Origin of the sequence: Microcoleus sp. MON1_C5 (assembly GCF_036701875.1) — a bacterium.
Classification (GTDB): Bacteria; Cyanobacteriota; Cyanobacteriia; order Cyanobacteriales; family Microcoleaceae; genus Microcoleus.
The window spans coordinates 1-57671 of the sequence record NZ_JAUBRN010000047.1; the positions used below are offsets into that span (position 1 = coordinate 1).

At 45.7% G+C, this 57671-nt stretch carries 52 protein-coding genes and 2 tRNA genes (1 of these 54 running past the window's edge); 21 read left to right on the forward strand and 33 right to left on the reverse strand.

Annotated features, from left to right (window positions below; all coding sequences use genetic code 11):
• Positions 1–241: 241 nt before the first annotated feature.
• Both QUA71_RS20725 and QUA71_RS20730 read left to right on the forward strand, forming a co-directional pair.
• Positions 242–1204 (forward strand): orange carotenoid protein N-terminal domain-containing protein, encoded by a 963-nt coding sequence (locus QUA71_RS20725; RefSeq protein WP_333287870.1) that lies wholly within the window; start codon positions 242–244, stop codon positions 1202–1204.
• A gap of 354 nt (positions 1205–1558) precedes the next feature.
• Positions 1559–1984 (forward strand): nuclear transport factor 2 family protein, encoded by a 426-nt coding sequence (locus QUA71_RS20730; protein WP_333287872.1) that lies wholly within the window; start codon positions 1559–1561, stop codon positions 1982–1984.
• A gap of 354 nt (positions 1985–2338) precedes the next feature.
• On the opposite strand, the gene QUA71_RS20735 is transcribed toward QUA71_RS20730, so the two are convergent.
• The 3 genes from QUA71_RS20735 to rsmH form a co-directional block, all read right to left on the reverse strand.
• A complete protein-coding gene (locus QUA71_RS20735) occupies positions 2339–2761 on the reverse strand; it encodes an ATP-binding protein (RefSeq protein WP_006633914.1) in 423 nt (140 codons plus the stop codon).
• Positions 2762–3257: 496 nt separating this feature from the next.
• Entirely contained in the window at positions 3258–4931 is a 1674-nt protein-coding gene (locus QUA71_RS20740) for a SpoIIE family protein phosphatase (protein WP_333287874.1), read from the reverse strand.
• A 568-nt stretch (positions 4932–5499) separates the two neighbouring features.
• Complete coding sequence (gene rsmH, locus QUA71_RS20745; RefSeq protein ID WP_333216744.1) at positions 5500–6402, reverse strand: 16S rRNA (cytosine(1402)-N(4))-methyltransferase RsmH; 903 nt, start codon at positions 6400–6402, stop codon at positions 5500–5502.
• Between the two features lie 58 nt (positions 6403–6460).
• On the opposite strand from rsmH, the gene QUA71_RS20750 reads away from it, so the two are divergent.
• Both QUA71_RS20750 and QUA71_RS20755 read left to right on the forward strand, forming a co-directional pair.
• A complete protein-coding gene (locus QUA71_RS20750) occupies positions 6461–7645 on the forward strand; it encodes an NAD(P)H-quinone oxidoreductase subunit H (RefSeq protein ID WP_006633911.1) in 1185 nt (394 codons plus the stop codon).
• A 231-nt stretch (positions 7646–7876) separates the two neighbouring features.
• Positions 7877–9088, forward strand: coding sequence for a class I SAM-dependent methyltransferase (locus QUA71_RS20755; protein WP_333287876.1), 1212 nt, complete (start codon positions 7877–7879; stop codon positions 9086–9088).
• A gap of 51 nt (positions 9089–9139) precedes the next feature.
• Here QUA71_RS20755 and QUA71_RS20760 read toward each other — a convergent pair whose 3' ends face one another.
• From QUA71_RS20760 to QUA71_RS20785, 6 genes are all read right to left on the reverse strand, one after another.
• Positions 9140–9787, reverse strand: coding sequence for a hypothetical protein (locus tag QUA71_RS20760; RefSeq protein WP_333287878.1), 648 nt, complete (start codon positions 9785–9787; stop codon positions 9140–9142).
• Between the two features lie 80 nt (positions 9788–9867).
• Positions 9868–11001, reverse strand: coding sequence for a DNA cytosine methyltransferase (locus QUA71_RS20765; protein WP_333287880.1), 1134 nt, complete (start codon positions 10999–11001; stop codon positions 9868–9870).
• Positions 11002–11097: 96 nt separating this feature from the next.
• Positions 11098–11868: a Uma2 family endonuclease gene (locus tag QUA71_RS20770; RefSeq protein ID WP_333287882.1), complete on the reverse strand. Its 771-nt coding sequence runs from the start codon at positions 11866–11868 to the stop codon at positions 11098–11100.
• 141 nt (positions 11869–12009) lie between these two features.
• Entirely contained in the window at positions 12010–13284 is a 1275-nt protein-coding gene (gene hisS / locus QUA71_RS20775) for a histidine--tRNA ligase (RefSeq protein WP_333287884.1), read from the reverse strand.
• A gap of 102 nt (positions 13285–13386) precedes the next feature.
• Positions 13387–13668 carry a hypothetical protein gene (locus QUA71_RS20780; RefSeq protein ID WP_190661939.1) on the reverse strand — a complete coding sequence of 94 codons (282 nt, stop codon included), beginning with the start codon at positions 13666–13668 and terminating at the stop codon, positions 13387–13389.
• Between the two features lie 34 nt (positions 13669–13702).
• Entirely contained in the window at positions 13703–13978 is a 276-nt protein-coding gene (locus QUA71_RS20785; protein ID WP_006633901.1) for a photosynthetic electron transport-dependent transcriptional regulator PedR, read from the reverse strand.
• 60 nt (positions 13979–14038) lie between these two features.
• Here QUA71_RS20785 and QUA71_RS20790 point away from each other — a divergent pair, with 60 nt between their 5' ends.
• Positions 14039–14239 carry a hypothetical protein gene (locus tag QUA71_RS20790; protein WP_333287886.1) on the forward strand — a complete coding sequence of 67 codons (201 nt, stop codon included), beginning with the start codon at positions 14039–14041 and terminating at the stop codon, positions 14237–14239.
• A 181-nt stretch (positions 14240–14420) separates the two neighbouring features.
• Complete coding sequence (locus QUA71_RS20795) at positions 14421–15398, forward strand: carbohydrate kinase (RefSeq protein ID WP_333287888.1); 978 nt, start codon at positions 14421–14423, stop codon at positions 15396–15398.
• A gap of 222 nt (positions 15399–15620) precedes the next feature.
• On the opposite strand, the gene QUA71_RS20800 is transcribed toward QUA71_RS20795, so the two are convergent.
• From QUA71_RS20800 to QUA71_RS20815, 4 genes are all read right to left on the reverse strand, one after another.
• The gene (locus QUA71_RS20800; protein WP_190661941.1) at positions 15621–16109 is read right to left on the reverse strand and encodes a gluconokinase; all 489 of its coding nucleotides are present in this window, start codon (positions 16107–16109) and stop codon (positions 15621–15623) included.
• Positions 16110–16331: 222 nt separating this feature from the next.
• A complete protein-coding gene (locus QUA71_RS20805; protein WP_333287890.1) occupies positions 16332–17090 on the reverse strand; it encodes a DNA-binding protein in 759 nt (252 codons plus the stop codon).
• Between the two features lie 1361 nt (positions 17091–18451).
• On the reverse strand, positions 18452–19774 hold the full coding sequence (locus tag QUA71_RS20810; RefSeq protein ID WP_333077709.1) for a 3-isopropylmalate dehydratase large subunit: 1323 nt from the start codon (positions 19772–19774) through the stop codon (positions 18452–18454).
• A gap of 352 nt (positions 19775–20126) precedes the next feature.
• Positions 20127–20375: a hypothetical protein gene (locus tag QUA71_RS20815; protein WP_333287892.1), complete on the reverse strand. Its 249-nt coding sequence runs from the start codon at positions 20373–20375 to the stop codon at positions 20127–20129.
• Here QUA71_RS20815 and QUA71_RS20820 point away from each other — a divergent pair.
• Positions 20368–20931 carry a PEP-CTERM sorting domain-containing protein gene (locus QUA71_RS20820; RefSeq protein WP_333287894.1) on the forward strand — a complete coding sequence of 188 codons (564 nt, stop codon included), beginning with the start codon at positions 20368–20370 and terminating at the stop codon, positions 20929–20931. The genes QUA71_RS20815 and QUA71_RS20820 overlap by 8 nt on opposite strands.
• 14 nt (positions 20932–20945) lie before the next feature.
• On the opposite strand, the gene QUA71_RS20825 is transcribed toward QUA71_RS20820, so the two are convergent.
• Positions 20946–21098 carry a hypothetical protein gene (locus QUA71_RS20825; protein WP_333287897.1) on the reverse strand — a complete coding sequence of 51 codons (153 nt, stop codon included), beginning with the start codon at positions 21096–21098 and terminating at the stop codon, positions 20946–20948.
• Between the two features lie 518 nt (positions 21099–21616).
• Between QUA71_RS20825 and QUA71_RS20830 the strand changes: the two genes are divergently transcribed.
• A complete protein-coding gene (locus tag QUA71_RS20830; protein ID WP_333287899.1) occupies positions 21617–22894 on the forward strand; it encodes a S8 family serine peptidase in 1278 nt (425 codons plus the stop codon).
• A 150-nt stretch (positions 22895–23044) separates the two neighbouring features.
• The gene (locus QUA71_RS20835; RefSeq protein ID WP_190661868.1) at positions 23045–23272 is read left to right on the forward strand and encodes a ketohydroxyglutarate aldolase; all 228 of its coding nucleotides are present in this window, start codon (positions 23045–23047) and stop codon (positions 23270–23272) included.
• A gap of 1 nt (position 23273) precedes the next feature.
• Here the strand turns inward: QUA71_RS20835 and sfsA are convergent, their stop codons facing one another.
• Entirely contained in the window at positions 23274–24011 is a 738-nt protein-coding gene (gene sfsA, locus QUA71_RS20840; protein WP_333287902.1) for a DNA/RNA nuclease SfsA, read from the reverse strand.
• Positions 24012–24411: 400 nt separating this feature from the next.
• Here sfsA and murJ point away from each other — a divergent pair, with 400 nt between their 5' ends.
• Positions 24412–26025 (forward strand): murein biosynthesis integral membrane protein MurJ, encoded by a 1614-nt coding sequence (gene murJ, locus QUA71_RS20845; RefSeq protein WP_333287904.1) that lies wholly within the window; start codon positions 24412–24414, stop codon positions 26023–26025.
• Positions 26026–26099: 74 nt separating this feature from the next.
• Here murJ and QUA71_RS20850 read toward each other — a convergent pair whose 3' ends face one another.
• The 3 genes from QUA71_RS20850 to moaC all read right to left on the reverse strand — a co-directional run bounded on the left by QUA71_RS20850 (position 26100) and on the right by moaC (position 27333).
• A complete protein-coding gene (locus tag QUA71_RS20850) occupies positions 26100–26402 on the reverse strand; it encodes a DUF3181 family protein (RefSeq protein ID WP_190661874.1) in 303 nt (100 codons plus the stop codon).
• Positions 26403–26465: 63 nt separating this feature from the next.
• Positions 26466–26723, reverse strand: a complete 258-nt coding sequence (locus tag QUA71_RS20855) for a 2TM domain-containing protein (protein WP_006633890.1) — start codon at positions 26721–26723, stop codon at positions 26466–26468.
• Between the two features lie 88 nt (positions 26724–26811).
• Entirely contained in the window at positions 26812–27333 is a 522-nt protein-coding gene (gene moaC / locus QUA71_RS20860; protein ID WP_333077685.1) for a cyclic pyranopterin monophosphate synthase MoaC, read from the reverse strand.
• Positions 27334–27411: 78 nt separating this feature from the next.
• On the opposite strand from moaC, the gene QUA71_RS20865 reads away from it, so the two are divergent.
• Positions 27412–27485, forward strand: a tRNA-Arg gene (locus QUA71_RS20865).
• A 95-nt stretch (positions 27486–27580) separates the two neighbouring features.
• Here QUA71_RS20865 and QUA71_RS20870 read toward each other — a convergent pair.
• The 3 genes from QUA71_RS20870 to QUA71_RS20880 all read right to left on the reverse strand — a co-directional run bounded on the left by QUA71_RS20870 (position 27581) and on the right by QUA71_RS20880 (position 32107).
• Complete coding sequence (locus QUA71_RS20870; RefSeq protein WP_333287906.1) at positions 27581–28825, reverse strand: MFS transporter; 1245 nt, start codon at positions 28823–28825, stop codon at positions 27581–27583.
• Positions 28826–28979: 154 nt separating this feature from the next.
• Positions 28980–30167: a glycosyltransferase family 4 protein gene (locus QUA71_RS20875; RefSeq protein ID WP_190661880.1), complete on the reverse strand. Its 1188-nt coding sequence runs from the start codon at positions 30165–30167 to the stop codon at positions 28980–28982.
• Positions 30168–30418: 251 nt separating this feature from the next.
• The gene (locus QUA71_RS20880) at positions 30419–32107 is read right to left on the reverse strand and encodes a DUF2079 domain-containing protein (protein WP_333287908.1); all 1689 of its coding nucleotides are present in this window, start codon (positions 32105–32107) and stop codon (positions 30419–30421) included.
• Between the two features lie 89 nt (positions 32108–32196).
• Here QUA71_RS20880 and QUA71_RS20885 point away from each other — a divergent pair, with 89 nt between their 5' ends.
• Positions 32197–33435: a histidine kinase gene (locus QUA71_RS20885; protein ID WP_333287910.1), complete on the forward strand. Its 1239-nt coding sequence runs from the start codon at positions 32197–32199 to the stop codon at positions 33433–33435.
• A gap of 54 nt (positions 33436–33489) precedes the next feature.
• Here the strand turns inward: QUA71_RS20885 and mutT are convergent, their stop codons facing one another.
• The 7 genes from mutT to QUA71_RS20920 all read right to left on the reverse strand — a co-directional run bounded on the left by mutT (position 33490) and on the right by QUA71_RS20920 (position 39538).
• Complete coding sequence (gene mutT, locus QUA71_RS20890) at positions 33490–33894, reverse strand: 8-oxo-dGTP diphosphatase MutT (protein ID WP_190733181.1); 405 nt, start codon at positions 33892–33894, stop codon at positions 33490–33492.
• Between the two features lie 181 nt (positions 33895–34075).
• Positions 34076–34417 (reverse strand): DUF760 domain-containing protein, encoded by a 342-nt coding sequence (locus QUA71_RS20895; protein WP_190733183.1) that lies wholly within the window; start codon positions 34415–34417, stop codon positions 34076–34078.
• Positions 34418–34639: 222 nt separating this feature from the next.
• Positions 34640–35599: an RNA polymerase sigma factor, RpoD/SigA family gene (locus QUA71_RS20900; RefSeq protein ID WP_333287912.1), complete on the reverse strand. Its 960-nt coding sequence runs from the start codon at positions 35597–35599 to the stop codon at positions 34640–34642.
• 706 nt (positions 35600–36305) lie between these two features.
• A complete protein-coding gene (locus tag QUA71_RS20905) occupies positions 36306–37082 on the reverse strand; it encodes an RNA methyltransferase (RefSeq protein ID WP_333287914.1) in 777 nt (258 codons plus the stop codon).
• 73 nt (positions 37083–37155) lie between these two features.
• A tRNA-Leu gene (locus QUA71_RS20910) sits at positions 37156–37237 on the reverse strand.
• A gap of 263 nt (positions 37238–37500) precedes the next feature.
• On the reverse strand, positions 37501–38589 hold the full coding sequence (gene ald, locus QUA71_RS20915; protein WP_333287916.1) for an alanine dehydrogenase: 1089 nt from the start codon (positions 38587–38589) through the stop codon (positions 37501–37503).
• Positions 38590–38731: 142 nt separating this feature from the next.
• A complete protein-coding gene (locus QUA71_RS20920) occupies positions 38732–39538 on the reverse strand; it encodes a class I SAM-dependent methyltransferase (RefSeq protein ID WP_333287918.1) in 807 nt (268 codons plus the stop codon).
• 432 nt (positions 39539–39970) lie between these two features.
• On the opposite strand from QUA71_RS20920, the gene QUA71_RS20925 reads away from it, so the two are divergent.
• The 4 genes from QUA71_RS20925 to QUA71_RS20940 all read left to right on the forward strand — a co-directional run bounded on the left by QUA71_RS20925 (position 39971) and on the right by QUA71_RS20940 (position 44399).
• Entirely contained in the window at positions 39971–41509 is a 1539-nt protein-coding gene (locus tag QUA71_RS20925) for a DEAD/DEAH box helicase family protein (RefSeq protein ID WP_333287920.1), read from the forward strand.
• Positions 41510–41756: 247 nt separating this feature from the next.
• Positions 41757–42218: a DUF3598 family protein gene (locus QUA71_RS20930; protein WP_333287922.1), complete on the forward strand. Its 462-nt coding sequence runs from the start codon at positions 41757–41759 to the stop codon at positions 42216–42218.
• 15 nt (positions 42219–42233) lie between these two features.
• Positions 42234–43448: a DUF790 family protein gene (locus tag QUA71_RS20935; protein ID WP_333287924.1), complete on the forward strand. Its 1215-nt coding sequence runs from the start codon at positions 42234–42236 to the stop codon at positions 43446–43448.
• Between the two features lie 231 nt (positions 43449–43679).
• Positions 43680–44399, forward strand: a complete 720-nt coding sequence (locus tag QUA71_RS20940; protein WP_333287925.1) for a DUF2786 domain-containing protein — start codon at positions 43680–43682, stop codon at positions 44397–44399.
• Between the two features lie 78 nt (positions 44400–44477).
• On the opposite strand, the gene QUA71_RS20945 is transcribed toward QUA71_RS20940, so the two are convergent.
• Positions 44478–46988, reverse strand: a complete 2511-nt coding sequence (locus QUA71_RS20945; protein ID WP_333287927.1) for an acyl carrier protein — start codon at positions 46986–46988, stop codon at positions 44478–44480.
• An 82-nt stretch (positions 46989–47070) separates the two neighbouring features.
• Between QUA71_RS20945 and QUA71_RS20950 the strand changes: the two genes are divergently transcribed.
• A complete protein-coding gene (locus tag QUA71_RS20950; RefSeq protein ID WP_333287929.1) occupies positions 47071–49734 on the forward strand; it encodes a dynamin family protein in 2664 nt (887 codons plus the stop codon).
• Between the two features lie 167 nt (positions 49735–49901).
• Here QUA71_RS20950 and QUA71_RS20955 read toward each other — a convergent pair whose 3' ends face one another.
• The 4 genes from QUA71_RS20955 to QUA71_RS20970 all read right to left on the reverse strand — a co-directional run bounded on the left by QUA71_RS20955 (position 49902) and on the right by QUA71_RS20970 (position 52698).
• Positions 49902–50453, reverse strand: coding sequence for a Uma2 family endonuclease (locus QUA71_RS20955; protein ID WP_445243812.1), 552 nt, complete (start codon positions 50451–50453; stop codon positions 49902–49904).
• Between the two features lie 237 nt (positions 50454–50690).
• Positions 50691–51407, reverse strand: coding sequence for a GUN4 domain-containing protein (locus QUA71_RS20960; protein ID WP_190661916.1), 717 nt, complete (start codon positions 51405–51407; stop codon positions 50691–50693).
• Between the two features lie 232 nt (positions 51408–51639).
• Positions 51640–52212 carry a hypothetical protein gene (locus tag QUA71_RS20965; protein WP_190661921.1) on the reverse strand — a complete coding sequence of 191 codons (573 nt, stop codon included), beginning with the start codon at positions 52210–52212 and terminating at the stop codon, positions 51640–51642.
• A gap of 282 nt (positions 52213–52494) precedes the next feature.
• Positions 52495–52698, reverse strand: a complete 204-nt coding sequence (locus QUA71_RS20970; protein ID WP_333287932.1) for a hypothetical protein — start codon at positions 52696–52698, stop codon at positions 52495–52497.
• A gap of 968 nt (positions 52699–53666) precedes the next feature.
• Between QUA71_RS20970 and QUA71_RS20975 the strand changes: the two genes are divergently transcribed.
• The 4 genes from QUA71_RS20975 to rpsO form a co-directional block, all read left to right on the forward strand.
• Entirely contained in the window at positions 53667–56303 is a 2637-nt protein-coding gene (locus QUA71_RS20975) for an AAA-like domain-containing protein (RefSeq protein ID WP_333287935.1), read from the forward strand.
• A gap of 76 nt (positions 56304–56379) precedes the next feature.
• A complete protein-coding gene (locus tag QUA71_RS20980; protein WP_333287937.1) occupies positions 56380–56589 on the forward strand; it encodes a type II toxin-antitoxin system RelN family antitoxin in 210 nt (69 codons plus the stop codon).
• Between the two features lie 247 nt (positions 56590–56836).
• Positions 56837–57460: a Holliday junction branch migration protein RuvA gene (ruvA, locus tag QUA71_RS20985; protein ID WP_333287939.1), complete on the forward strand. Its 624-nt coding sequence runs from the start codon at positions 56837–56839 to the stop codon at positions 57458–57460.
• A gap of 150 nt (positions 57461–57610) precedes the next feature.
• Positions 57611–57671: the 5' end (the start) of a 30S ribosomal protein S15 gene (gene rpsO / locus QUA71_RS20990; RefSeq protein ID WP_190661928.1), read on the forward strand. 209 nt of this gene lie beyond the right edge of the window; only the first 61 of its 270 coding nucleotides appear in the window; its start codon is at positions 57611–57613; its stop codon lies beyond the right edge, outside the window.

Sequence of the window (57671 nt, forward strand, 5' to 3'; positions counted from 1 at the left end):
ACCATCAGTTGACGTGCCATAACTCATCACCTCTCAACATTATCTTTATTCTATGCAACTTCATGTAAAATTGGTATGACGGCGATCGCAATTTACCAAACCATTCATCATAATTTTATAAGTCAGCTATATGTAATTTATATTTGCAATTTTTAACAAAACGTTACATAATTTAATCAAGGGAGCTTGACGTTTCCTAACTCCAGTAGCTCGCTACAACCACAAATCCCACAGCATACACATGGCAGTTAGTATTCAATCAGCTCAATCTATTTTCTCCAACATGGAGATTGCTAGCGCTGTTCCGGCTACCACCGAAGCATTTTACAAACTCAGCGTTGAAGACCAACTAGCCTTGCTCTGGTATGCCTACACCGAAATGGGTATTTCCATCACCCCAGCAGCTCCCGGAGTAGCCAGCATGGCGCTTGTTGAAGGCATACTGAGCGAAATCAAGCTAATGTCGCCGGCTGCTCAAAGCAAAACCATGTTTGACCTAGCCAGCAACGCCGACACAACGATCGGCCGGATTTACACTTCCTTGCGCGTCAACACCAAACTCGGTTTCTGGTACGAGTTGGGACAGTTGATGAAACAGGGCCTTGTCGCTCCGATCCCCGCTGGCTATCAAATGTCTCCCGAAGCCACCACAGTTCTAGAAACCATCAAGAAACTAGATCCCAGTCAGCAAATTACCGTACTTCGCAACACCGTAGTTAACATGGGCTATGACCCTGCTTTTAGCCAAGAGTACGGCAAACGCTCAGCCCCCCGCAGCACTCCCACCGCTCCAGAAGAGCGGGTGAAAACCAAAATTGAGGGTATCAGCGAGCAGACTGTCCTCAACTACATCGACTACATGAACGCCTTCGACTTCACCCCAGCCATCGGTTTATTTGCCGAAGAAGGTGCCCTGCAACCACCTTTCCAAAAGCCGATCGTCGGTCGCGAAGCTATCCTCAACTATATGCGGGAAGAGTGCATCGGACTGAAAATGATGCCCCAGCAAGGCGTATCGGAACCCACAGAAGATGGCTACCGCCAAGTGAAAGTCACCGGCAAAGTCGAAACTCCCTGGTTCGGCGCGAATGTGGGAATGAACATCGCGTGGCGGTTTTTGTTAGATCCCCAAGGTCAAATTTTCTTTGTGGCGATCGACTTGTTGGCATCTCCTAAGGAATTGCTCAATTTGATCCGCCAATAGAATCTTCTTGTTGGCTCTGTTAAACAGGCTTGCCCAGAAACCCAGATGCCATTAGGTGTCTGGGTTTCTATCATTTTAGATTTTAGATTTTAGATTTTAAATTTTATCTTCAAGAATTGAAGGATGGAAAATGACTGATGGTATCAGGGTTTGCAGCTTGGCTACACTGGTATTTTTTGACAGTAGTATTGATTTTGGTCGATCGCTTTGAAAGCTGCGCTCGACGCTCTCCGGTTCCCGGTTCCTCCTTTTTTCGGAGAATTATTTTCCTACCCCTACTTATATCTTTTGAGGGATTTGCTGCGACAAAGAGAATGATTACAGTATACTCATTCATTTGAAATCACTTGTTTTATGACCGCAACAACTCGACCTATTTTAACTAGCTCTATAAAGATTCCAGGCATCACAATGCCAGGGATACTGCAATATTTTGAAACTTTAAACGCGGGCGATTTTGAAGCGACGGCTAATTTATTTGCCGAGGATGGGGTTCTGCACGCGCCGTTTGAAGAGCCAATTATTGGCAACATCTCGATCGCCACTTATCTCAAAAAAGAAGCACGAGGAATGCAGCTAGAACCCCAGCAAGGTGTCAGCCAAATTTTAGAAGATGGCCAGGTAGAAGTTCAGGTCAGCGGCCGGGTGCAAACTCCCGCATTTGGTGTTAATGTCGGATGGCTGTTCTTGCTCAATTCTGACCAAAAACTCCTTTCTGTCACCGTCAAACTGTTAGCTTCTCCCCAAGAGTTGCTAAATCTGCGGTCACATAAGAAATAAGATGTTTGATAAGGTGTTTCACATTTAAATTGCCTATTTTGGTTTGACCTGTCGATCGCACGTAATAGCTAAAATCGTGCGATCGACAGGTTAATCGGCTTTTTCTGGCAAGAATGAGGCAGAAACCGGGTTTTTATGCAAATCTTTGGTGAAGTGCCACTCACGGTATAAAAATCCCGTTTCTTCGGTATTTGTGCGATCGGGACTGTATTCCTACAATCTTACAGTCTCGCGTTGGGCCGACGATACGGAACGACAAAGTGGCTGTCACCGCAGCGTGCGACAGACAGCCAAAGCGAGTCAAAAAGTGCATGGCCAATCACTAATCACTCATGACTAATGACTAAGCACTAATTAAGATTTTTCCGGCAAACTCGCTTCCAACTTTAGACAGTTGCGACCGTCTATTTGCAAAGTGTAGTCCACCCGATCCATAAGTCTGCTCATAATCAGCCAGCCGTAGCCGCTTTCCTGTTTAGCTTCCGGCCTCGGGGGATTGTAAGTATCCATTTCGTAACCTTTACCGTAATCCCAAATTTCTAAACCAATATCCCTATTTTTTAAATTCAAACGAATTAACACGGGCAAATTGGGTTGATCTTTGTGAGCATGGCGGATCACGTTAGAATAGGCTTCTGCTAACACCAAGCGCAAACGATTCGACTGACGTGGCCAATCGACGTGCTCTCCTAGCTCTACTTCCAAACTGCTCAGCAACCAATTTTCAACAATTGTTAAAAATCGCAAGTCGCTTGGCACATGAAGCTCAGTATTCATAAAAAAATCCCGTAAGTTTGAAAACCCTGTGTCTTCACACCAGGTATGAAACACGACGCGCCGAATGGATTCGGCCTCAATACTTGTCGCTACTCGGGGGATACCAGCCTTTTCTGTTTAAAAATCAGGCATTCATGATTCGGTAGAAGGCAGAGGTTAAGAGTATATTTGAAAACTTTAGTTATGGGCCTACAGCCCACTAACAATTGATAATTATACTGAGACTGCAAGCAGCGAGGTATAAAAAATCAGTGTTTCAATCCTTGGCTTTTAAGCGTTGGTTTTTTCTCACGAATGCCTTCTACGTTAACCTTTTACAGGCGTTGAATCCCCCAGGAAAGCGATTCAGGAAACTAGCTGCGCCATCGCCGGCTAGGTTTTTTACTGTTGACGATAACGCCGTCCTTTGCAGGACTACTCTGTGGGCCGTCAACCAGCAGGGCTTAAGTTTTTTCGGCTCTCACCCCCGACTACGTGTCGGGAGTCGCTGACAGATTCAAAGAACCTCCAGAGAGAGTATGGTTTGGTCGTCTTCCTGAACGGGATTGTCAGCTCGGATGTGAGCCAACAAATTGTCCAAGTTGAAAGAACCAGGTTCCTGAATCAAAAGTTGCCAAAGCCCTTCTTGTTGTAGCATAGAACGGGTTGGTACACCCCCTGCGACCGCTTCAGTGGTCACGCTCGCTTCAGTAATTCCGTCACTCGTCAGCAGAAATACATCTCCTGACTTTAATTCGATCGTACCTGCTTTGCCTCTCCAAACTGGTAGTATCCCCAAGGGAATGCCACGAGCTTTCAGGAAATTCGGCTCGGCTGGCGTTTTACCGCTAGCGGCTTGAGCTTTCACCTCCGAGTGAGACCAAACGATCGGATAAATGTGACCGGCATTAGCAAACGCGAGGTGTCCCGTTGACGGAGTGTAACGAGCTACAACCATTGTAATAAAATGGTTGTTCCCGATCAGGTCGTCAGACATACTGCTATTCATATTGTGCATAACACGCTCGGGTTCGGGAGAAACTTCTTGGGAAAGTTCCCGCCGCATCACCGAAATCGCGCTGGCCATAAATAGAGCAGCCGGAACTCCCTTACCCGAAACATCTCCCACCGCTATCCAAATATCGCCTTGGGAGTGGACGTAGACTTCAAAAAAGTCGCCGCCAACTTCCCGCGCGGGATAGCAGCAAGCTTGCACCCTGACAGTTTCAAAATCCGGCCAACTTTGGCGCAACAAGTTTGTTTGGATTTGGCGAGCCACTTCCAACTCGTTTTGCATCTGCTTGGCTAAATCCAGAGTCCGCTGGTAGAGCTTAGCTTGAGACAGGGCGAGAGCAGCTTGAGCTGCTACACCTTCTATTAACTCTATATCTTCTGCCGACCAAGGGTTAGTGCCGCCAATCTGGCACAAAGCCAGTACCGCCAGCAATTCTTGCTGGTAAGTCAGGGGCACGGCAATCTCAACCGAGTTACCATGCCCCCCACTGTTTGAGTTCACTTGAGTTTGGCGGGTGGCTACAGCTTGAACCAGCAAATTTTCATCAAAAGAAAAGGTACTGGCATCGTCGGTGTGGGCTTGGTAGGGGAAGGTACTCGGCAATAGTCGATCGCTCTCTACCGGCCGCAGCATACAATAGTTGGCCTCAAAAGTTTGACCTACGGTTTGAACAATAGTTTGTACCATACTAGAGTAATCTAGCGACCCGCGAATGACGCTCATTACCTCATTGAAAAGAGATTCCTTGCGTAAAGCGCGGCGCAATGCAACGCTGCGCTGCTTGTAGTATTTGTAAGTTTCTGAGGCTTGATTGATCACCAATTTGAGTTCTTCTGGATTCCACGGTTTGGTGATGTATTTGAAAACTTGACCTGAGTTGATGGCCTCAACCAAATCTTCAACATCGGTGTATCCCGTTAGCAGAATCCGAATCGTATCGGGAAATCGCTCGACTGTTTTCCCCAAAAACTCGGTGCCATTCATTTCTGGCATCCGCTGGTCAGATATAATCACCGCCATCTCGCCCTGTTCGTCTAGAACTTCCAGGGCGCTGAGGGCGCTATCTGCTTTGTAAACCTGAAAGTCGCGTCGAAACGTCCGGTACAATAAATCCAAGTTGTCGGGTTCGTCATCGACTACCATCAGTTTCAGCTTGCTTCCATCTCCCCGACTCATCTTTCTTCCCCCTTGAAAACCCCCACCATAGCTGTAATCAGCAAGGTGGCGGGAGGAAAAGGGGGGCTGGATATATGCAACATATCAGTTACGTCAAGTTGAGTTAAAGAAACCCGTTTTACCTCAAGGTGAGCATTCCTTTCGCACCATCTGTTCGCACAACAGATGAGAGGCTTTCGATACTGTAACCCGCCTCGGTAGGCCGCTTCAATAGGGAAAATTCCCGAGTCAGCTTTCACGCTGTGATACGAGCAATGACCTTGTTAGCAGTCGGTACTTTTCTAAACACACCAGCATTCAAAACGGCTAATTAATGCTCTGATTGCAGAGTTCTTAACTAGCTGGGCACTGTCCTCGGTGTGAATTTTAACACTTACTACTAACCCAGGTATGGCTACCTAAGTCTGGTCAACACCGGCTGTATTTCAGACCGCACTGTACCCGGAGGGTTAGTGGTGGGTTGTTGGCGCTATTCCCTACATCTTTGCCGAATCGCACTTGATTGCTGCATTCAAGTCTCCCTAATCTCTGAACTTTTTGCAGCAAGCATATTACTACGACTGCCGAATCAAGTTAATCTTTCTGCCAGTCTGAGCTTAGCAGAACGAGAGCGGGGATTTCTAGCTACTTCTTCGGATTGTGGCCCGATCGGCTTTTTTGTCAGTACCTGCAAATTGGGTGTTCCTCTGAGTTGGTGCTTGACTGGTCGGTCTTCCAGACTGTGAAATGTAATGATTCCGATTCTCCCACCTGGTTTTAACCACCCTGGCGCTTGGTGGAGGAAAGTTTCTAAAGAAGCGAGTTCGGAGTTGACAGCTATCCTTAAAGCTTGGAAGGTGCGGGTGGCCGGATGGATTCTGCCGTTGCGCTGCTTGGGGGGGAAGCTGGAGGCGATCGCCCCTGCAAGTTCTGTTGTAGTTTGAAAAGGACGCCCTTGCACAATCCGCCTCGCGATGCGCCGCGACAGCCGCTCCTCGCCGTACTTGTAAATAATATCTGCTAGTTTAACTTCTTCCCAGTGGTTGATAATCTCTTCTGCCGTCAAAGATTGCTGCTGGTTCATACGCATATCTAGTTGAGCTGGGTGGCGAAAACTAAATCCTCGTTCCGGTGTATCGAACTGAGCAGAGCTGACGCCCAAGTCTGCTATGATACCATCAAATTCGGCTTCTGAGGACTGATATTCAGCAAAGTTGCCGTGCCAAAACTCAACGGGCGAGTTGGCAAATCTGGCTTGGCAAAAACGGATGGCTTGTTCATCGCGGTCGATCGCCACCACTGTAACATCTGGCGCCGCCGCTAAAATCAAACTCGTGTGTCCGCCGCCCCCAAGCGTCGCGTCCAAATAGCGGCCGCCAGGACGCACAGCCAAACCCGCAATTAATTCTTGACCCAAAACAGGAACGTGATAGGTGTCAATACTGACATCCGATCCAGGGGTATCCTTCTCACAGAGCTCGATATCCTTCATAATCTATAACAGCCAAACAAAAATCAACAATAGTCAGTAATCATTAATTCATTTAATTATGTCAAGAATTGAGACTAGAACCGAACCGATGGTGCTCAACATGGGGCCGCACCACCCTTCCATGCACGGGGTACTCCGGTTAATTGTCACCCTGGACGGGGAAGATGTGGTGGACTGCGAGCCAGTTTTGGGCTATCTGCACCGGGGGATGGAAAAAATTGCCGAAAATCGCACCAACGTGATGTACGTGCCCTACGTGAGCCGCTGGGACTATGCCGAGGGGATGTTTAACGAAGCGGTGACAGTCAATGCACCGGAAAAGTTGGCGAATATTGCTGTCCCCAGACGGGCGAGTTACATTCGCGTAATCATGCTGGAGTTGAACCGGATTGCTAACCATTTGTTGTGGTTGGGGCCGTTTTTGGCGGACGTGGGGGCGCAAACTCCTTTTTTCTATACTATGCGCGATCGCGAGATGATTTTAGACTTGTGGGAAGCAGCCACAGGTTATCGCATGGTGAACAATAACTATTTCCGCATCGGCGGAGTTGCGGCCGATTTGCCTTACGGTTGGGTAGATAAGTGCCAAGATTACTGCGATTATTTCGTTCCCAAAATTGACGAGTACGAACGTTTAATTACCAACAACCCAATCTTCCGCCGCCGGATTGAAGGCCTGGGTACTATTTCTCGCGAAGAAGCGATTAACTGGGGACTTTCCGGCCCCATGTTGCGCGCTTCCGGCGTTAAGTGGGATTTGCGGAAAGTTGATCATTACGAATGTTACGACGACTTCGACTGGGAAGTTTGTACCGAAGCTGCTGGCGATTGTTTGGCCCGGTATGTGGTGCGGATTCGGGAGATGCGCGAGTCGGTTAAGATTATCTATCAAGCCTTGAAAGGACTCCCCGGTGGCTCTTACGAGAATTTGGAAGCCAAGCGCTTAGAAAGCGGGCCAAAATCTGAATGGAATGGTTTTGACTATCAGTTTATTGGCAAAAAAGTTGCGCCGACTTTTAAGATTCCCAAGGGCGAACATTATGTCCGCGTTGAAAGCGGCAAGGGTGAGTTGGGGATTTATATTATCGGGGATGATACTGTGTTTCCCTGGCGCTGGAAGATTCGGACTGCGGATTTTAATAATTTGCAGATTTTGCCTCACATTGTGCGCGGTGTGAAGATTGCGGATTTGGTGGCAATTTTGGGTAGTATCGACATTATTATGGGCTCGGTTGACAGGTAGGTTTTGTCGGTTTTTATTTGATAATTTAACCCGGTTTTTTTATGGAACCGGGTTGATTTTTTTAACAGCAGATAAACGCGGATAGATATCGATTAATATTGCTGTTAACGTCGCTAAAATGTACCTTATTTCTCTTTTCTCTCTTCCTCTGTGCCCTCTGCGCCCTCTGCGGTTAATAAAAAAAATCTCTCCTTCACAAATGAAATAACATCAACTTTGATTGGATAAATTATGAAAGTTCAGCAATCAGATATCAATGACAGCAACTGGGAACTCTGCGCTTTAATCTGCGAAAGAATTGCCGCCAGTCCCCAGCAGCGTATTACTTTTGCTGAATATATGGATTTGGCATTATATCATCCGCAGCACGGATATTATAATAGCGATCGCCCGTCGATCGGCAAACAAGGCGACTTTATCACGTCGCCTCATTGGGGTGCTGATTTTGCGGAGGTTTTGGCGGAGCAATTTGTGGAAATGTGGGAATTTCTCGATCGCCCTTTCAATTTCGCGATCGTAGAAATGGGCGCTGGGCGGGGAACTTTTGCAGCTAATGTACTGCAATATCTGCAACGGCAACATCCCGACTTATTTAAAAATTTAACATACATAATTGTTGAAATTTCGCCAAGACTTCAAGCGGAACAACGCCAAAGCTTAAGTGAGATCAAGTGCGTTAAGTGGTGCAAGTGGGAGGAGATAGTTAATAATTCAATTGTCGGTTGTTTCTTTTCTAACGAGTTAGTGGATGCTTTTCCCGTGCATCAATTCATTCTGGAAGAATGGCAACTTAGGGAGATTTACGTTGCCGCAGAAACCCCAAAAAATGAACAAAAAGAGATAAATTTTGTTGAAGTAATTGGAGAAGTTTCCACGCCTAAAATTGCCGAATATTTGGATTTTGTAAGCATCGATTTGTCGGCGAGCGTGTACGGGGATGGTTATCGCAGTGAGGTGAATTTGGCGGCTTTAAACTGGATGAGTACAGTTGCTCAAAAGTTGCAACGGGGATATTTGTTAACTATTGATTACGGTTATCCGGCGCACCGCTATTACAATCCGAGGCGCAGGGAGGGGACGCTACAGTGTTATTATATGCACCGATATCACAATAATCCTTATATTAATGTGGGGCGGCAGGATTTAACGGCTCATGTTAATTTTACGGCGCTGGAAAGGCAGGGTGAATTGTGCGGTTTGGATGTGGTAGGGTTTACTCAGCAGGCTTTGTTTTTGATGGCGTTGGGTTTGGGCGATCGTATTGCTTCTCTGTCTACAAAGGATGCCGAAGTATTGGATTTGGCAACGTTTTTGCGGCGCCGGGAGGCTTTGCATCAGTTGATCGATCCGATGGGTTTGGGGGGTTTTGGGGTTTTGGTGCAGTCGAAGGGGTTGAGGGAGGAGGAAAAGGGGAGAATTGTGAAGGGTTTGATGGTGCCTTAAGTTAACTACAATCAGCAACACGCACTCTTTTCCAATTACTTTTGTCATCACTTAAGCGCACTGACTCAGTGGCGGAAATTCCCATTTTCCCGAATATAAAGTAGATGGCAGCTTTAAACAATAAGCAGCCGGAATCACCTCAATTAGCCACCAATTAAACATATCTCGTTGAGCCGCAGCAAAACCAGAAATTGCATCCCCGGTAATGGCATCATACAAAATATCCAAAATTGCCTTATAGGCTGTTTTGGTGTTGAGTGTTTGCAGCAAGCCGTAGAAGATATTATAAGCTTCGTTACTAGCTTGATATTTTCCTATTTTGTTAATATTAGGAAACAACGTATCAGCCCAAGTTTCTGGGATTTCACAACCATCCTTCAGCCAACAAGATACAATTCCTTCCACGATATCAGCTTTATGTTCTTCAGGAAAGTAATGTTTAATAGTCGGTTTAGCTGCTAATGCTATTCCATAAGCCATATAGACGTATCGCTGATGGGATATTGCATCATTAGGCATTCCAAAGGCTGTCATTACTTCTACAAAGGCTTCTTCTACATTGCACTTTCCACCTGTTTCGTATAAATCGTCATATTTTCTGTCCCAAACCCTCTGAAGTGTTTGCTGTAAATGCTCGGAAATAGTTGAGTTGCTGGGCAATTTAAAATCGGTGTAATGACCTCTGTCAAACTTGATCATTGACTTTCCATCCTGATGTATTTTATTTAAGGATAAACCAATAAAAAGCTAATCTTAAGCTTCCTATCTACCGCCCCATTTCAATTTAACTGCAAACTCTGATCGAATCCCTCGGATTCAGCCCATTTTAATCGTTCTTGAATAGACATCCCCTGCAACTTTTTACTCATTTCATATAAATTAACTTGGGGATAATCCCCCTTAAATAACGGAATTAAAGACTCCACAACAGCAGCGATTCCCTGCGGCGGCACTGCATTGCCAATCTGCCGCCGCACTTCAGTAGTAGAACCTTCAAAAACAAAATCATCTGGAAATGTTTGCAATCTTGCTCTTTCACGATTTGTCAAAGAACGCGGTTCTAAATAATGATAACCCCAAGTTCCGCCACCTCCACCAGCAATGATTGTCGAGGATGGTTTATCTGGATGAATTCGCCGATAAACGTGACTGATCATGCCTTTGACATAGTATGGACTATCTTTGGGAATATCAGAGAAATTGCCTCCCGGTTTAATTCGATTTAAAATTTCAACGGTGCGGGCTTGAATTTTATGATGTTTGTTATTGTCAAGAACTGCTTCCACATTTTTGAGTGCTTCGCCCGCAGTTCGATAAGGATTTTTGCGATCTTGACCGTATTCTGGCTGAGGATGCACAAAGTTAAATCCTGTATCCATCCGAATGCCAACTAATAACACTCTTTGGCGAAATTGCGGAACTCCGTAATCAGCAAAGTTGTAAAGTTTAGGTTTAACTAAGTAGCCTGGAGCGATACTTTCAAAGTCAGAAATTATTTGTTTTATTGCTTGATAATTATTGGCGCTTAATAAGCCTTTAACATTTTCTGCTACAAAAGCTTTGGGCTTTTTTTTATTGACAAAATCGAGAAAATATGTATATAAATTACCTCTGGTTCCTTCAAGTCCGGGACGTTTCCAAATTAGGGAGAAATCTTGACAGGGGAACCCTCCTATACATATTTCAGCTTCGGGAACTTGTCCAATGTCTATATTTTCTATACTGTCGTTGATGATGACATCGGCGATGTTTCTGCAGAATGTTTTGCAGGCGTATTGATTGGAGTCGATCGCCCAAACTACCTCAAATCCGGCTTGGTGGAATGGCAAATCCATGCCGCCGCAACCAGAAAATAAGGATATGAGTCGCGGTTTTTTTGTCCAGGCGATCGGCTGGAGACGTTCGATTAACATAGGAGTGTAAAGTTAGCCAAGGACGGGCTGGATGCCCGCACCACAAGAGTGTCATCATACCAAAACCCGATCGAACTCGACTCATCAATTGATATTTCACTCTTCATCATCTAACTCGATCCCAGCTTGACGCAGTTTTTCGGCCAATTTTTCAGCGCGGAGTCTTTCGCAATCGCCCCGTTGGCGTTCTTGTTCTACTCGTTCTTCCGACCACAGCAACAACTCGCCTTCTGCATCCCACCATCTCAACCAACAGCCTGTTCTCCCTTCGTGAGTTCCTTCCCAAACTCCTAAAAATAAGTCTAATCCCGGTATCCAATAACGTCCGTTTTCATCAGGTTTTTGCAAGTTGTAGTGATCGGATTCTAAAGCGTAAACTTCTAAATGAACTGTTTTTGCTCGGAATATGACGTATCTGGGAACTTTGATTACTCGCTCGTAAAAATACCACTTTCCCACCCGCGAGGTAAATTCAACGGAGTATTCTTCTCCATAGGTTTCTGAAAGAAATTCCATCACAATTTGGGGGATGGTTCCTTCTGTGTGTGGCGTGTAACTGCGGCGAACTTGCGAGACATTTTTTGGATTGACGGGTTTCACGTACATCCAATCTGGTGCTTTGCAGATAATACGCTGTTCGTCGCTGGTTGAACCTGGGAAACTAATTCCGGCACACAAGGCAAAGTTGGAAACAATTAAGGCATCCTGCATTAATTCAGGAAATCCTGTTAGCGGCTGGCGCAAAGCGGCGGCTAATAATGGTTGGCTTTTGTCTTCTACGGGGTCGTCTGGTAGTTGAAAATCTTCTGGTAGTAGCGGCCAGGTGATTGTGAGTTTTGTTTCTAGGTTTTTAGCTGCTACATACATAGTTTATCAGAGGTTAAATGTTTTAATGCTTAAATTATATCTCTTGGTTTTTGGGATTAATGTTAATGGCTTAATGACGAGGCAGAGCCTCTGGATATGCGTTACCGGGCAGAGCCTGGTAACGAGGAACAACCGAGAGTTTTAAGGGTTGTTAATTTTCTGCTGTAGTTCGGTGGTCATTGCTAGTAGTTCTGATTGCGCGATCGCACTTTGTTCACCACTCGCCAACCACTTCAATTGTACCGTCTCGTTTTCAGCTTCCGCATCTCCCAAAACTAAACACCCAACTGCACCGCTTCTGTCAGCTCTTTTAAACTGTTTCCCGAAAGCACTAGCACTCAAATCTATCTCTACACTAAAGCCCGCACTTCGCAATTTTTGAGCTAACAATACCGATTGCTGTTCAGCTTTCTCGCCCCTGGAGACTAAATAAAAATCCAACTTCGGCACGGGCAAAGGTTGCAACTTTTGCAGCAGGATAATCAACCGTTCTATACCCATTGCCCAACCGACTGCCGCCGTATCTGGGCCGCCCAGTTCCTTGACTAAACCGTCGTAGCGACCGCCTCCGCAAACAGTTGCTTGCGCTCCCAAATCGTCGGATATAATTTCAAAAGCGGTGTAGGTATAGTAATCTAAACCGCGCACTAATCTGGGATTTAACTGATAGCTAATTCCTAAATTTGTGAGCATAAGCTGCACTTGCTCGAAGTGCGATCGCGATTCCTCTCCCAAATATTCTAAAATGCTAGGCGCACCAGCTACAATTTCTTGAGTACGCTGATTTTTGCTGTCCAATATCCGCAGCGGATTGCGAGTCAAGCGATCTTGAGAATCCGCGTCTAATTCGTCTTTGTGCGGTGTAAAATAATCGATCAAAGCTTGTCGGTAATTTTGTCGATCTTGCTTATTTCCGACAGAATTAATATCGAGGCGCAAATTTTTTAAACCGAGGGTTTGCAGGATGTCGCAGGCGATCGCAATTACTTCGACATCCGCACGGGGATTCGCACTCCCCAAGACTTCCACGCCAATTTGATTGAACTGCCGCTGTCTTCCTTCTTGCGCGCGTTCGTAGCGAAACATCGGCCCAGCATACCACAGACGCTGCACGTCTCCTGCTGCGTACAAACTATTTTGAATAAAAGCTCGGACTACTCCGGCGGTGCCTTCTGGACGCAAAGTAGTCGATCGATCGCCCTTATCCTTAAAAGTGTACATTTCTTTGCCCACAACATCGGTAGCTTCGCCGATGCCGCGTTCAAATAAAGATGTCTGTTCAAAAATTGGCGTCCGAATTTCTCGATAAGCCGCTTTTTTTAAAATGGTTCTAGCGACTTCTTCTATATTTTGCCAATATTGAATTTCAGCGGGCAAAATATCCCGCGTTCCCGGTAAAGTTTTAATTGCACTCATTTTGTTAGTCAGTTGTCAGTTGGCAGTTGTCATTAGTAATTAGTCATTAGTTCTTAGTTATTAGTTAACAGTCAACAGTTAACAGTTAACAATTCCCAATAACTAATGACTTAATAATTCCCACGCTCCGTAACGATCGCCATAATAAGCCAAAATGCGATCGACCCGCTGGCGACCTGCCAAATCGAACCCTTCAGGATACTGTATCCACAAACCCCCAATTTGGCTGTCGCCGTAATCAAACCGCTGCGACTGCTGCGGAATTAAACCGGTTTGCACCCCTTCAACTTGACGCAAATGGACCGCCACTTCGCGATACACCGCCAGCGGCAATCCAGGGCTTTGAATTTGATAGCGGAGTTGTTTTTCTTGTGCCGTTTGCATCATTTCTTTGCCTGTACCCAACCTGATCCCCTACTTAAGATACTTCTTTATCGATCGGCCGCGGTAAAGGGCAGCAGTTAATATTGTCCAAACATACCTTTCCCCACTGCAACGCCCAGCGTACAAGCGTAACTCGATTGTCAGCGCGCGTCTTGTTCAAGATATTGCTAATGTGGTTGTCAACAGTACGCTTGCTAATCTCTAACTTTTCGGCGATTTTCTCATTAGTCAATCCGGCCGCTACTAACTCTACCACTTGCAATTCTCTGTCCGACAGGGTGACAGGGGTCCCAGAGACAATCCCACTCATAAACTTTTCCTATGTCTGCATATTTACCTATCTACAATTCTAAAGGATGAGGGATCGAGTATGAAGAGAAAATTAAATTTGCTGTGCTACTCTTTCGGGCCCGAAGCACCAACTCGCTTGCAGAATCGCCAGGAGTGTCAACCCCGCGCTGACACAGCAAGACGCACAGCCACTTGCACTGCTGGTGCATCGGGTGGGGGATGCTGCCTTTACCTACGCCCATCTGACATCCGGGTCAAACCCGCAGATGTTTTCAGGTAAAACAAGTGATACGCCCGCACTGCACTTGTGCGTTGAGCGAGTAACTGCCAGTATCAATAAGTCTGATATTATAGGATCAGCCATAAAAAAATAGCTTGCAATTTTTCTGGGATGGGTTAAAAATCATTATTGACCTGTCTACTGCTGCTCTAAAATCTCACATCTCAAATCTAAAATTTCTATGACTTATCCTCGCGTTCTGTGTCTGGGTGAAGTTTTATTTGATTGTTTAGCAGACCAACCAGGAGTATCTCTCGAAGAGGTAGAATCTTGGACGGCATATCCCGGTGGTGCTCCTGCTAATGTTGCCTGTGCTTTGGTTAAATTGGGGACGGCGGCGGGATTTATCGGTGCTGTAGGTGGGGATGAATTGGGGGATTCCCTAGTGGAGGTATTGCAAGAAGTAGGGGTTGATATCGCTGGAGTGCAGCGCCATCCGAGTGCACCGACGCGGCAAGTTTATGTCTTGCGGAATCAAGCGGGCGATCGATCTTTTGCCGGTTTTGGCGAATTCGATACTGCGGATTTTGCCGACACCCACCTCCTCGCGGCACAACTACCCCAGGTGCTGTTTGAAAATGCGGATTTTTTAGTGCTAGGCACTTTAGAATTAGCTTATCCTGAGAGTCGAGAGGCGATCGCCAGAGCGATCGAACTAGCAGAACAGTACGACGTTAAAATTATACTTGACATCAATTGGCGTCCGGTGTTTTGGTCAAATCCAGACGAAGCAAAAGCGCACATTAGAAAACTATTAAAAAAAGTTGATTTTGTCAAGTTATCTGAGGAAGAAGCCGAATGGTTGTTTGACACTAGCGACGCTGGAGCTATTACCTACCGCCTCGATTCCGTAGAAGGCGTTTTGGTGACTGCGGGCGAGAAAGGTTGCGCCTATTGTATGTCGGAAAATGAAGGAAAAATCCCCGCATTTAAAGTAGATGTTGAGGATACAAATGGTGCCGGCGACGCATTTTTGGCTGGTTTTGTCAGCCAATTGTGCAAGGTGGGAATTAAGAGTTTAGCCGATCCAGAAATAACAAAAAAAGTTGTAACTTATGCGAATGCGGTAGGTTCGATGACAGCGATGAAACCCGGGGCAATTAAAGCTCAACCAACCGCTGCTGAAGTAGAAGCTTTCTTGTATTTGTACAAACATTAGCACGCCACACCTCTCCCCCGGAAACGGAGAGGGAACTAAATTTGTTTCAGAAACCCGGGAGCTGAAAAAAAATAATTCTTATACTAAACCTCCGTTAAAAAGCGTCGATAAGACTCGGCGTTTGGAATCCCTACTATACAAACTCTCGTCCTAGCTGACAGGGACTAAAAAATAAACAGGTATTTAAGCCAGATTTGGTATGAGAGGTTTTATTGTGAGCCATTAACCGCACTTCAGATGATTTCTAATTTGGCGCAAGATTACCTCTAGCGGTTGCGAAGCATCTATGATAATTGCATCTTCTGGTTCTTCGAGAGTGTCTAACTGACTTAACAACAAGTCTGCTTTCATGTAGTGATTTTCGCGACTTGTTAACCGGGCTGCCAATATCTGAAAAGAACATTTGAGATAAACAATTTTCACCCCCTGTTGGTCGCGGCAGAGCATTTCGCGGTAAGATGCTTTTAAAGCAGAACAAGCCAAAACCACATTTTGATTTTCTAACAGCCACCTGTCTATTGCCGCTTGCAATTGTAATAGCCAAGGAAGGCGATCCGCATCTTCTAAAGGAAGGCCGCGACTCATTTTCTCGATATTAGCTGATGGGTGAAAATCGTCCGCATCGCGGAAATCCCAGTTGAGAGATTGCGCCAGCAACTTGCCAACAGTAGTTTTGCCAGAACCTGAGACTCCCATCACGATTGTAATCATCACGTTTATTTACCGAATACTTGCAATTTTATCGAGTTGTGCGATCGACAAACCGGGTTTCTTAAGTTGCCCGATGAATCATACAATTATAAACAATTCAACAAACCCAGTCTATTTCTAATTCTAGAGCAATTTTATTCCAGAGTGGGTCTAAGGAATTCACAATAATTAATTTGGGTTCTTCCCTAACTTTGTGATGAGAATTTTACTTATTGTGGCTGATTATCCGATCGCACTTGCAGCTAAAATATCACTGCTAACCGACTGGTACATCGCACTGGAGAAGGGGCGAAAGTCTCGCCAATCGACGGTAATCTTGCACAGCAAGCGAAACTGTAGCGGCGCTGGGGGTTGATTGAGGCGATCGACTTCTACGCGAACCACTTCTGGGTGCTGCGACATAATTTCAAAAATATCCTCCACAAGATAGCGCTGACAATAGCCGACAATCCAGTGATCTTTAGTACACAGAAGGAGACGGGAAACGCCCGGATTTTGAAATTCGTGGGCTAAGTACAAAAATTCGCCCACTTGAAGCCGATTAATCCGTTCAATTGCCGACTTTGATAGGTATCGCAGTCCATCTGCAAAAAAATGGATACAGTAACGTCCATTTTCATCTGGTTCGGGACAAGGGAACACCTCAAATTTATCAGTTGCCCGTTTGCCTCCGCTGCGCGCCAATAAAGCAATTGGGTCATGTTCGTGTTCAGGGATATTCAACCACTGTACAAATTCAGGGTAGTCAGGGCGCGATCGCGACATCACTCGATTAGAAAACAACGAAAACACTTTCTGTGAAGTGTAAACATTATTGAAATTCGGGAAAGATGGCAAGGGCTGAAACCCGCACTTAAGTTTAGCTTCTAGAACACCATTTGTATAATTGAACTGATATTCTTTACCGTTAAATGTCAATCGACCAATCGGAAACCAAGAACCGCTGCGCGGGCTTTGCCAAGCCAAAAATAGTGTCTTCAAAGCAAATCTCCTGTCAATTCAAGCAGTGCACACCTTACACAATGATAGGGTTGCGCTCTGCGGCGCACCTTACCCCTATAAGTAGCCTGTCAAACCAATTTTTACGTAAGCCCTGTGAATGTATTCTCTTAGTCTATAGGAAATGGCATCAAAATGTGGTATTTTTGGATTTATGCCAGAACGACAGCAGCACCAACCAACTGAATAAACATCTTTTTTAACCAGAAGCTAAAGCTAAAATAATACCACCAATGCGGACAATAAATTAAATTGTACTTAACAGGATTGTAGTGAATATCGTTTAAATGCCGTTCACAATCATCTTGTTGGCAAATAGGATATCCCCAAAAGCGCCGATATCAAACATCACTTTCTAGACTAGGGAAACCAGAAAATGACATATTTTGAACCCAAGTTCCTTGACCTCGCAAAGATTGTGTAAATATAACTTTTATCTCTCCAATATGCTTGGGATAGGGAGTATGATTAGGAGGTAATTTTCACAAAAAATGAATGTAGTCTGGCATTACAACGGCCCAATAATTTCAAAAGGTTATTCTGATTTAATCGCCCCTACAGCATTGCGGAGTCGCCAGACATTTTCTGACTCTGAAAATAGCGGTGTGCGATTCTAGGTAACAAGCGTTAGGGATAAACTTCCCCTAGGAAGCTAAAATCGGCGATAGTTTGGCATTAATATCGTCATCCTACTTTTTTATAGGTCATTTTACACTCATTTTTGCGGGTGCGCCGAAGCACACGTTACATTCATCTCGTAGGGTACTCTGCGGCGCACCTTCCAGGGGCCTCCGGGGGCGCCGCAGAGCACCTTACCAAGATAATTGGGTCTAAAGCCCCGTCCTTATAGGACGGCTTTAATTGATTGCCGATTTTTGTTTTAATCGTTTAGTTGCGTTAGTATCTATTTTTCAAATTTCCTTCCATTCTATTTAAAGTAGAGTACAATGATACTTATACCACAGGTAGAATAACCGCCGATACACATGAGACACCAAGCTCAAACGACTGGTCGGAAAATAATAATGGTTAGTGGGTGGCGAAAACCACGAAAAACATAGCTAGGCTGACTATAGCTAGGCTGACTAACGTAAGCCAACACCAGAAAACTAAATTTTTGGAAGTTAAAACGTACCGTAGGGCATCCGGTAACAGGAGAAGTAATTCTCGAACGCTTGGGGAGATAAAACCCTCTGGGACTAACTAAATTAGGCTCGATATTTGGTTCCTTTGAACGGATATTTGGTTTAAGTATTGCCACAAGGATAGATAGTTTTAAGGTATGTCGCCAGAACCAAGAATCCCCAGGCTTTTAGGCTGGGGAGTGTCAAATCAGCTACTTTCTAACACAGGAATTCGCGCGGATCGGTGACATACCCAGTCAGGGCAGAAGCCGCTGCCGTATAAGGCGAAGCCAGATAAACTTGCGCTTCTTTATTCCCCATGCGGCCGGGAAAATTGCGGTTGGTTGTAGACACGCAAATTTCCGGTTCGTTCATCCGCCCGAAAGTATCTTTCGGGCCGCCCAAACAAGCGGCGCAAGAAGGCGCTGCCGGTTCGATGCAGCCGGCAGCTAAGAAGATTTCCGAAAGCGTTTGACCTTCGTATTTTGTGACAAACAAATCTTCGTAAACTTTCTGAGTTGCGGGTACTAAATAAGTCGGAACTTTGACTTGATTTCCTTTCAGAATGCGGGCGGCATTCAGAAAGTCGGAGGTTTTGCCGCCGGTGCAGGAACCGATGTAAACTCGATCGATCTTGACATCGCGGCAGTTGCGGGCTAAGTCGCGGTTGTCCGGGGAGTGGGGTTTGGCAACGACGGGTTCTAATTTGCTGACATCGTAGGTGCGATCGCTATAAAATTTAGCATCCCCATCGCTGTAAAATGAATCGAAGGGTTTGTCCGTCCGAGAAGTAACGTAATCAAACGTAGTTTTGTCGGGCGCAACCGTGCCGTTTTTACCGCCAGCTTCAATCACCATATTGCACAGCGTCATCCGTTCTTCCATCGTCAAACGCTCAACTGTATCGCCCGCAAATTCCATTGTCCGGTAGTTAGCACCGGCCACGCTAATATCACCAATAATCTGCAAAATCAGATCTTTTGCTAACAAATAATCCGGCAGTTCACCGTTGAACACAAAGCGCATGGTTGCCGGAACTTTGATTAACAGTTTGCCGGTTCCCATGATAAAAGCCGCGTCTGTATTGCCGATACCGGTGGCAAATTGTCCGAAAGCGCCGGCATTGCAGGTGTGGGAATCGGTGCCGAAGAGCACTTCGCCCGGTCTGGTGTGGCCTTCTTGTGCTAAGGCGATGTGGCAAACTCCTTTGTAGTCGGGATTTGCTTTGAAGTCCGATCGATCCGTGATGTCGTAAAAGTATTTTATCCCTTGTTCTTTGGCAAAATCGCGGAGAATATCGACGTTGCGGTTAGCGCGTTCGTCGTTGGTGAAAATGTAGTGGTCGGGAATGAGGACGATTTTGTCTGGGTTCCAGACTTTAGCATTCTCACCGAATTCGCGTTTGAAAACGCCGATGGTGCCGGGCCCGCAGACATCGTGGGTCATTAATACATCTGTTTCTACCCAGATATTTTCTCCGGGCTCGACTTTAGTGCGGCCTGATGCTTTGGCTAATATTTTTTCGGTCAGAGTCATTCCCATAGTGCGATCGCTCTTTTTTATTAGATGCTACAAGTGTATTGTAAGCGAAACATTCCCTGTTACCCAAGATACTGAGGCAGGAAAATGTCTCGGATGTACTTCCAACTTTAGGAAGCTGTCCAACTTTATAGCAGTTTTCAATTGCATTGAATATCAATTGTAGGGTGGGGAATCGCCACATTACGAATTTATGCGTAATGCTATGTGTTGTTAAATAATTAGAGTGAATTATCAAAATGTAAAGTATATTGGACGGTAACTTAATTTAAACATTCAGTTTGGGTATGACCAAAATTTGGTAATAATTTATCGAGAGGTCGCAGGGATAAAATACTAGGATTGGCGAAAAAGTTCAACCTTTCAAAGTGCAGCTATTACAAAGCGCTCGCACTTCGGAATTCCCAGCGATCGCCCCAAAAACCCGATCGCTGAAAATATCCGCTGCGGGAACTGCGATCGGCACTCTGCTAATCCTATGAACACCGCCGGTTGAAGCTGTTAATCTTACATTCGTGGGCGATCGCGCGGCCTTGGGAGGGAGCGATAGCGTTGATTGGCCGATTTTAGGGCCAATCCAGCCGCCGTTTAAAGTATTGCCCAAGTCCTTCTCAGTCACCTCGGAACAAGGAATCGGAATTAATGGCAATATTCCCCCGGCTACAACTCCAGGAGTGACGCCTCCCTTACTTTTTCAAACCTTGCCTTCACCAGGCATTCCCACCAACTTTGCCAGCGGCGATTTCATTTTGTTTACAGGTTTAAGGCCAGGCCCGCCGCCAGCGCTGGGAAACCCAGATCCGCTAACGATTACCTGCGATCGCCCCGTAGCGGCCGCCGGGACGCAAATAGCGGTAGATGATACATTTTTATTCACTGCATCGATCTCGGCATTTGACAGTAATAATAATTTGTTAGGCAGTTTTTCAACACAAGGAACATCCTCATTAGCACTAGATAATTCAGCGCAGTTTCTCGGGGTTCGCAGCGATACTGCCAACATTTCGCGACTCGTCTATAGCAGTTCTGAGGGATCTCGGGCTTTGGGCATCAATTCTCTCAGTATTGCCGAAGCAGTGCCAGAACCTAGCAATATTGCTGCCCTTGCTGTTGCAGGATTAGGATTGTTTGTATTCAAGATTAAGAAACGCCTAGGTTAGGGTTTTTTACAGGGCTAGGTGTTGAAAGCGATCGCATTTTTCCCATAAGCGCGATCGCCTCCCATGTAGAAATTTATATTTTGCGGATTTAATAGTAAAATTTTGTCCTGACTAAAAACAACCACGGTACAAGCCCCCGGATAAATCCCTGGGGTCGCTTTCTTCAATCTAAAATCTAAAATCGATTAACTATCACTTTATTTTCCGCCACTAATCTCTACAATAGCCTCTACTTCGATTAACACAAAAATAAAAATTATGCAAGTCACTCGATTATGCGACTGGTAACTAACAGCTAGCGACTGTTATTATACGACTCATGCAAAGACTGTACTTTTAGGGTGCGCCGCAGAGCACCATACAAGTACCCATAGTGTCAAAATTGAAGGAATGCAGCGTAAGTCCTACAAATGAGAATTTCGCCGCAATCAGATTAAGTCAGTTTTGTCAGTTGCTTTGGCAAGCTTAGATTTGGAAAATGAAGCAGCCTTGGGATTAAATAACTCTCTTTTGCAACTAAACGCATTATCCAAAGCTAATTGACTTAACAAAAAAATACGGGGTTTCATCAGGAGCAAGACAGCTTAATTTCGGCAATTAAACCTGAATAGGAATCAATGTCAGGAAAGCTGTGAGAGATTGCTCATCACAGTCAAACCGTCAAACACTCAATAAGAGGTATTTTATGTCTGAACAACCTAGTTTTCCCATCCCAGGAACTGCCCGGGGCGATGAAACAACAGGGCGTTACATTGTTACTTTCCGCGATGATTCGGTGAGAGAAGGGTTAGACCTCTTGAGCGACCAAGCTGGTATCAGAGGACTGGCAAATGCTGCCGATTTCCCGGAATCTGCTTTAGACTTGGGCCAAATTTCGGCAGCAGGAGGAGCGGTGTTCCCAACTCTCGGCGTGGCTGTCGTCTCCCTAGAGGAAGGGGCTTTTAGCAGCATTATGACATCAGCGGGAGAGGATTCCGCCATCCTGGCGATCGAACCCGAGCGCACTTTCTACGCCATTGGCGATGGATTGTCCCTAGACTATTTGCGCGGCTATCGCGATGCGGTGAATAACCTGTACGAGAAAGCCACTACTACAGAGGTAGAAGGAATCAACAAACAAGGATGTTTTGCTGATGATATCGAATCTACTTGGGGTCTGAAGGCAACGAAGGTCATGAACTCTGTCTTGACTGGTAAAGGAATGAAAGTTGCGGTGCTGGATACGGGGATGGATCTATTACATCCCGACTTCGTAGGCCGATCGATCGTATCGAAATCCTTCGTGCCTGGGGAGGACGTACAAGATGAGAACGGTCACGGTACCCACTGCATTGGGACAGCGTGCGGGTTCAAGGATCTGAACGGCCGGCGGTACGGGATCGCTTACGAATCGACCATTTATGTCGGTAAAGTGTTGAGCAATGCTGGTAGCGGCGCTAGTGCCTGGATTCTCGCTGCGATGGAATGGGCGATCGTCAACGGCTGTCAAGTGATCTCGATGTCCTTAGGAAATGAGACTCCAACACCGTCTACTGCCTACGAAACTGTCGGCCGTCGGGCACTCGAAAATGGGTGTCTCATCGTGGCAGCCGCGGGCAACAACGGGCCAACCGGAAAAGTCGGACAACCAGCGAATAGCCCGTCGATTATGGCTGTGGCAGCCGTCGATCAATGCCTCCAAGTGGCTACGTTCTCGGCTACCTCTGGCGGATCTCTAGGAGCTAAAGTTAATATTGCCGCTCCAGGAGTGGAAGTATACTCATCAGTGCCTGTGAATCAAGGGCGTTATGATGCTTTCAATGGCACCAGCATGGCTACCCCTCACGTAGCTGGGCTCGCTGCCCTGTATGCCCAATGGACTGGTAAACGAGGTTCTCAACTTTGGCAATTGCTAACTTCCCGTGCTATGGCACTACCATTACCAAATGCTCGTGTCGGAAGTGGGTTGCTACAAGCTCCGTAATCACGACAGCGATCGAAATTAGGGAGCACTTCCTATGAGTAGAAGGAGGTTCTCTTTGTTCAGAAACCTCCTTCTACAAACATAATTCACTGAATTTAACTATACAGTAGGGACAATAGCTCAATGGATTTAGCCCAAAGGAGGCTGAATATGTCTGATGAACAAGTAGAGCGCATCATAGTAACTGTTGATGACCAAAACTTATCGGTAATTCAATCTGTTGTGACTGCCTTACAATCGGCGGGAATGAAAGTGGAGCAGGTGCTAGCTGTTACTGGCATCATCACTGGAGAAGTTTCTCAATCGAAGCTAGAAGGACTAAGAAGCGTACCGGGTGTCGCTGGTGTCGAGGTCGATCGAGAAATGCAGGCAATTTAAACTAATCATTTAGGGTTAGCAGATCCAGTTTTGCTAACCCCAAATAGCGAATCCCTTCCGGCGTCACGTCAAACCGACAAGGCAAAACTTCGACACCTTCACTCATAGCCTGTCTGAACAATTCTCCGTAAAGGCGATCGGCACTATCCCCCGGAGCAAAATCCGTAGAATCTCCGCGATTAATAAAATACAGCATTACAGCCCTCGAACCATGCCGCACCACTTCCATCAATTCTCGCAAATGTTTCTGTCCTCTCTCCGTCACTGTATCGGGAAATAGAGCCAACTCCTCTTTTACCCAAGTTGTATTTTTCACTTCCAGAAAAATCGGTTTTTCCTCACCAGTCAGCCAAAAATCCACTCTACTTTTTTTATCAGTACCATAAACAACCTCCGGTTGAATTAAACTGTAATTGCCCAACTGGGGAAACAATTTTAACTCCAAAGCTAATTTAACTACTCGATTTGGCAGCCCAGTATTAACTCCCACCCAAGTTGGCACAGTGTCGCAAACTTTAATTAATTCCCAAGTATAAGCTAACTTGCGTTTAGGATTGTCGCTGGGAGATACTAGCACTGGATTGCCGGGAATGTAAACACCAGTCATCGGGCCAGTATTCGGACAGTGCGCGGTGATTATTTCTCCCGAATCAAGTTCAATTTCGGCAAAAAATCGCTTGTAACGTTTGATGAGAATTCCGGGTAAAAGAGGAGGATATTTGTAAATTAAGCCACTCATTAGATTTGAGATTTTAGATTTTAGATTCTTGAGTTTAAATTTAAACTATAACCCAATCCCGGGTTCCGAACTTTTGAAATAAGTCTGGGAGCTAACACAATCGGTCATCAGTTATCAACTATATGTTATTTATCTGCTTTTATCAACTCACTTGTTTCATCATTTTTAAATAGTAGATTGTAGATTGTAGATTGTAGATTGACGCATCATACCACGAAACGGCGGTTTGTAGTTAGGACGAATAGTCCCGATCGATTATTGAATTTCCGCAAGTCAGTAATATCGATAAAATTGGTATAAGCGCAATTCCCCCTAGAAGTTTTATGAGTTCGTGATATGATTCTCCCGATTCGCGATTAAAATAAGTGAATCCTTTTAGCATTAGCGTTTGTAACCATTTGTGTCCCAATTACAGAAGCCCTCTCGTTCCCTCGCAGGGATTGCCGGCATTGTCGCACTCGCCACTCTAATTAGCAAAGTCTTCGGCATGGTGCGCCAAATTGCGATCGCCGCAGCCTTTGGAGTCGGTGTCGCCGTCGATGCCTACAACTACGCCTACGTCATCCCCGGTTTCTTATTTATTTTGCTCGGAGGCATTAACGGGCCATTTCACAGCGCCATAGTCAGTGTTTTAGCCCGCCGGGATAAAAAAGAAGCAGCACCTTTAGTCGAGACTATCACCACCTTAGTCGGTGGCTTGTTGCTGTTGGTGACGATCGCTTTAATTATTTTTGCCGATCCGCTGATCGATTTGGTAGCACCGGGATTAAATAGAACAGCAGAAGGTTTAGAAATCAAAGCAATTGCCGTCCAGCAATTTCGGATTATGGCGCCGATGGCATTACTTTCAGGCTTGATCGGCATTGGTTTCGGCACTCTCAACGCGGCCGATATGTATTGGTTGCCTTCGATTAGCCCTTTATTTTCCAGCGTTGCACTTGTCGGCGGTTTGGGGTTTCTCGCACTGCAACTCGGAGACAAAATTATTCAACCAGAATACGCACTAATTGGTGGCTTAGTGTTAGCTTGGGGAACTTTAGCGGGCGCAGTTTTGCAGTGGTTGGTGCAACTGGTGGCGCAGTGGCGCGCGGGCCTGGGAACATTGCGTTTGCGGTTTAATTTTAAACGCCCCGGAGTGCAAGAAGTAATTAAGGTGATGGTTCCTGCTACCTTATCATCGGGAATGCTGCAAATTAACGTCTATACAGACCTATTTTTTGCATCCTACATCCCTCAAGCTGCCTCTGCGCTGGGTTACAGTGGCTTGTTAGTTATGACTCCTTTAGGCATCATTTCTAATGTAATTTTAGTGCCATTTTTGCCGATCTTTTCTCGGCTCACCGAACCCAAAGACTGGCCGGAATTAAAAGATAAAATTCGTCAATCTTTAGTTTTGACCGGGATTACGATGCTGCCGCTGAGCGCTTTAATGGTAACGCTGGCTGGGCCAATCGTCCGCGTGGTTTACGAACGCTATGCTTTTGATCGGTCAGCGTCGGAGTTTGTCACGCCGATATTGATGGCTTACAGTATTGGAATGTTTGTGTATTTGGGACGCGACGTTGTGGTACGGGTATTTTACGCTTTGGGAGACGGAGAAACCCCTTTTCGTGTCAGTATTATCAATATCTTTTTGAACGGACTACTAGATTATTTGTTAGTAGGAGCTTTTGGCGCACCCGGATTAGTTTTGGCGACGGTGGGAGTGAATCTTCTTTCGATGGTTATGCTTTTGTACTTATTAGATAAAAAGCTGGGTGGCCTGCCTTGGGGGCAGTGGAGTTTGACTTTTCTGGGGTTAACTTCTGGCAGTTCTCTAACTGCATTCGTTACCTTGGCTACTCTGCAAGCCTGTCAAAGAGTTTTGGGTACTGAAGGTTTGGTAATTCAATTAGTGCAGTTGAGTGTGGCAAGTTTTGTAGGGTTAGGAGTTTTTGCCGTGTTTGTCAGTCAGATGAAGTTGCCGGAAGTTGATATGTTTGTCGATCGCATTCGGGGGCGTTTTCGCAAATAAAATTGTCGGGGCGGGTTAAGGGCGAAATACCAGACACAACGCCCACAATCTGCGTACAAAACCCGCCCTTTACTTTACATTTTCCGCTGAAATTCCTCAAGAACATCCATCAATTGAACTTGACACTGCATCGGAATTAAATCTGCCAGTGGCACTTCCCGCTTGCCGCCGCCCAACTTGACTGGAATTCCTTGCAAAACTCGTTCAACTTTGTCAGCATCTAAATTGCCATCTTCCAGCATTGAATAAAGTTGTTGGGCAACAACGGTATGCAGGTGGGCGTCATTGAGATACAAATGCCACTTGGCAATGTCAATGTAGACATTTTCGCCGATTTCGGCTGCTAAGGATTCGATCGCCTGTGTAGTATTAGCCATATCAAAAAGCCGAAAGTTATTTGTTATCAATCAAAAGACTTAACAAATCGCCGCCAACTGCCTTCAGCCAGAATCTTTGGTGAGTGGCGAATAATCGGCGATCGCAAAATGGTAAATCGCGTGGGCCAAAACTACTAGAGCCCATCCACCCGTTACCGAAATTGCCCAAGGCCAATCAGCCTTTTGCAAATTGTGAACAAACCACAAACCTGAATTGGTAGCAGAAAAAAGACCGACGTGGATAGCAAAATTCATCCGGTCATCTAAGCGGCGGTACTCGGGATCATTGCGATCGGGTTTGCGGGGCCAACGAGGAGGCATAGTTTTTCACTTGATATTAGTAGTTCAGTGCCTATTTTAATCATAAGTGCAGCTTTTTTAATGCTGCATCCCTCTTTCGGCAGGAAACTTATGCCTCTACATTTTCATAGTCTCCAGACTTGCCGCCACTTTTACTCACCAGTCGAATTGACTCAATGGCGATCGACTTTTCCAATCCTTTAGCCATATCGTACAAAGTCAGCGCCGCCACCGAAACCGCCGTCAGCGCCTCCATTTCCACCCCTGTTTCTGCCTTAATTTTCACCGTCGCCCGAATTTGATACCCCGGCAACCCAGCATCCGGCATCACCTGCACCTCCACGCTACTCAGCGGCAGAGGGTGACACAGAGGAATCAAATGTGCAGTCTGTTTCGCCGCCATAATTCCAGCCAGCCTTGCAGTGCCCAACACATCACCTTTCGGCGCATTCCCCGCTTCAATCGCTGCAAAAGTCTCCGGCAACATCCGCACCCGGCCTGCAGCTACAGCTTGTCGCACAGTCGGCACCTTCGCCGAAACGTCCACCATTTGGGCTTCCCCGCTGTTGTCGAGGTGAGTTAGCTGTGCCACATCGGGCAATTTAGAAAAAGTTTGGGAAAGGTCTTGCATTATTTTGGTAATGGTGTTACTGTTAGATTCTGTGAGAAAAGAACTTAATCAATTTTAGATTAAATCTGAACTCAACAGGGGCTTGTAGCTTAGTTGGATAGAGTGCATGGCTACGAACCATGAGGTCGGGGGTTCGAATCCCTCCAAGCCCACTACTAAATGTTATGAATTTTGAGTTTTGAGTTTTGAATTAAGAAATTAATTCAACTCAAGATTCAAGATTCATAACTTTTTTAATTTGGTACGTTTACTGATTCAAAGCATAAATATCTTTGCCTCGACCGATCGCAAATTTCATCGAATGAGACAACCCCTTGCTCGACAGAGTAATAAAAACCAGCAAAGCCAAGCCAGCGAGTCCAGCCGCAAAACCAAACATATTTCTGTAGCCAACTTGTTCAGCAACAAAGCCTAAAGTCGGCCCTGCAATCGCAATTCCCAAATCAAATCCGCCAATACAAAGCGAAAACAAGCGGCCCCTTTCATAAGGTTCGCACCTGTCCGACATCAGGGTTACCATCATCGGCAAAACCGTACCGCCCGCGCAACCTTCAACCAAAGCTGCTATTAAAAAAGCACTGCTATTGTTAGCAAAATACAACAATAACATAGATACGGCATAACAGATTAAGCCGCCAGAAATAAACAAGCCGCGGCCGTATTTGTCCGAAGCCCGTCCCGTGAGCAACCGTATACCGAAACTGGCGATAGCCGCCGTAGAATAAAATAATCCAGGATTCAAATTAGCCTTGGTTTCTTGGAGAAACAAAGGCATAAAAGTGCTCAAAGTTCCAAATACTAAACCAACCACCAATAACACTAAAGCCGGAATCCGCACTCTCGGATTCCAGAGCATTTGCCAGTATTTTTGGCTATTTTTGTCCTGAGATAGCGAGTCCGAGAGTGTTAAATCTGCAAAATTAGGTTCCGCAATTTTACAGGTAAAAAATACAGCCATTGCAGCGAACGCCGCCGACATCGCAAACAAAGGAGTATAACCAACCCAAGCTTGCACAAATCCGCCAATAGCTGGCCCAACTGCTAAACCAATAGGATTCACCAAGCTCATGTAACCAATTAATTCGCCCCGCTTTCCTGGCGGCGATAAATCTGTTACCAAAGCGCTGTAAGCTGTAGTAAAAGCGGCGATACTAATGCCGTGAAAAACGCGAATAAGTAACAGTAAGGGGATAGATTGAGCTAGCAGGTAGCCCAAAGGGGCGATCGCAGCGACTGACGCACCTAGAAGCAAAACTTGTTTTCGCCCTCTGCTGTCGGCTATTTTACCCAATTGCGGCCTCGATAGCAAAAGTCCGATCGCAAATGCACCCATCACAAAGCCAATTTGCTGTTTTGTACCGCCCACAAATTGAACGTACAGCGGCAAAGTTGGCAGCAGCGAAGCCAAACTTGACCAGAATAGCAGCCCTGCGGTGAATAAAGTCAGCAAGCTGCGTCTGGGTTGGGGATCGATGTCCCTAAAAATATTCAAGATGCTAATTCCCTTTAAATCTTCTGAGTGCGCTCAAGCTGAGGTCGAGTGTATCTATATCATTGTGTTACAATTTCTTAATATTTGCAACAAAAAAACTTGATATTCTACTCACAGTCAACCGTGAACAGTCAACAGTCAACAGTCAGCATTCTTACCAATCAACCTCAGCCCTTTCCTCCACAACCCGGTGATAAACCCACTCGGTTTCCATCGCCAACTTCTGCCAACTAAATCGGCGTTCCAAATCCTCATAAGCATTGTCAACCAACCACCGCGCGTAACCCGGATTTTTCAGCACCTCCAAAATTCCCCAGGCCAAAGAATCCTGATTGTTTGCCTCAGTAACAACGCCAGTTTTACTGTGCACCACCACCTCTGGAAGTCCGCCCGCATTCGACACAACCACCGGCACCCTTGCAGCAAAGCTTTCTAATGCTACAATCCCAAAAGGTTCGTAAAGACTCGGGAAAACCGCGCAGTCAGCCACCGTCTGGAATTTGTCGAGATGTTCCTCAAACATGAAGCCAGTAAAATAACACTTATTCCAAATTCCTAAATTCCAAGCTAAGTGTTTGAGATGGTCTGTATTGCCGCCGCCAACAATTACAATTTTCGCTTTACCTCCCATTTCCCAAATTACTTTAGGTGCAGCATTCAGAAATACAGCAATGCCTTTTTCGTAGCTAATTCTTCCTACATAATAGACTATTTTTTCGTCGTCTGCCGCAAACTGGCGGCGGAAGTTCATCGCGTCAAATTCGTGCCAGCGGGGCTTTTTTTCCGACCTGATTCCGTTGTAAATTACCTCTATTTTGTTCCACGGAGTCGATAGTACCCGTTCGGCTTCCCGCCGCATATAATCGCTGCAAACAATTACCCGCCAAGCGTTGTAAGCGAGGTCGTTTTCCTTGGCGTTAATATAGCGCTGCCCTTCGTTGTGGATGCCGTTGAAGCGCCCGTATTCCGTGGCGTGGATGGTGGCAATTAGCGGTACTTTAAAAGTATGCTTGAGGGCGATCGCCGCATCTCCCACTAACCAATCGTGAGCGTGGATGATATCAAAGGGGCCTTCCTCAAGCATCAGTTTCCCGCCTTGGTGACCCATGCTTTGGTTGAGGTTCGCCACCCAGTGAAAAAAGTCCTTGGCGTGTCCCACAACCACGCGATGCACACGTATTCCTTCCACCACTTCGTACATCGGCGCATGGCCGAACTCTACTGTAATTAAGTGAATGTCGTGCCCCAGCTTCACCAATTCTGGATATAGTTCCGATACGTGGCGGGCGATACCGCCTACGATTCTGGGAGGAAACTCCCATGCCAATACCAAAATTTTCATCTTTCTCCCTCCAAATAATTTATATATCTTAATGTTTAGGATTAACAGATTTATTGTATAATAATCAGCCTCAAATTTGAGTCGATCGTAAGTTGATGCCCAATGCCTGACTTTTGGCAGCAACAAAGACAGAAAATCATGCCTAAACCTGGTTTTTGCACGAAATTGCTCGATCGCCATTGCTGCCAAAAAAACAGGTTTCCTCAAGATTTGAGCCACTGAAGCAAGCAATGGCGAGCTCGTCTACCCGCTTACCCTTTCTTCAAAATCGGCTCCAATTCGCGGCGAAAACTGGTCCAAGCAGCAACCGATGCAGAATTAGAAACAGCACCCTGACGCATCAAAATCGCGCCGTCTTCAAAGCCAACAATTCCGTAATCTCCCGATTTGGACATTCGATCGATCGCCGGTACGATCTCCCGCAACTGTCCCCGTTCCGCGCGAAACGCAGCCTGATACTGCTGCAACTGCCAGAGATCCGCAATTACATATTCCATCTTCACTGCCTTCCCCGCATCATTGCGGAGTTCAAACATCGGAAACCTGAGAATTTCCCGGCGACTTGACAAAATCGGCACAATAGTATTCGTTGCTGCCACGCTAGCATCAGCAGGAATTTGAGCCAACAGCGGCCGCACTTGCAAAACGTGCTGCCATTGTCTGACGAGAGGAACCTGCACCCAAGGATCGATCGCATCGGGCAAAATCAAAGAAAAAGTCCGATTTGGGTTAGAAGTGAAGGTAAAAAATAGCGACAAACAGATGCAAAACGCCCAAAAGCGGCGAAACTTTGAAGATGAAGGCAGAGGAAATAAAGCAGAAGGAAAACGCAAAAACATTCTTTCCTCTTTCACCATTCTATCTTCTTCCTTTTGACGCTGGGCCCACCAGAGAATCGCCCCATAAAAAAGCCCTGGAACCACAGTCATCGCATAGCGAATATTAATCGCCAGCACCGACTCTCCTTTCGCTAAAAATAGCTTCAGTAGCGGAAATCCAGCTATCATCCAAGACGCAGGCGCGAAAGCGGGAACCAAAGCTAATGGCAACCACTGACCAAGGAGGTATCTAATCTTACCAAAAAACGGCGTAAATAATTGAGCCAGCAACCGCCCGGGATTGCTCACCATTCCCCAAATAATTTCTAGAGTAGAAGCTTCATCTCCATCGGCATATTGACCGAAGCGTTCCATCATAAACCGCTGGGATATATCAGCAGAAAACAAAGGCATAATCAGATTGGTCAGGACGATCATATAACCAAAACTGAGTATGCAGACGGCTAAACCAGTCCTCGGGTAGCGCCGGCTCAAAATCAGGTAAACTCCGACGCCAAATAAAACAACTCCCCCATCTTCTCGCACGGCCAAAATTAAAGTTGCCAGAATCCCAAACAGCGGCCACCAGCGCTTCTCCATCGCCAGCAGCAAGCTAAAGACATACAGCGGCATTTGACAAATATCGTGAAAATTGCCCAAAGTCGGGCCGATAACCGCGTTAGCGCAGTAATAGCTCACAACAATTGTCGCCGACAGCCTCGGTTCCAGATAGTGTCTGGCGAGAGCATAGAGCACTCCTCCCGCCGCCGTAATTAAAGTCACCTGCAACACAGTCAAAGTGACGGGCGAGGGAAACAGCGAGTAAATTGGCAACCACAGCATTAGCGCGGGGGTGAAATGCTGCCCCAACCGATAGTAAGATACTTCCGGGAGCTGGTTTTGGTGAACCACATTAGTGGACAAAGCCGAAGAGAGGGAACTCTCAAACAAGTGACCCCGAGTGCCGTTCCAAAAAAGTTGATTGAAAATGCCTTGGTCGTAAGTAGCGTAAAAGCTGTAGTAGCGGTGCAGCGTCAGCAACAGGCACAGCACAAAAAAGGCGGCCGCTACTTGAACCACCACCCGCAGCGACTCATTTTTCTTCCATCTCAAAAATATCATCTGCCCGCTTGTAATGAAATTATCGGACAATAGCATAAATCTAAAGTAAGTATTAAATTAAAGTAGAAGTGAAATAACTCGGCTCGGCAATGCTCAATTATTTTCACCCGATCGAAAAGCTCAACAGCGTCCATCCAACACCCGGCACCAGTGGCACTGACTGTTCTCCCGAACAGCAGGTCAATTCCGCACCGCTTTTACAGCTTTTGCTGTTTGTAGACAAGCGTTCCTCTTCCCGGGAACAGACCAGACACATCCGCAAGTCCCTAAAGGATTTGAAGGCAGAGTGCGACTTTGAGCTTCAAATCATCGACGTAGGAGAACAGCCCGATTTAGCCGAACACTTTAAACTTGTAGCCACTCCCTCGCTGCTCAAAATTCATCCCGAGCCGCGACAAACTCTCGCCGGCAGCAATTTGATCGCCCAACTCGAACACTGGTGGCCCCGCTGGAAGCGTTCTGTAGAAGAATACGCAGCTCAGCAGCAGTCAGCCCCAGCACTTGCTGAAAGCCTGACTAACCCAAAACCCATCTATTCCGTTGCTTGCGCCGCCGAACTTGTGCAGCTTTCTGATGAAGTTTTTCGCCTCAAACAGGAAAAAGAACACCTGCAAGAGCAGTTGCAGTTGAAAGACCGGATTATTGCGATGCTAGCTCACGACTTGCGTAATCCCTTGACGGCAGCATCTTTGGCTTTGGAGACTTTGGAGTCAAGTCAGAAGGTGAAAGAGGGGGAAAAGTCGCGTTTGACACCGAGTCTGGCGGCTCATTTGATGAAACAAGCCCGCCGCCAAATCCAAATTGTCGATCGTATGATTACAGATATCCTGCAAGCAGCCCGGGGTACAAACGCTCAACTCCACATTGAACCAAAAAGAATTGAACTGGGGGCGATTTGTCAAGATGTAATCTTGCAGTTTCAAGACAAATTTCATGCGAAAAGTCTGAACTTAGAAACAGACATTCCCGCAGATTTGCCCTTGGTTTATGCCGATCCCGATCGCATCAAACAAGTCATGGTCAACCTGCTTGACAACGCCAGCAAGTACACCCCAGACCGAGGAACTGTTAATCTTTCCATTCTCCACCGCACCGCTTACAAAGTTCAAGTCAGCATTTGCAACAGCGGTCCCGGAATTCCTGAAGAAGATTGCGCGAGCATTTTTGAAGACAGCTTTCGCTTGCAGCGAGATAAATCAACAGACGGTTACGGCATTGGACTGTCTCTGTGTCAAGGCATCATCCGCGCCCACTACGGTCAAATTTGGGTAGATTCTATACCCGATAGAGGCAGTTGTTTTCACTTTACTCTGCCCGTCCAAAAATAAAAGTTAGCTGTCATTTGTCAGTTGTTCAGTAGCAACCGAATTTTATATTACAGCTCAACTTTTCCGCAGTGCAGTAATAATCTGTGCGTTTGCCTTGGGAAAAGTAAATTGGTCAATTTCGTCCAGTGTCACCCAGCGAATTTCATCGCATTCAATCGTTTGCGGTTCACCGCTGACGTGGCGGCAGTGGTGCACGTATAGTCTAACTGTAAATTTAGTGTAGTCGTGGTCAATTGTAATCAAGCGATCGCCAACTTCTACGACAATCCCCAACTCCTCCATAATTTCCCGTTTTATGCAAGCTTCGATTGTTTCCCCAGGCTCTATTTTTCCGCCCGGAAACTCCCAGAAACCCCCGTGCAGTCCATGTTGTCGGCGCTTGTCAATCAAAATTTGTTGGCGATCGTTCCAGATTGCAGCAACGCCGATAACTTTGTGGGCCAAAGGAGGAAGAGACATATTAATTGGGTATTGGGTATTGGGTATTGGGAATTTAAGAATAATATCAATAATTCTTCAATTATTTAATCTAAAATCTAAAATCTAAAATCTAAAATCTAAAATCTAAAATCTAAAATATTAAGCCCCCATCTTGCGAGGGGGGGCTTGACACTTGGATCACTTAAATGTTCAAAATCTACTAATCGTCCGAGCCGTGTCTCTCACTGGCTTGTAGGGACTTTTCAAAAGTCATTCGCTGTTCGGCATTTTTTAGAAAATAACCGCTAATCATAGCCGAGGCGAGCAATCTACCCAAATGTTCGCGACTGGTAGTCACTGTCACCCCGAAGTGTTCCGAAGGCAAATTCCCCAAAAGTCCAACAATATTTCGCTCCATTACTTGAAACACTTCGTGAGAAGTCGGCTTAGACAACTGAGAAACTGTGTCCGGAGCCATTGACTGCACGTATTGCCATAATAAGTTGGTATTTTCTCCGTCTTCTTCAAAGAATTCTGGGGATTTATTAGATGAGTTGCTCACGAGTACCTCCGTTTCAGACACAGCTTGTTATGTTAGACGCGGGCGGTTAAATTAAATAACCCTTATCTGATCGCTGCTGATCTTTATTACTAAGTAATTACTAATGTAGCAGGACAGTCATAGCAACCAAGTGGGCACAACCGAATTAAAAGCGGCGGTTTTTACGATTTTAGATTGGGGATTGCAAGTGGGGGGGGACCCGATCGCCAATCCCCAATCTACCTAGCTGGCTAGATAATCGTTGATATCTTGCTTGCGCTTGCGGAGTTTGGTCAAAGCTTCCCGTTCTATTTGCCGCACTCGTTCCCGACTGATGTTGAGACGATCGCCTATTTTTGCCAAAGTTAAGGTTTGCCCGTCTTCTAAACCGAACCGCAAGGCGAGCACTTCTCGCTGTTGCTGAGTCAGTTCCGCCATCAGGTGGTCTAAGTCAGTCCGCAGGGAAGATTGCAGGGCAAAATCTTCCGGGGTAGTACCCGTATCTTCCAACAAATCGCCCAACTCTGTATCTTGATTGTCTCCCACGCGCAAGTCCAGGGAAAGTGGCAGGCGCGCGCGATCGAGATATTCGCGAATCTGTTTGGGAGTCAATTCGAGCTCTGATGCCAATTCAGCAGCCGTGGCCGCACGACCAAGCTGTTGAGCAAGTTGGCGCTGAGCTTTTTTAATTTTGTTGAGCTTTTCGGTGATGTGGATCGGCAAGCGGATGGTGCGGCCTTTTTCGGCGATGGCCCGAGTAATTGCCTGACGAATCCACCAATAAGCATAAGTAGAAAATCTGTAGCCCTTAGTCGGGTCAAATTTTTCTACTCCCCGCTGCATCCCGATCGTGCCTTCCTGAATTAGATCCAGTAAATCTACGTTGCGCTTGATATATTTCTTGGCAACAGACACTACCAGGCGGAGATTCGCTTCCACCATTTGGCGCTTTGCCCTTTCCCCCTGCTCGATCGTCCGCTGCAACTGTGCCTCAGACAGCCCAACTGCCTGTGCCCATTCAGCCGCCGTCGGGTCGCGGCCTAACTCTTCGGCTAAAATATCTTTCTCCTGATGCAGTGCGGTTGAGCGCTGTACCTGTTTCCCGAAGAGTATTTCTTGCTCATGGGTCAACAAGGGAACGCGGCCGATTTCCCGCAAGTAAGCGCGAACAGAATCTGTATCTGAGGACTTAAGAGTTTTCATGAGCTTTTCCCGCTGAGGATCTGTGCCTCTAAAGGTTTGCGGTAGTCGCAAACCCCTAGCTTTAGCTGGGAAGGAAAGCGGGCGGGGACTTGCGCTTTCCTTCCATTTAAAGAGGCTTAATTTTATGGTAGCGAGCTACTACTCCCAGTCAGCACCATCTCAGGTTAGGTTTTGGTTGGGGCGTGCACAATACTACGTTATGTTAAGAATCTTAACATTTGTGAGAACACTTGGCTACACTTCTTCATATTTATTTCATACCAGCCAGGACTGTTGATACGAGAGTACCCGCTTTCCTGGCTTTATAGTTTGCATCAATGTAAACAACATCCGCCACATCTCAGAGGGGTAGATGGGGAGAGGGGGAGGAAACGCTGGGGCACAGCGCAAGTGAAAAATACAATTTAAATGCCCGCCAGCTTCATTTGGCGAGCGCACTCGGACCCAAGAAACCGGCCTTTTTACCGAATCTGCGGGCTGTAAGGAGGTATTTTGGTTGAAAAACCCGGTTTCAGGCCACCCGTCTGTCCAAGGGTATAAATTTGAAGTTACACATATTGATGAACCCGCCCTACAGATAAGGATTAATTAACAATTAAATAACAGATTTGAATTGCAGGCATTCGCTCTCCTATCTGGAAATGAATCTGCGTTTATCTGCGTTTATCTGTGGTTTCCCTATCAATCAAAAATTTATGCAATAAGTCTAATCAGTTCTTTGCCGTTGAGCTTCGTACAACATGAGGGCTGCGGCGATCGACACATTCAAAGATTCTACGCCACGACTCAGGGGAATTTGGATTTGTCGATCGGCCAAACTCCTCAATTCTTCCGACAAGCCAGAGCCTTCGTTCCCCAAAACTATCAGAGTCGGCACTCGCAAATCTACTTCCCAATAACTTAAACTGGCCCCGGCGACGGTTGCTAAAATTTGCATTCCTCGATTTTTATAGGCGGAGACTTCGGCCGTTAAATCTGGACTGACTGTCATTGGCAGCTTAAACCAAGCTCCTGCCGAGGCGCGCAGCACTTTGGGATGGTCTAAATCGGCGCTGTCTGCGCTCAGCAGCAAACCGTCGGCATTAGCAGCCGCAGCCGTGCGGACGATCGCCCCCAAGTTGCCGGGATCTTGGATTGTTTCTAGGGCTATTCCTAAAGTTGACAATTCTGCGGGCTCTGTTGCGGTGCGGGGTGCGGTGGCGATAATGCCGTCGGGTTGGACTGTAGTGGCGATCGACTCTAACACTTTTGCACTTACTAATTCTGTGCGATCGGCTAAATTACCAACTTGCTCCCAAAGTTTCTCGTGCTGATCCAGCCATTCGGGAGTGCAGCAAACCGTTGCTAGCGGGTATTTGGCAGCGCAAGCTTCTTCGAGCAAGTGCGTCCCTTCGAGTAAAAATAATTGTTGTTCCCTGCGTCCCTTCGAGCTGTGCAGCTTGCGAATTTCTTTAACTAGGGGGTTTTGAATACTTGTCAGCATTGTTTAATTCAGCAGAGCGAATGGGGTTATTGCCTTTACCGGGTTAACCCCAAACTTCCTTCTGCCTTTGGAATGCGGAACCCGGGACTTGAACCCGGAAGGCTTGCACCACATGAACCTGAATCATGCGCGTCTACCAATTCCGCCAGTTCCGCATCGGTCACGAATTACTACTTTGCCATAAGTTCGCGAATCTGTCAAGTGTTTTGGGGAATTTATTTTTTTCTGGGCTGCGAGTAATATTTTGCACAAATTACTGTTCGGGTTGAGAAATCCTTTAGTTTGGAGAATTTACTGTTAGCTAAACATCGCAAAACGCTGTGTAGTTGAGTAGGGTGCGTCAGATCGCGTCCCGTTATTAATAATCCACAAGCTTTGATCTGACGCACCCTACGGGATTTGCTGAAAAAAGGGGAATCTAATCGACCAAATCGGGGAAAACCTCGCGCACGGCCGGATGCACCAATCGGTGATTCTGCACGTTCAATCCTTTCGCCAAACTCGGATTCATTTCCAAAGCTTTAATCCCGTTATTTGCCAACTGCAAAACATAAGGCAAAGTGCTGTTATTCAAAGCTTGAGTCGCAGTCCAAGGCACTGCCCCGGGCATATTGGGCACGCCGTAATGCACGACTCCTTCCTCAACATAAGTAGGATTTGTGTGAGAAGTTACCCGCAAAGTTTCCACGCAGCCGCCTTGGTCAACGGCTACGTCAACAATCACAGAACCGGGGTGCATCTTCGCAACAAATTCGCGAGAAACCAGCACCGGAGCTTTTTTACCTAAGACCAAAACCGCACCGATTAACAAATCAGCATCGGGGATAACTGCTTCAATTTGCAAAGGACTGCTATAGAGGTATTCTACTCGGGAACCGAACAGAGTTTCTAAATAGGCTAGGCGATCGACATTTACGTCTAATATCTGCACTCTCGCGCCCATTCCTACAGCAATTCTGGCTGCTTCTGTGCCGACGATGCCGCCGCCCAAAATCACAACTTTACCCGGTCTTACCCCCGGTACGCCGCCCAAAAGTACGCCCCGGCCACCTTGCTGTCGTTCCAGAAACCGAGCTCCGAACTGCACGGCCAAACGCCCTGCAATAATACTCATCGGCGTCAGCAGCGGCAATTTTCTGTCAGGGAGTTCGACGGTTTCGTAGGCGATGGCCTGGACTCCGCTATTGATTAAATGCTCAGTTAATGTGCGATCGGCCGCCAAGTGCAAATATGTAAACAGCAACTGCTCTTTTTGCATCAGCGGATACTCAGCAGGCAGCGGTTCTTTAACTTTAACAATTAGTTCGCGATTCCAGACATCTGAAGCCTTTAAAACAATCTTAGCGCCTGCTTCAACGTAGTCCTCGTCCGCGAAACCGGCCCCAGCACCAGCATTCGTTTCCACAAAAACTGTGTGGCCTTTGTCCGAACAAGCCCGGACACTTGTGGGACTGAGCCCGACCCGAAACTCTAAATCCTTGATTTCCTTGGGGACGCCTATTTCCATCTATAACCTCTAATCTCAGGCATATGTAGATCGAATCTAACCTAAAAACCATCCCCAGCGGGACAATACTCTTGTAGATTTTAGATTTGGCAATCCGGCTGGGCTAGGAGAATTTTTGTGGGATTTTCCGCCAGTGCGATCGCTATTTCGCAAATCGATCATTTTCCAGACACTCGATCGTCTTTTTAGCTTGTTCCAACTGTAACTGTAGCTGTTGAATTTGATATTGGTAATTCTGCAATTCGGAATTGGTTTCCTGCAACGGAATTCGCACTGCCGTTTCCCCAGTATTTTTCCTTATTGCAACATCGTGATAGCCTAGGGACTGAAAGGCAAAAAATACGAGTTCCCAGTTATTGGCAATACAAAACTCATTGACTGCTTTCGCCACACCGTAAGGCATTACCTCGCATACCGACCAATTCGTGTAATCGTTAAAAACCATCATTCCTTCGGCTTTAACTTTTGTATAACCTTGCTGAATATCTTTGCATACACCTTGATATGCGTGGTCGGCATCGATATACATCCAGTCAAAATACTCATCAGGAAAGCTCCTTAAAATTGTCGAAGAATCGCCTTCGTGAAGCTCTACAGTTCCATTTTCTATCCCTTCTTGAACTAGACTTTTTTGTTTGTTGCTGATTTCTGCTTTGAATAAATCAAAATTATAATCGATCAAATGCAGCTTTTTGGGCTTGGCAATAGCCATAATTTTTTCGGCAAAGCGCCCGTATTGAGTTCCCACCTCAGCCACCACACTATTTTTAGGTAGATATTCCAATATCTTTAATCGACTTTCAACAAAGCGACAATTCTTAACGTGACAATCTTGAAGCCTTGGGGCCGAAAGCAGGAAGGGATTGTCATCTAAATTATTCCACTTCTCGTTATTCCAGTCCTTAGTCGCTTGTAAAAATTTTTTCTTGTATTCTATAAAATCAAACATATTATTCGGATGATAATAGAACTCGAAGCCTTGAAAAAATATCTAATCAATACCAAGCATTTTGTCGTGAGTACCTACGTCCTTTTGTCAATTTAGAAGCAATGACTAAAGTCCTTACTACATTTTTGTTACATTTTTGACATTTGGGCAATTTGGTCTATCACAAAAAATGCCCGGGTAATTCTCTGTGATTTGTGAACGATATTTTTATAGGGGAACCCCTGATGATGTACAGAAGGAGAAAAAAGAAATATTGACTTTGACAATCCTGAAAGGATGACTCTTTAATTTTAAGTTAACGCTATTTAAGTTTAAAATACATTAGCGTTTAATAGATGTGATTAAATAATAGCTGATAGAGATTCTGCTGTCAATATATTGTATCGGTCACTTATAATTTAACAGGCTTGCACTCCGCGGGTCTCAAAACAAATGCCACGAATACCTACCTTAACATTCGATCGCGGAACGCTACTGCTACACCCGCCGCCCAAAGGCAGAGACTGGGTGGACTTTGCGACATGGGACGATCGCGTGGAAAAATACCGGATTCGAGCCATTCACTACCGCCCGCTGGTAGAATGCCTCCAAGCCGAGTGCATTCACTTCACTGACGAAGCTAGGGGATACGAACTACTCGAACTCGTACCCAGCGTGGAAATGCAGCCTTACCCACATCAAGAACAGGCCCTCGCAGCTTGGCAGGAAGCAGGAAGCCAAGGAGTAGTCGTCCTCCCTACCGCTTCCGGCAAAACTTATCTGGCGCAATTAGCCATGCAAGTCACTGGTCGCAGTACATTAATTGTAGTACCAACTCTCGATTTAATGCACCAGTGGTACGCTAATTTAAAAGCAGCTTTTCCCGAGATCGAAATCGGATTGTTGGGCGGAGGTTCGCGGGACAAAACGCCAATTTTAGTGGCAACCTACGACAGTGCAAGTATTCATGCAGAAACCTTGGGCAATAAATACGGCTTGCTGGTTTTTGACGAATGCCACCATTTGCCAACAGACTTTTATCGAGTAATTTCCGAATATGCGATCGCGCCTTTTAAACTCGGACTCACAGCTACACCCGATCGCACAGATGGCCGCCACAGCGATTTGCATTTCCTCATCGGCCCGACAGTATTTAGCAAAAGACCCGAAGATTTGGCAGGCGATGCTTTAGCCGACCATAAAATAGTTCAAATCATGGTAAAACTGTCAACAGAAGAAACCGACCGCTACGCCGAATTAATCAACATTCGCAACGACTTCTTAAAACAGTCTAACATCAGAATATCCAGCCTGGATGGTTGGAAACAGTTTATCATGGCAAGCGCGCGATCGCCCTTGGGACGGCGCGCCATGCTAGCCCATCGCCAAGCCAAAGAAATCGCCCTTTGTACCGAAGGCAAACTCCGAATCTTAGCCCAAATACTAGCAGAACACTCTCCCCAGCGCACCCTAATTTTTACCGGAGACAACGCCACAGTTTACCGAATTTCCCAAGAATTTCTCATCCCCACAATTACCCACCAAACCCCAGTCAAAGAACGCCACGAAATCCTCGATCGCTTTCGCAGCGGCGAATACAAAACCCTTGTCGCCTCCCACGTCCTCAACGAAGGAGTTGACGTTCCTGATGCCAGAATTGCTATCATATTGTCAGGTACGGGCAGCGAACGCGAATACATTCAGCGATTGGGTCGAGTTCTCCGCAAAAGCAGCGATGTAAATAAGTTAGCAATTCTCTACGAAGTCGTCACCGAAGACACCAGCGAAGAAAGAACTTCTCAACGCCGCAGAGGAGGAATGCAGCCTCACAAACCCCAACCACAAACACAAATAGAACCGCCAAAGCCAGAATATCAGAAATTAGAAACTGTCAAACCAACACCCATTTACGGAGTCAACCGAGAGACAACCAAAAAAGCAGCAGAATCACCCGCCAAATGGGGAGAAGACAATGATGAAATTCCCTGGTAGTAAGCCTAAATAAGTTAGTTGTGGGATGGGTAGTCTTAGCGAAAAGATGGCTAGATAATTAAATCAGTCCTAGGTCTATTTAAAAACTACAATCTACAATCGATTTACGGAGTCAACCGAGAGGCGACTAAAAAGCAGCGGCATCGCCAGCAAAATGGGGAGAAAAAAATGATGATTATAAGGAAGATTGAAGATTGCCAAAGTAGAGTATAATCTCAATATCCACTAATTTACTACATTACTAAAAATGAGCGAAACTGCACAAATAACTAACTTTAAAGTCTTCCCAAAACATACAGGAGTTTGGGAGGGAGACTGGACAATACTCGATGCCGACTGCAAGGAAACCGTGCGTTTTACAGCAGTGTTAACCCAGAAAATAGTTGACAACGAGTGGAGGCAAACTAACGTTCAAACTTATGCCAATGGCAAGAGTGAAACCCAAAATTTTGTGGGTCATGTTGTCGGTGAAGGGCAAGTGCAAATTGAAAGTCCAGACTCGGTTTTTTCCAACTACAAGACACTAGCGACAGAAGTGGGAGATAATTTGATAATTTTTCAAATATGGGACAAAGCAACTGGCATTCTGAGGGCGGTTGAAACAATCAATCTTGTCAGTTCGGATCGCCGAATTAGGACGACCCAAAGCTTGACAGAAGAGGGAAAACTTAGGGGAGTTATGGTGATTGTTGAACAAAAAATTGAGTAAAACTTTTCACTGCTTATGCTACCCACTGATTTATTAAGTCACCGCCAAAACGGGGAATCAATCGTCCCGCTACGCCTCAAGATAGATGCTAAAAACTTAGAAGCAGCTAAGGAAATGATCGACTGCTTCCAAGAGTCGATCGGCAAAACCCAAGGCGAACTCGACGGACGCTTGCTAGAATTAGAAGGCGACAGCCCAGATTATCGGCTGAAACGGGGATTAGCGCACCTGCTGAAAAGCGGTTTCTGCACCTTGGAAGTCATCAGTCCCCTAGAACCCTCAGAGTTGAGACAGCGGGTTTTTGCATTGTCGGCGCGATCGACTCCCAGCCCTCAATCCACCCAATTAACCCTGGAAAAAGTAGCAAGTGAACTCAGCCAAGAGTTAAACAGAGAAGTTTTACCCAGCGAAATCACTACAGGTTTATACGCGGATTTAAACGAAAACAAAATCCTCACTGAGTTTAATGCACCAACACCCGAAAACTTGCTTCACAAATACAATCTTTCTCAAGTTCAAGGCATATTTTACCGAGCAAGTCAAGTCCAATTAACCGCCCACCGCAACGATCCAGGAGAATACAAACTCTTATTTCGCTATCTGAAACTATTTCAATTAATGACTTACATCGAAGGGGATGCAGACCACGGTTTTACACTGACAATAGACGGCCCTACAAGCTTATTCAAACCCAGCACCCGCTACGGCTTAGCCCTGGCGAAAATGCTGCCGGCACTGCTGCACGTCACCAAATGGAGTATGCACTCGACACTGCACACAAAAGACCCTTTTAGCGGCGTTTTGAAAACAGGTAAATTTACCCTCAATTCCGACTGCGGTTTAGTCAGCCACTATCCTCCTGGCAAGCCTTATGATAGTATGTTAGAAGCGGCATTTGCTGAAAGATGGAATTCCACAAAAACCGAGTGGCAACTAGAGCGAGAAGTTGATTTAATTCCGATTCCAGGTAGTGTGATGATTCCCGACTTTCGGTTGGTGCATCCCGACGGGCGAGTATTTTTATTAGAAATAGTTGGCTATTGGCGGCCGGAGTATTTGCAAAAGAAATTTGCACAAGTACAGAAGTCTGAATGCGATAACTTGATTTTAGCTATTTCCGAACGCCTGAATTTAGAAAAAGCCGGGGTGAATGTAAATGAGGTGCCTGCAAAAGTAGTCTGGTTTAAAGATAAATTGCTGCCCAAATCAGTCCTGGAAGTCCTTGAATAGTTAAGTTATTCTGCATTTAAAATTAACTTTTAGGGCGCTGCTCAAAGCCCACCCCACAAGAGTTTAAAGAAAAATAAATCTACTGTTTTCTGTCTCTCTCTGCGCCCTCTGCGCCCTCTGCGGTTCAAAAAAATCCTCCTCAAAAAACCTCGCACATTCCCAGCTATACTAAAATGAGAATATCGCCGAATCCTTGCCACCGCTTACTCTCACCCTAAAATTGATTGAAAAATGGCAGACACAAGTATTGTCGAAAGAATCAAAAAGCTTTTAGCCCTCGCCACCTCATCCAATGAAAACGAATCGACTGCGGCAGCCGAAAAAGCTTCCCTTTTACTGGCACAGTACAATCTCAGCCTCGCGGATTTAGGGCCAAATCACCAAGAAGAGATTGACGAAAACTCAGTTGAAACAACATCCAAATTTGTCACTTGGAAAATGATGCTGCTTTCGGGAATTGCCGACGCTAACGGTTGCAATGCCATGCGAAACACTTATACGGGCAGTATGTTTTTGGTGGGAACTTCTACAAACCTGATTGTTTGCAAACATCTGTACGAGTATTTGAGTTCGGCAATTGAAAAAAGAGCCAATTACCGCAAAGGAAACGGGAGGGGATTGGCGTATCTGAATGCTTTTCGGGTTGGATGCGCGACGAGGTTGAGACAAAGATTGTTGGAACAAAAACAGGAGATGGAAGAGTCGGGGATTCCGGGTTCGGGGGATGTGGCGGCGACTCCAGGCATTGTAGTCCGATCGATGTTTGAGAAAAATCAACAGGCGATCGCCGATTATCTAGAGGGCCGAGGGGTTAAAATTAGAACGAGAACAGATTCTCAAGTCAGCAGCGCGGCGGGTTTTAATTCGGGGTATGAAGTGGGCGACAAAATTAGTTTGCACAAGCAAGTGCAGCCGCAAGGGGATCTGAAACAACTTAATGAATGTCTTTGAGTAGGGCGTGCGATCGTGAAAATCAGCTTCCTAGGTGTAATAAACTAGGGTTATTTTGTCTGTAGTGCGTAATGATTGCTACATTAAGGCTTGATTTCTTTCGAGTGCTTTCTTCAAATACTCGATGGCTCTTTTGAGATTTTCGATTTCTTTCTGATTTTTTTCTTTGTTAAGAAGTAGGTCGTCAAGTTTGTCCTCAAGGGAGCGTATGGCGAGGCGCTGTTCTTTGAGAATTTCTTGAGCCTTGCGGATGTCTTTTTGAATGACAACAATCTCGCGCATCACAACTTCTAACTTGGCTGCTTGGATTAAAGCGGTGTCGGGAGATTGACTGAATAAAGCGCCAACACCAACTCCCGCACTAGCACCTAGAATTGAACCGCCAGCAACAATTACGACCATTCCGCCGGCCATTCTGAAGCCACCTGCACCAATTAACAAAGGATTTATGCCGCCTTTAATTGCTTTGATGGTTTCCTTGTAGTTCGATTTAAAGCGGTCAACAGAATTTACATCAATGTCTAGTTTTCCAGCAAAAAACTTTAGCTTACTGGTAAGTCTTTCTTCCTCGGCAATTTTCAAATCTTTGAATGCTTCATCGCGGCTATCCCCCAATGAGTAATAGGCTTGAAATAGTGTTACTTCTAATAACACTAGACGCCTAGTAAATTGATTGTTAGGACAGATGAGATGGGATTCTACGAATTTTTTGAGTAATTGAAAATTAGTAATTAATTTCAATGACCTGTCATCTGGAGTTTCAGGTGAAATTTTGCTGTTCAAAAAAAGTGTGGTTGACTTTTGCCACTTGCTTAACCACTCTTGCTTTAGGGACTGTTTATCATAATCCGATTCCCTGTCAATATCATCTTGCACCAAGTGGTACTGATAGCTGAACATAATTCTGGTTTCTTCCAGAGTCAGTCCCAATTCTTTTATAGCTAGGGAATTCTCTTCGATCGACGTTTCTGTTGTTTCAGGAATTTTCTGCTGGACATTATCACTTGCACAGGATTCTTCTGTAAGAGTTGGCGTTGCCGATTTAGAGATTTTTTTGTAAATGTAATCAACAGCCTGTTGAACTTTTTTTATTTCTTCGGCATCTTTCTCGGGAATTTCAATGTCGAAATTTTCCTCGAAAGCCAAGATTAGCTGTAGTGCATTTATATCGACACTATTTACAAAATTTGCTCTCTTATTAGCGTTATTATCGACTCCTAAGTTTTGGGAAAACTTAGTGTTGACGGTGACTTCAGTTGCCTCAATTTGTAGCTGATTGGCAACAAGCGCTTTGACTTTTTCATAAATTCGCTCTTTGACGTTTTCTTCTTCCGATTTATCTCGGACTCTGAAATAGTAATAGAGATTAGCAACAGCCAAATCAGATGCTTTTTCCAAATTAGACGCTACTAAACTTTTATGACCCGCTATTTCTCCTTGCTCAATGATATAATGTTCGTAATCTTCACGCTGCTGCGGATCGAGCATTAATTCCAGTTGAGTGCGAAGCGCATAAAAATGAGACTTAGGTCTCAAATTTTCATAAAATAACTGTTCATCCGGTATTGCTGAAGCTGTTGTTGCTGATTTTTTATCACCGCTTGATGAAAAGTTTGCATTAGTAAAATCTTTACTCTGTAACTGTTTTAGCTCACTTTCGGGCAAAGCTTTAGTCCATTCAATCTGATTAAGCCAAATGTCTAAGGCAGCTAAATCGTGATTGTGAATTCGGGTGATTTCTGGGAATAGAAAATCTAGTTCGTCGTCCGAGTCGCAGCCAGCAATTACTTTTAAGCCATCTTGACGGATTTGTTGTTGAAGTTGAGAAAGCCGATCGCCCGCAGCACCAAATTCATTTTGCACCTGATACGTGCCGATAATACTTTGCTCGATCGCCCAACTGCACTCTAACCGCCGCAACTGTCCCGCCGCACAAGTTTCTTCTAATAAATGCGGATTTTTGTAGTCTGCTAAAGCCTGAAACAACATCCCCCGCGAGGCATTAATTTCAGCATTGCGATGGTTAATGTCTTGAAATTGCAAAGCCGATCGCATTCGTTGAATTGCTTGATTAAATAACCCGTAAGCCCGCACTAAGACTAGGCGATGGTTCTCAAATTTTATATCTGCAACCACTTCGGAAATTAATTGCTTAATTTCCGCGCCTTGACCTTTCAAAAGTTGTTCTAAATTGATGAAACCATTTTCAACTTTAACTTCCAGCCTCTCTACCGCTTTTTTTAGTTTCAATGTCTGGTGCAAATTGACCGCTGATAAGGCTACCCCTGCGAAAGTTCCCACACCAATCACGGCTGTTGTCGCTTGCAGCACCCCCAAAGTGGCTTGGACGCCTTGAAAGCCCATGTGCATTTGCTGCATCTGTAAACCGCCCATAACGAACTGCATGGGAGACACTAAGGGCGATAGTGGGTTGTTGTTGAGGGCGGCGCCAACGGCATGGGCTACGAACTCTCCCGTTGCTGCATCCCTCGCCATGCCGATCGGCACTCCAGCAGATGTAAAGACTTGTGCGTACTTGCCAGCCTCGATCGCAGCCTGTACCGCTGCGGGAAATACAAAGTTCATCATTACTTTTTACCCCGGTAGCATACCCAAGAATAACTTATCTATTATGATATGTTAAATAAAAAATTATTACTAAGCGCCGCAAATGGACACTTCGCTAATTAGTTCACAAACGGTAGAGCTTGTTTCGCTGCTGATAGGCCAAAAACTCCGTAAGGAGGATATTACTCCCCCGATCCTGTTTCTGGCGGGGCTGATAACGGTGTTGGTGGGAGTCATCTATGCTGATAGCGCTGTTAGCGCTGAGGAAACGCAGCATTTGCGGACAACTTTGACGGAACTTATCCCCGCTAACCACAGTTTGCGCCCATTAGCAATGCCGATGGTTAAGAGTGTGCGGGATCATCAAGTTTATAAGAAAATTAAGGAGTTGCTGGCGCTGACAGGGTGTTTTTTTGAAGCCGAAAAACTGCTACTAATTAGTTTTGGCTATCAGATGTCGGCCGCAGATGGATCGATGCACGATCGCGAAAAGCAGTATTTGACCATCATTGCCAACAAACTCGGAATCGATGGGCGATATTTGACTGTTTTGGAAGCGAGTTTTAGCAGTCAGGCGATCGCAGATACAGCAGCTTTAGCAGAAGTGCACAGGTTACTCGATCCCGCACAATTTCAATCTCTCGATTCTATGTTTGTCCGTGCTGCCAGTCACATTATCGGACATTTACCAGCACAACTGAAACACAAAACAAATCAAAAGCAGTCAGTTTCGTCCTATCAGGAGTTGAAAAAGTTTCAGGAGTATCGGCAACAACTGAATGCTGTTTGTGAAAAACTAGGTTTAACTCTACAAGAGTATCGGCAACAACTGAATGCTTTTTGTGAAAAACTAGGTTTAACTCTACAAGAGGGAAGCGATCGCAACGTGCTATCTCCTACTTTAGCAGAAGAAATAACCAAAGTATCTCAGAGATTGCAATCTCCCTGTTTTCGCGTAGCTGTTGTCGGCGAATTTAGTAAAGGTAAATCAACCTTACTCAATGCTTTACTTGGTGAGAAAATACAACCTACTCGGGCTCTTCCCTGTAGCGGTACTGTGACTATTTTAAAATATGGTTCCCAGCGCCGGGTCATTTGTCGCTACAAAGATAAAAAAAGACCAGACGAAGAGATTTTACCGGAAGAATATCAAGAGAAAGCGAAGATTTCCAAAAAAGCTGCTTCTGGTTCTACGGATAAGACACCCAAGTCGGAAATTGCAGAAATCGTTTTTGAGCATCCCGAATTAGAGTTGTGTCGCAATGGAGTAGAAATTATTGATACCCCCGGATTGAACGAGGCAGCAGAACGTACACTGGAGACTGAGCAAGTGCTGAAAAAGGCTGATGCAGTTATTTTTTTGACTAATGCTCAGAGTGTTTTAACGGAAACTGAAACAAAGTTTCTTTTATCCTTAAAAAAAGGACTGAATTATGGTAAGGAAGACGAAGGTGTAAAAAATATTTTTATTGTTGTAAATTGTTTCGATTTGCTGCAGACTGAAGAGGATCGCAAGGAGGTAGAAGAAAGGGTGGAAACAATTGTTAATGTGGAAAACCAAATTATTGCAGGGGGAAACAGGATTCATTTTATTTCTGCTCTATTTGCATTAGAAGCGATTTTAGCAGGGAATGAAAATGATGATTATCTAAAAGCTTTTCATGGGTTTACCGATTCGCTTGAGAAGTTTCTGACAGTTGAACGGGGGGCGATCGCACTTCAGCAGTCCGCCGCCGGAATTAAGCAAATCATTGACACTGGTTGTGAGGAATTGAATCAATGGCGGGAAATGTTAGAGGAAAAATTGACAGTTGATCAAGGAGATAAGCAGAAAATATTTGAACAAATGGCGGAAGTGAGCGGTCGCGAAGTTAAAATTAGATTTTTAGCTAATGAATTGATGGAGAAATCTTTAGAAGAAGCTATTGAATCTTGGAATGAATGGGTGGAAGGATTGGGAGAACGTTTGCTATTAAAGAGTCATCGCTGGACTTCCGAACACGGACACATCATGAGTCAAGACAAGTTGACTAAAGATTATGCCGATCAATTCGTACGAGACATCACCAAAGAAATTGATGACTGGGGCAATCAAAAAGTACAGTCTATTTTAAAACAAAATATGGGAGTGCTAGACAGCCAAATCGGTGAAGATATTGATGCAATACGGCAAGAATTTCGACAGTTTGACCAGCAACTCAGCACTAGCCTTGTTACTCAATTCAATAACCTAGCAACAGCAGGTAGCTTAGGCGGAATTGGCAGCAGTGGAAGCGGAATAGCTTCATCAATTGGCGAGATTGAGGATGGCGGATTTTTTGGGGGTTTGGGAATTGGTGCAGCAGTTGGTGCTGCCTTGCTATTTTTTACAGGACTTGGTTTTATAGGAGTTGTTTTGGGTGGCTTAGCCGCTGGTGCTGGTGGCGGTTTGGGCTGGAGTTTTTTAGATGGCGATGCTGTTAAAGCTCAGATTAAGGAAAAAGTTTGTGAGTTAGGCTTTGAGAAATTTGGCGAATCGGCAGAGTCTATTTTTGAGAAGGTACAACAAAGAATTATTGCAGTATTTGACGATCGCGCTGATGCGAATAGCGATGCGATGTCAAAAGCTATCTCGCTGTGGGAAAATTTATTAGAACAGCAGGAAAAGCGCGATCGCCAAAATCAAGCAGAATGCGAGTCCCAAAAAGTGTGGCTGGCTGAAAAACGTCGAGAACTCGAACAAGTACAAAATCAAATTCAAACAATCTTAAATCAAAGCGATCGCTAATTCAATGAGTAACGGGTAAGCGCAAAAAAACCATAGTACCTTGTAAATACTATGGTTTTGTCGCATTGCGTGACAGCCAATAGTCCCACCGGCGCGAGTTAAAGTTTTCCCGCTGTCACGCACCCTACGACTGATATCTTGCACAGAGTACGAGCGCCCTCAATCAATCAATCAATCAATTCCGCTTCTTCAAAAATCTGTCTAGTCGTCAACTCCAAACCAGGCAGCAACTCATCCACAATTAGTGTATTATTCGTATAAACTTGACTCAAACCATCGGTCAAAAAACTTCTAATTAAAATAGCCTCTGGATCAATCACCCAAACTCGCGGAACTCCCGCCGCCAAATAATTTTTTGCCTTCTCTTCAAATTCCTGCATCGTTTGACCAGGAGAGATAATCTCAATCACCAGTTCCGGAATTGCAGGACAAGCTTCATTTTGCCGCCAACTTTTCGGCAGACGTTCATAAGAAATGTACGTTAAATCGGGAACAGGTACCCAATCTTTATCCTGACGTTTTAACAAAATTGCCCATTCTGGAAGCACTCGCCCGCGTCCTTTACACCATACACGAATCAGGCGACACAAAGCTCCCTGTAAACTGGAATGAAAAAATTTTGGAGACACTTTCGGAACTGCTTCACCATCTACAAACTCACAATATATATCTCCGTCGGGCAAAGCTAGAAATTCTCCTAAAGTGAGTTTGGTTCCCATGCCTACCATGACTCCCAGCTCTCTCGCTAATTAATTCAAATATCAATTATACAAAGTTTCCCAATATTCCTAGAAGTGCGATCGCCCTTCTCCCTCTATGCCAAAAGTGGAACAAGCGTCCCGCCTGTGAATTTCTGTGAATTTCTGCGCCTCAAAAATCAAAATCCCAATTCCCCAAAAACAATAGCAGGGCCGGCCATCCAGCCGCCCCACCTTCCCCAAAAGCCCCAAAACCATTCACTTCAACCAGGCAGGATGAGCCATTAAAGCTGCAAACGGCTGCACTCCTCGCAACTGATTTGACAGCGGCAAATGCCCTCTCGGCGCGCTCAAATCCCAGATAAACTCTTGCGGGTAGCGCGTCCAATTATTCCCTTTTTTCCAGCCAATTAGCGGCCACAATTTATCCCAATTCTTCCCCGAACTCAGCCAAATTTCCCGCTGCACTGAAAAGCCAAATTTGCCTTCAGAATGAACTTTCCACAGCGTATTAATTGTTTGCAAATCCGCCACCGGCAAACTCTCAACTTGTGTAAAATACAGCCACTTTCTCTGCAAAGCTGTATCACCCGCCAATTCACAAAGCTTGTCTAAAGTCAAGCGATCGGCTTCTTGAAATTCCTGTAACGCCAATAATTGTTGCAGCGGAGTGTAATCAATGTTAGAGTCCGATCGCAGCGGCACAAGCCCAGTCGGAAAATTCGCTTGCAAAAACTCCGTCGCTCTCGGAGAATTAGCACTGTAAAGAATTTGGTAAGCCTTACCCATTACCGCAGTCGGTGCATCTGACTTGCGCTCTAATAAAAATTCCATCAATACATCCCAACCGGAATCTGCTATTTGTTGTTGCAGCAGTTGCAGTTGAGTTTTTTCCGAACCAGACCTCAACTGAGAGCGGAGTTCGGCTGTATCGGCCGCCGAGTCTAGAGGAGAAGTAGAAATCGAGTCAGTCATGAGAAACTATCAGCTATCAGCTATCAGCTATCAGCGATTAGCTGAAGCCCTGGTTTTCCCCCATTGTACAATGGTACTGACTCCGATTCACTTCTCTGTACTCGGATGCCTGCGCGCAACGCCGCCTGGTTTAGCCTATCGCCCCCACCCTCTTCGCCAATGGCAGCAATAGCAAATAAGTCTACCATCTGAATTTTACGATCGATGCCATGTCAAAGAGTTTTTCTTGAACCTAGTCGTCCACGATCGAAACCCATGCAGGGAAGGAAGGCGGAAAAAAGTTTATGTCATATTCCGAGTCTTCCCACTCTTTGACCCAAAGCGGCACGGCGCCGGGGCTAGGAGTTGCAGAAAAGGTGCGTTCTTTCGCTTCGATCGAGTGAAATAGCTGTTTTAAAGTATCTCCCCGATCCAAAGCTTCGCTGAGGATGTCGTCCAACTCAGGATCTACCCGTTTGACGCGGTTTTTGTCCTCCTCCAGCCACAGAAGTTTCAAAGACTTCAGATCTCTGGGACTGAGGATGCTCTTGTAGTACACGCGCTTAAGGGTCGCTACGGGTTCCAATGAGCGTTCGATCCGGCGAATTTGCTGAACTCGCAGGTAGTGCCATTCCGCTAAACGCTTGCGTTCCGAAGGCGGGAGGGTTCCCTTCCCGGCTGCGTGTTTGTAGTCGTATTTAATCAAACTGCAAGCCATATTGGCTAGCAGGTGAATCAACTGTTTTTCTTTGGGTGTCGCCTGACGCCGTTCCTGGGTTCGTGTCAATACACGCTGTCTGCGGGTAGTTTCGAGAGTATTTTCCATTGGGTTTTTACGATATCAAATACGATTGTGCCAGATCCGAATCCCGAACATCAGAAGGTAAGGAAGTTGATAGCCGGGGAAACTCCACCGACAGACTCGCCTTACCTGTTTATTTTCCCATTCCCCGTTCTCTGAAACTGACCCCTACCCCCGGGATTAGGTAGACTGATATTGGGATCGAGTTTTAACCGCCTCGATCAGAGGCGGTTGCGACAACAAATGCCACCACAACCACAACCACAACCGCACAAGAGCAAACCACACAAGAGCGCCAATTATTTCCTAGCCTTTACCCGTTTTTACCTCTTCTGCCTCCCCATCCTCATTCGTTCCAGTGTAGTTAAAGTCGGGACGACTCTCCCAAGCCGTCAAACTGCTGGCTGATGAATGTTGTGGGGCGAGCGGGGAAGCGCTGGCGCTGCCTGCCTGGAAAAAGCCGAAGCCAGCCGAGGCAATTACCCCTAATACTAAGATGCTGTTTTTCATGTTCGATGACCCTGATTTCCGTAGATTGACACTTTTTGGCTAACCCGATCTGTCAGAAATGGGTTGATGCAATAGCCCACTTGTCTTCTGATAAATCTGCCTGCCATAATCAATTCAGACAGGCACACCCGCTTGCGATCGGAAACGCCGGAAGTGACGTGTTACTAACGTCCACGATCATCCATCAACCCGAATTTTTTGGGTAGTGGAGCGAAAGCCATCAGGGCGTCGATCCATCAGGGAGTTATGCCATCAGGGTGCTAATCCATCGGGTAGTTAAGCCATCAGGGCGCATCTTCTACAATTAGCCACCGACTTAACTTTTATAGTTGAGTAAGTGGTTAGCCGGGTACTGACAAAGCCTTTAAGAATTAAACTTTTTGTGGATGCATCCTGAAAAGTTTGTTCTTTAGGAATCCCCGAACGCGAAAGCCCGGGGAAAGTCAGCAGCATGGAATTCCATGCAATCTAAGTCAACTAAAAAAACGCAGATTAACGATATCTCCCACTCAAGCAGTCCTCAGCAAAACGCTGGGGTTTTTTATTGGCAGCCATTCTTCAGCGTTTTTCTCTAGCATCCGGCAGGCGGAGCTGAAGGCAGAAGGTAGACGGCGGTGTGGTTATGAGTTTCCCTGCCAACATCATACCACCGGGTGATATTTAAAGTATTATTGTAAAAAAATGTGAAAAAAAAGGGCGTTTTAGCGTTCTTAATCCGATCGAGTGAAAATTCATCAATTATGTGAACGAGTGTAAAAAATTAAGTGGCGGGCTACAATTGGGCCGATCGTAGGATTTGGGGCGAACGCTTGCAAAGATACGGTAAAGATTGACACGGAGAAAGCTGAGCTAGTAGACAATAGAGAAAGAGGAACAAAAATTTTCCACCATAGTAAGCTGGCAATAATTCCACTTTGTAACCTTTCGATCGCACAGCATAGGGGCGTAAAATCTTGATGAATTCCCAGATGACAGCAGAAGTCAACTCAACGTACCACTATCAAGTCGGAGGATATTTGCCTGCCGGTGCGCCCACCTATGTCAGGCGATCAGCAGACAGCGAGCTCTACGAAGGACTCAAAGCCGGAGACTTCTGCTACGTGTTGAGTTCGCCACAAATGGGCAAGTCCAGCCTGCTAGTGCAAACGGCCAAAAGGTTGCAAGCCGAAGGTACAGTTTTTGCCGCCATCAACTTGAGAAGCATCAGCAGCCCCGATATCTCTCCCCAAAAGTGGTACGCAGGAATCATGTACCGCATGGCAAGCAGTTTACACATCACAAACAGGTTTGATGCCATCAAGTGGTGGAACGATCGCGAACTGCTATCGCCGGTGCAGCGATTGGAGATATTTATCGAAAAAGTTTTGCTCAAGTCACTTCAGCAAAATCTCGTAATTTTCATAGATGACATTGACAGCATCAGCCGCCTAAATTTCAGTACCAGCGATTTTTTTGCTTTGATCCGGGCTTGTTACTCGAAACGGGCAGAGCAACCGGAATACAATCGCCTGACTTTTGCTGTTATGGGAGTAGCAGCCCCCTCAGAATTGATCCGAGATCCAAGATGCAACCCTTTTAATATTGGACGGCAGATTCATTTAAGTCGATTCCAACTGCACGAAAGTTTGCCGCTAGCAAAAGGATTAGCCCTGAAAGCTTTTCGCCCCCAAAAAGTGCTCCAAGAAATATTAGCTTGGACGGGCGGTCAACCGTTTCTCACTCACAAACTTTGCCACTTGGTACTTGAATACGGGCCTTTTATTGGCCGAAATTCCGAAGCTCAGCAGGTTGAAAAACTAATCAAACACAGAATTATTAAAAATTGGGAAGAAGAAGACGAACCCCAACATTTGATACCCATACGCGATCGCATTTTCCATAGCCACTGCGACCTCACGCGGCTGTTAACCGTGTACCAGCAAGCTTTGCAACCTGTCAAGGCAACAAAACCGGGGGAATCGCAGGGACTACCAGCAGAATACTCTCCCGAAAAACTCGAATTGCAACTGTCAGGACTGGTTGTTAAATCTCACGGTAAATTAATAGTTTCCAACCTAATTTATCAGTCAGTTTTTAATCAATTCTGGGTAGAAAAAGAGCTGGGAAAATTGGCTCCCTACTACTCCGCGCTAGCAGCATGGCTGGCTTCAGACCGCGAAGATGAATCGCTGTTATTGACAGGGGAAAGTTTGCAGTCAGCTTTGGATTGGGCTGCGAACAAACAATTAAGCCAAGAACACTATTGGTTCTTGAATCCCGATCGAACTTTTGGGGAACAACCCACAGTGGTTGTCGCACAAGTTGCAGACAGCAGCGTAGACACAGATGCAGACAGCCGCATCCTCACCCCGCCATCAGATAGTGTTCCAACTGGCAGCAACGAACAGATATTGTACGATCACATCGTCTCCTGCGTGGAAACAGAATCCCCCGCACAGGTGATCGAGCGGTTCCGAAAGCTATTTATCGACGGCATGGGCTATCCCGATCGAGAGATTGAAGCAACTTTGTACAGTATAGTCTCCGTCAAGCGATTGGATCAGCACTTTAAATATATCCTACACCGCTGCTGCTACATCCCGATCAACCGCTGGCAATTGCAATCACACAACCAGTTCGCGATCGCAAATTTAGTAGCTTTATTTAAGCAGAGTTCTCCCCGATTCGGGACGGAATTTTACATAGTCAAGCGCTTGCAAGAACAAATAGCTTTCTTTACTAAAAGTGAAGAATTTCAGACCCTAGAGCGCTTAGTAAAAGCCCTAGATAGAGAGGCGGAAGCGCAGCAACAAGATACTGATTCTCCTTTGGGCGAATTGATATGTCGGTATCCTTATTTGTACGGCTATTCTCTACTGAGCAAGGGCAGCATTGAGGAAGACCAACAAACCATTCAAAAACTGGCATTTCAAAGACAGCAACAATTTGAAACACATTTGTCTCAATATTTAAATTATTTGGTTGAGCCGAGGAATACAGAAATAGGAATTGTGCAGCGAGCGCCTAATCCCACACTTTTGAACGATGCAGAACTGCACTTAGCGGTCAGGGAATTTGCCGGAAAAGTAGCAGGCGATCGCAGCTACAAAGAAGCGGCTCAATTTTTCCTGAGAGATTCCAGACAAACTCCATCTTACGCCTCATTTAAAGTGGATTTATATGAATATTTAATAGCGTCTATCGAACCAGAATACGGCGGGCGTCAATTTAATGACCGTTTGTACAAACAAATCAAAAATACATTGCGAGAACATGACTCGGTGAAATTCAATAATTCATTGTTAGTTCGGACTTGCCACCAGTTGTTCAACTTCTTAGTAGTAGAAAATTCCCAACATCCCAGCCACTACGTTTTTTACGACTTGGTGTACAACCTCGGTGCCAGCAGAACAATGGGTTTACTGCTGAAACTTGTACTGCTTTCGGGCAAGGTCAAACCAGAGTTGGAAAAGCGATTTTCTATTTTGTTTAATCACTATGAAGGTAAAGCTTCTAATGAAATTATGTGGTTTGTCAAATCCTTGGAAAATTTCAATGTAGCTTTGGTTGTGAATTTTGGCAAGACGGATTTGTCTTTGGTTAAACAGCATCTGATTTTGAATTAAAAAATTACCAAAGCGCTCGCTCAGCGTGATAGCTTAGTATTAATTAAAAAACCTCACGGGAAAATAAATAAAAGCCTTGGAAGTCACAGCAACGCTCGACGAAAAAGGTCAATTAATTCTCGATCGACCTTTAACCGCAGAAACTCCCGGCCGCGTGCGAATCATAGTCCTTTTTCAGGAACCTACAGATGAAGCTGAAGAAGACCCCGACGATACTTTAGTTGCAGAAGTAAAAGCCAGTCTCAGAAGATCGTTGCCGCAAGCCAAAGCCGGAACAACCAGATGAATCTCGGAAGTGTGGGAGAGAATCGATCGATTTTAGATTTGAGATTTTAGACGATCGCATGATCGATCGAGTTGAATAGCCGTCGATCGTACTTTTGTTAACCATTTACTCAAAATCCGTGAAGCGAAGCTATCTTCCCGCAGGGGTTCGGTGAAGGGTAGGGAGTCGCGCAGATATCAGCCTCAACTCCATCTGCAGCATCATCGCCGGTTTTGATGAAAGCCAATAGCGGTGTATTATTAACTCTATGATTAGCTATCTCAAAGGCACAGTCGCCGATATCGCCAAAGGCAGCAACCGCGTCATATTGACTCTCGAAGTCAATCAAATCGGCTATGAAATCCAAATTTTGCCCCGCGTGACCGGTCAATTGCCAGCATCCGGCGAAGTCGCCCAAATATTTACCCACCAGCAAGTTAAGGAAGACCAAATCGTATTGTACGGTTTTGGCAGCGCGGCAGAACGCGATTTGTTTCGGCAGTTGACGAGTGTTAGCGGTGTCGGTGCTCAACTGGCGATCGCACTTCTCGATACTTTAGGATTGCAAGATTTAGTCCAGGCGATCGTCGGCGGTAACACCCGCATCCTCGCCAAAACACCGGGCGTCGGTACAAAAACCGCAGAACGCCTCGCCCTCGAACTCAAAAGCAAACTCTCGGAATGGCGACAGCAAGCAGGTTTGACAACTTCAGTCGCCGCCGGAGTCCCCCCAGCCGTTCAAGAAGAAGTCGAGATGATCCTGCTGGCGATGGGATACACTGCGGCTGAAGTTTTGCAAGCGCTGCAAACCCTCAGTCAAGACAGCACTTTGTCCGCCAAAGCGAATGCCGATGATTGGATACGTGAGGCGATCGCCTATTTGAGCCGATAATGGCCTACCACCTCCAGAAACCGGCAATAAAGACCAAAATTCTGCCTGGCCAACAAACCCATCCGTGGGAAAAATTTTATCGTTGTTATGCTTCCCCTGTGATAACATAGGAGATTGTGACAATCGTACAAAAAAAACTAAAATCAATTCATGGCTCTTACACAACAGCGCAAACAAGAAATCATGGGCGACTTCCAAACCCATGAAACCG

Bases quoted from the DNA above. Each gene is read 5' to 3' on its own strand.
- QUA71_RS20725 (WP_333287870.1), top strand. From the start codon at position 242: ATGGCAGTTAGTATTCAATCAGCTCAATCTATTTTCTCCAACATGGAG.
- QUA71_RS20730 (WP_333287872.1), top strand. From the start codon at position 1,559: ATGACCGCAACAACTCGACCTATTTTAACTAGCTCTATAAAGATTCCA.
- QUA71_RS20735 (WP_006633914.1), bottom strand. From the start codon at position 2,761: ATGAATACTGAGCTTCATGTGCCAAGCGACTTGCGATTTTTAACAATT.
- QUA71_RS20740 (WP_333287874.1), bottom strand. From the start codon at position 4,931: ATGAGTCGGGGAGATGGAAGCAAGCTGAAACTGATGGTAGTCGATGAC.
- rsmH (WP_333216744.1), bottom strand. From the start codon at position 6,402: ATGAAGGATATCGAGCTCTGTGAGAAGGATACCCCTGGATCGGATGTC.
- QUA71_RS20750 (WP_006633911.1), top strand. From the start codon at position 6,461: ATGTCAAGAATTGAGACTAGAACCGAACCGATGGTGCTCAACATGGGG.
- QUA71_RS20755 (WP_333287876.1), top strand. From the start codon at position 7,877: ATGAAAGTTCAGCAATCAGATATCAATGACAGCAACTGGGAACTCTGC.
- QUA71_RS20760 (WP_333287878.1), bottom strand. From the start codon at position 9,787: ATGATCAAGTTTGACAGAGGTCATTACACCGATTTTAAATTGCCCAGC.
- QUA71_RS20765 (WP_333287880.1), bottom strand. From the start codon at position 11,001: ATGTTAATCGAACGTCTCCAGCCGATCGCCTGGACAAAAAAACCGCGA.
- QUA71_RS20770 (WP_333287882.1), bottom strand. From the start codon at position 11,868: ATGTATGTAGCAGCTAAAAACCTAGAAACAAAACTCACAATCACCTGG.
- hisS (WP_333287884.1), bottom strand. From the start codon at position 13,284: ATGAGTGCAATTAAAACTTTACCGGGAACGCGGGATATTTTGCCCGCT.
- QUA71_RS20780 (WP_190661939.1), bottom strand. From the start codon at position 13,668: ATGCAAACGGCACAAGAAAAACAACTCCGCTATCAAATTCAAAGCCCT.
- QUA71_RS20785 (WP_006633901.1), bottom strand. From the start codon at position 13,978: ATGAGTGGGATTGTCTCTGGGACCCCTGTCACCCTGTCGGACAGAGAA.
- QUA71_RS20790 (WP_333287886.1), top strand. From the start codon at position 14,039: ATGAAGAGAAAATTAAATTTGCTGTGCTACTCTTTCGGGCCCGAAGCA.
- QUA71_RS20795 (WP_333287888.1), top strand. From the start codon at position 14,421: ATGACTTATCCTCGCGTTCTGTGTCTGGGTGAAGTTTTATTTGATTGT.
- QUA71_RS20800 (WP_190661941.1), bottom strand. From the start codon at position 16,109: ATGATTACAATCGTGATGGGAGTCTCAGGTTCTGGCAAAACTACTGTT.
- QUA71_RS20810 (WP_333077709.1), bottom strand. From the start codon at position 19,774: ATGGGAATGACTCTGACCGAAAAAATATTAGCCAAAGCATCAGGCCGC.
- QUA71_RS20830 (WP_333287899.1), top strand. From the start codon at position 21,617: ATGTCTGAACAACCTAGTTTTCCCATCCCAGGAACTGCCCGGGGCGAT.
- QUA71_RS20835 (WP_190661868.1), top strand. From the start codon at position 23,045: ATGTCTGATGAACAAGTAGAGCGCATCATAGTAACTGTTGATGACCAA.
- sfsA (WP_333287902.1), bottom strand. From the start codon at position 24,011: ATGAGTGGCTTAATTTACAAATATCCTCCTCTTTTACCCGGAATTCTC.
- QUA71_RS20850 (WP_190661874.1), bottom strand. From the start codon at position 26,402: ATGGCTAATACTACACAGGCGATCGAATCCTTAGCAGCCGAAATCGGC.
- QUA71_RS20855 (WP_006633890.1), bottom strand. From the start codon at position 26,723: ATGCCTCCTCGTTGGCCCCGCAAACCCGATCGCAATGATCCCGAGTAC.
- moaC (WP_333077685.1), bottom strand. From the start codon at position 27,333: ATGCAAGACCTTTCCCAAACTTTTTCTAAATTGCCCGATGTGGCACAG.
- QUA71_RS20875 (WP_190661880.1), bottom strand. From the start codon at position 30,167: ATGAAAATTTTGGTATTGGCATGGGAGTTTCCTCCCAGAATCGTAGGC.
- QUA71_RS20880 (WP_333287908.1), bottom strand. From the start codon at position 32,107: ATGATATTTTTGAGATGGAAGAAAAATGAGTCGCTGCGGGTGGTGGTT.
- QUA71_RS20885 (WP_333287910.1), top strand. From the start codon at position 32,197: ATGCTCAATTATTTTCACCCGATCGAAAAGCTCAACAGCGTCCATCCA.
- mutT (WP_190733181.1), bottom strand. From the start codon at position 33,894: ATGTCTCTTCCTCCTTTGGCCCACAAAGTTATCGGCGTTGCTGCAATC.
- QUA71_RS20900 (WP_333287912.1), bottom strand. From the start codon at position 35,599: ATGAAAACTCTTAAGTCCTCAGATACAGATTCTGTTCGCGCTTACTTG.
- QUA71_RS20905 (WP_333287914.1), bottom strand. From the start codon at position 37,082: ATGCTGACAAGTATTCAAAACCCCCTAGTTAAAGAAATTCGCAAGCTG.
- ald (WP_333287916.1), bottom strand. From the start codon at position 38,589: ATGGAAATAGGCGTCCCCAAGGAAATCAAGGATTTAGAGTTTCGGGTC.
- QUA71_RS20920 (WP_333287918.1), bottom strand. From the start codon at position 39,538: ATGTTTGATTTTATAGAATACAAGAAAAAATTTTTACAAGCGACTAAG.
- QUA71_RS20925 (WP_333287920.1), top strand. From the start codon at position 39,971: ATGCCACGAATACCTACCTTAACATTCGATCGCGGAACGCTACTGCTA.
- QUA71_RS20930 (WP_333287922.1), top strand. From the start codon at position 41,757: ATGAGCGAAACTGCACAAATAACTAACTTTAAAGTCTTCCCAAAACAT.
- QUA71_RS20935 (WP_333287924.1), top strand. From the start codon at position 42,234: ATGCTACCCACTGATTTATTAAGTCACCGCCAAAACGGGGAATCAATC.
- QUA71_RS20940 (WP_333287925.1), top strand. From the start codon at position 43,680: ATGGCAGACACAAGTATTGTCGAAAGAATCAAAAAGCTTTTAGCCCTC.
- QUA71_RS20945 (WP_333287927.1), bottom strand. From the start codon at position 46,988: ATGATGAACTTTGTATTTCCCGCAGCGGTACAGGCTGCGATCGAGGCT.
- QUA71_RS20950 (WP_333287929.1), top strand. From the start codon at position 47,071: ATGGACACTTCGCTAATTAGTTCACAAACGGTAGAGCTTGTTTCGCTG.
- QUA71_RS20955 (WP_445243812.1), bottom strand. From the start codon at position 50,453: ATGGGAACCAAACTCACTTTAGGAGAATTTCTAGCTTTGCCCGACGGA.
- QUA71_RS20960 (WP_190661916.1), bottom strand. From the start codon at position 51,407: ATGACTGACTCGATTTCTACTTCTCCTCTAGACTCGGCGGCCGATACA.
- QUA71_RS20965 (WP_190661921.1), bottom strand. From the start codon at position 52,212: ATGGAAAATACTCTCGAAACTACCCGCAGACAGCGTGTATTGACACGA.
- QUA71_RS20970 (WP_333287932.1), bottom strand. From the start codon at position 52,698: ATGAAAAACAGCATCTTAGTATTAGGGGTAATTGCCTCGGCTGGCTTC.
- QUA71_RS20975 (WP_333287935.1), top strand. From the start codon at position 53,667: ATGACAGCAGAAGTCAACTCAACGTACCACTATCAAGTCGGAGGATAT.
- ruvA (WP_333287939.1), top strand. From the start codon at position 56,837: ATGATTAGCTATCTCAAAGGCACAGTCGCCGATATCGCCAAAGGCAGC.